Annotated in this window: 55 protein-coding genes (2 of these 55 running past the window's edge); 25 read left to right on the plus strand and 30 right to left on the minus strand. The window is 66.0% G+C overall.

Annotation, left to right across the window (positions count from 1 at the left end):
- Positions 1 to 569 carry the 3' portion of an alpha/beta fold hydrolase gene (locus tag NJF35_RS13700; RefSeq protein WP_253079973.1) on the plus strand. Its footprint begins 337 nt before the window's first position, so 569 of the gene's 906 nt are visible here — the last part of the coding sequence; its start codon lies off the left edge, out of view; it ends in the stop codon at positions 567 to 569.
- A gap of 37 nt (positions 570 to 606) precedes the next feature.
- On the opposite strand, the gene chrA is transcribed toward NJF35_RS13700, so the two are convergent.
- The 5 genes from chrA to NJF35_RS13725 all read right to left on the minus strand — a co-directional run bounded on the left by chrA (position 607) and on the right by NJF35_RS13725 (position 4119).
- Positions 607 to 1911, minus strand: a complete 1305-nt coding sequence (gene chrA / locus NJF35_RS13705) for a chromate efflux transporter (RefSeq protein ID WP_225789493.1) — start codon at positions 1909 to 1911, stop codon at positions 607 to 609.
- Between the two features lie 224 nt (positions 1912 to 2135).
- Positions 2136 to 2477, minus strand: a complete 342-nt coding sequence (locus NJF35_RS13710; protein WP_225789492.1) for a HopJ type III effector protein — start codon at positions 2475 to 2477, stop codon at positions 2136 to 2138.
- On the minus strand, positions 2470 to 2766 hold the full coding sequence (locus tag NJF35_RS13715) for a DUF1244 domain-containing protein (RefSeq protein WP_225789491.1): 297 nt from the start codon (positions 2764 to 2766) through the stop codon (positions 2470 to 2472). The genes NJF35_RS13710 and NJF35_RS13715 overlap by 8 nt, the downstream gene beginning before the upstream one ends.
- Before the next feature lie 9 nt (positions 2767 to 2775).
- Positions 2776 to 3468 (minus strand): dihydromonapterin reductase, encoded by a 693-nt coding sequence (folM, locus tag NJF35_RS13720; protein ID WP_225789490.1) that lies wholly within the window; start codon positions 3466 to 3468, stop codon positions 2776 to 2778.
- Positions 3469 to 3546: 78 nt separating this feature from the next.
- A complete protein-coding gene (locus NJF35_RS13725; protein ID WP_225789489.1) occupies positions 3547 to 4119 on the minus strand; it encodes an antibiotic biosynthesis monooxygenase in 573 nt (190 codons plus the stop codon).
- Positions 4120 to 4336: 217 nt separating this feature from the next.
- On the opposite strand from NJF35_RS13725, the gene NJF35_RS13730 reads away from it, so the two are divergent.
- Positions 4337 to 5251, plus strand: coding sequence for a MerR family transcriptional regulator (locus tag NJF35_RS13730; protein WP_225789488.1), 915 nt, complete (start codon positions 4337 to 4339; stop codon positions 5249 to 5251).
- An 11-nt stretch (positions 5252 to 5262) separates the two neighbouring features.
- Here the strand turns inward: NJF35_RS13730 and NJF35_RS13735 are convergent, their stop codons facing one another.
- Complete coding sequence (locus NJF35_RS13735; protein ID WP_225789487.1) at positions 5263 to 5880, minus strand: hypothetical protein; 618 nt, start codon at positions 5878 to 5880, stop codon at positions 5263 to 5265.
- A gap of 217 nt (positions 5881 to 6097) precedes the next feature.
- Between NJF35_RS13735 and NJF35_RS13740 the strand changes: the two genes are divergently transcribed.
- Positions 6098 to 6553, plus strand: coding sequence for a flavodoxin (locus tag NJF35_RS13740; protein WP_225789486.1), 456 nt, complete (start codon positions 6098 to 6100; stop codon positions 6551 to 6553).
- A 31-nt stretch (positions 6554 to 6584) separates the two neighbouring features.
- On the opposite strand, the gene NJF35_RS13745 is transcribed toward NJF35_RS13740, so the two are convergent.
- On the minus strand, positions 6585 to 7475 hold the full coding sequence (locus NJF35_RS13745; protein ID WP_225789485.1) for a LysR family transcriptional regulator: 891 nt from the start codon (positions 7473 to 7475) through the stop codon (positions 6585 to 6587).
- A gap of 99 nt (positions 7476 to 7574) precedes the next feature.
- Between NJF35_RS13745 and NJF35_RS13750 the strand changes: the two genes are divergently transcribed.
- From NJF35_RS13750 to NJF35_RS13765, 4 genes are all read left to right on the plus strand, one after another.
- Positions 7575 to 7961 carry a CidA/LrgA family protein gene (locus NJF35_RS13750; protein WP_225789484.1) on the plus strand — a complete coding sequence of 129 codons (387 nt, stop codon included), beginning with the start codon at positions 7575 to 7577 and terminating at the stop codon, positions 7959 to 7961.
- Positions 7951 to 8637 (plus strand): LrgB family protein, encoded by a 687-nt coding sequence (locus NJF35_RS13755; protein ID WP_253091182.1) that lies wholly within the window; start codon positions 7951 to 7953, stop codon positions 8635 to 8637. The genes NJF35_RS13750 and NJF35_RS13755 overlap by 11 nt, the downstream gene beginning before the upstream one ends.
- A 176-nt stretch (positions 8638 to 8813) precedes the next feature.
- A complete protein-coding gene (locus NJF35_RS13760; RefSeq protein ID WP_253091183.1) occupies positions 8814 to 9719 on the plus strand; it encodes an alpha/beta fold hydrolase in 906 nt (301 codons plus the stop codon).
- A 140-nt stretch (positions 9720 to 9859) separates the two neighbouring features.
- Positions 9860 to 10774: an SDR family oxidoreductase gene (locus NJF35_RS13765; RefSeq protein ID WP_225789481.1), complete on the plus strand. Its 915-nt coding sequence runs from the start codon at positions 9860 to 9862 to the stop codon at positions 10772 to 10774.
- A gap of 436 nt (positions 10775 to 11210) precedes the next feature.
- Here the strand turns inward: NJF35_RS13765 and NJF35_RS13770 are convergent, their stop codons facing one another.
- Positions 11211 to 11993 carry an IclR family transcriptional regulator gene (locus tag NJF35_RS13770; RefSeq protein WP_225789480.1) on the minus strand — a complete coding sequence of 261 codons (783 nt, stop codon included), beginning with the start codon at positions 11991 to 11993 and terminating at the stop codon, positions 11211 to 11213.
- Between the two features lie 197 nt (positions 11994 to 12190).
- Here NJF35_RS13770 and hmgA point away from each other — a divergent pair, with 197 nt between their 5' ends.
- The 3 genes from hmgA to maiA are packed head-to-tail and all read left to right on the plus strand — an operon-like array spanning position 12191 to position 15432.
- Positions 12191 to 13492, plus strand: coding sequence for a homogentisate 1,2-dioxygenase (gene hmgA, locus NJF35_RS13775; RefSeq protein ID WP_225789479.1), 1302 nt, complete (start codon positions 12191 to 12193; stop codon positions 13490 to 13492).
- Positions 13493 to 13495: 3 nt separating this feature from the next.
- Complete coding sequence (gene fahA / locus NJF35_RS13780) at positions 13496 to 14788, plus strand: fumarylacetoacetase (protein ID WP_225789478.1); 1293 nt, start codon at positions 13496 to 13498, stop codon at positions 14786 to 14788.
- 11 nt (positions 14789 to 14799) lie between these two features.
- Entirely contained in the window at positions 14800 to 15432 is a 633-nt protein-coding gene (gene maiA, locus NJF35_RS13785) for a maleylacetoacetate isomerase (RefSeq protein WP_225789477.1), read from the plus strand.
- Here the strand turns inward: maiA and NJF35_RS13790 are convergent.
- Complete coding sequence (locus NJF35_RS13790; RefSeq protein ID WP_225789476.1) at positions 15426 to 16232, minus strand: SirB1 family protein; 807 nt, start codon at positions 16230 to 16232, stop codon at positions 15426 to 15428. The two genes, maiA and NJF35_RS13790, sit on opposite strands and share 7 nt — an antisense overlap.
- 123 nt (positions 16233 to 16355) lie before the next feature.
- Here NJF35_RS13790 and NJF35_RS13795 point away from each other — a divergent pair, with 123 nt between their 5' ends.
- On the plus strand, positions 16356 to 17375 hold the full coding sequence (locus tag NJF35_RS13795; RefSeq protein ID WP_225789475.1) for a Leu/Phe/Val dehydrogenase: 1020 nt from the start codon (positions 16356 to 16358) through the stop codon (positions 17373 to 17375).
- Between the two features lie 139 nt (positions 17376 to 17514).
- On the opposite strand, the gene NJF35_RS13800 is transcribed toward NJF35_RS13795, so the two are convergent.
- The gene (locus tag NJF35_RS13800; RefSeq protein WP_225789474.1) at positions 17515 to 17778 is read right to left on the minus strand and encodes a YebG family protein; all 264 of its coding nucleotides are present in this window, start codon (positions 17776 to 17778) and stop codon (positions 17515 to 17517) included.
- Between the two features lie 252 nt (positions 17779 to 18030).
- Between NJF35_RS13800 and NJF35_RS13805 the strand changes: the two genes are divergently transcribed.
- Entirely contained in the window at positions 18031 to 18504 is a 474-nt protein-coding gene (locus tag NJF35_RS13805) for a phosphate-starvation-inducible protein PsiE (protein ID WP_225789473.1), read from the plus strand.
- A 75-nt stretch (positions 18505 to 18579) separates the two neighbouring features.
- Here NJF35_RS13805 and NJF35_RS13810 read toward each other — a convergent pair whose 3' ends face one another.
- The 5 genes from NJF35_RS13810 to NJF35_RS13830 all read right to left on the minus strand — a co-directional run bounded on the left by NJF35_RS13810 (position 18580) and on the right by NJF35_RS13830 (position 23442).
- Positions 18580 to 18882 (minus strand): DUF3509 domain-containing protein, encoded by a 303-nt coding sequence (locus tag NJF35_RS13810; RefSeq protein WP_225789472.1) that lies wholly within the window; start codon positions 18880 to 18882, stop codon positions 18580 to 18582.
- A gap of 123 nt (positions 18883 to 19005) precedes the next feature.
- Positions 19006 to 19341: an HPF/RaiA family ribosome-associated protein gene (locus NJF35_RS13815; RefSeq protein ID WP_225789471.1), complete on the minus strand. Its 336-nt coding sequence runs from the start codon at positions 19339 to 19341 to the stop codon at positions 19006 to 19008.
- A gap of 257 nt (positions 19342 to 19598) precedes the next feature.
- A complete protein-coding gene (fecA, locus tag NJF35_RS13820; protein ID WP_253091184.1) occupies positions 19599 to 21917 on the minus strand; it encodes a TonB-dependent Fe(3+) dicitrate receptor FecA in 2319 nt (772 codons plus the stop codon).
- Positions 21918 to 22021: 104 nt separating this feature from the next.
- Positions 22022 to 22951 (minus strand): FecR domain-containing protein, encoded by a 930-nt coding sequence (locus NJF35_RS13825; protein ID WP_253091185.1) that lies wholly within the window; start codon positions 22949 to 22951, stop codon positions 22022 to 22024.
- Entirely contained in the window at positions 22948 to 23442 is a 495-nt protein-coding gene (locus NJF35_RS13830; protein WP_253091186.1) for a sigma-70 family RNA polymerase sigma factor, read from the minus strand. Before NJF35_RS13830 ends, NJF35_RS13825 begins: the two co-directional genes overlap by 4 nt.
- A 196-nt stretch (positions 23443 to 23638) precedes the next feature.
- Here NJF35_RS13830 and NJF35_RS13835 point away from each other — a divergent pair, with 196 nt between their 5' ends.
- Genes NJF35_RS13835 through NJF35_RS13845 form a run of 3 tightly spaced genes read left to right on the plus strand, consistent with a single transcriptional unit; the run spans position 23639 to position 25838 of the window.
- The gene (locus tag NJF35_RS13835; RefSeq protein ID WP_225789467.1) at positions 23639 to 23941 is read left to right on the plus strand and encodes a DUF3649 domain-containing protein; all 303 of its coding nucleotides are present in this window, start codon (positions 23639 to 23641) and stop codon (positions 23939 to 23941) included.
- A complete protein-coding gene (locus tag NJF35_RS13840; RefSeq protein WP_253091187.1) occupies positions 23938 to 25512 on the plus strand; it encodes a PepSY-associated TM helix domain-containing protein in 1575 nt (524 codons plus the stop codon). The genes NJF35_RS13835 and NJF35_RS13840 overlap by 4 nt, the downstream gene beginning before the upstream one ends.
- Entirely contained in the window at positions 25512 to 25838 is a 327-nt protein-coding gene (locus tag NJF35_RS13845) for a DUF3325 domain-containing protein (RefSeq protein ID WP_253091188.1), read from the plus strand. The genes NJF35_RS13840 and NJF35_RS13845 overlap by 1 nt, the downstream gene beginning before the upstream one ends.
- Before the next feature lie 39 nt (positions 25839 to 25877).
- Here NJF35_RS13845 and NJF35_RS13850 read toward each other — a convergent pair whose 3' ends face one another.
- Entirely contained in the window at positions 25878 to 26753 is an 876-nt protein-coding gene (locus NJF35_RS13850; RefSeq protein ID WP_253091189.1) for a helix-turn-helix domain-containing protein, read from the minus strand.
- A 249-nt stretch (positions 26754 to 27002) separates the two neighbouring features.
- Here NJF35_RS13850 and NJF35_RS13855 point away from each other — a divergent pair, with 249 nt between their 5' ends.
- Complete coding sequence (locus NJF35_RS13855) at positions 27003 to 27905, plus strand: DMT family transporter (protein WP_253091190.1); 903 nt, start codon at positions 27003 to 27005, stop codon at positions 27903 to 27905.
- 68 nt (positions 27906 to 27973) lie between these two features.
- Here the strand turns inward: NJF35_RS13855 and NJF35_RS13860 are convergent, their stop codons facing one another.
- Both NJF35_RS13860 and NJF35_RS13865 read right to left on the minus strand, forming a co-directional pair.
- Positions 27974 to 28948 (minus strand): 2-hydroxyacid dehydrogenase, encoded by a 975-nt coding sequence (locus tag NJF35_RS13860; RefSeq protein ID WP_253091191.1) that lies wholly within the window; start codon positions 28946 to 28948, stop codon positions 27974 to 27976.
- Positions 28949 to 29028: 80 nt separating this feature from the next.
- Positions 29029 to 29976 carry a LysR family transcriptional regulator gene (locus tag NJF35_RS13865; protein ID WP_225789461.1) on the minus strand — a complete coding sequence of 316 codons (948 nt, stop codon included), beginning with the start codon at positions 29974 to 29976 and terminating at the stop codon, positions 29029 to 29031.
- A gap of 179 nt (positions 29977 to 30155) precedes the next feature.
- Between NJF35_RS13865 and NJF35_RS13870 the strand changes: the two genes are divergently transcribed.
- The 5 genes from NJF35_RS13870 to NJF35_RS13890 all read left to right on the plus strand — a co-directional run bounded on the left by NJF35_RS13870 (position 30156) and on the right by NJF35_RS13890 (position 36459).
- Positions 30156 to 31682 carry an efflux transporter outer membrane subunit gene (locus tag NJF35_RS13870; RefSeq protein ID WP_253091192.1) on the plus strand — a complete coding sequence of 509 codons (1527 nt, stop codon included), beginning with the start codon at positions 30156 to 30158 and terminating at the stop codon, positions 31680 to 31682.
- On the plus strand, positions 31679 to 33856 hold the full coding sequence (locus tag NJF35_RS13875; protein ID WP_225789459.1) for an FUSC family protein: 2178 nt from the start codon (positions 31679 to 31681) through the stop codon (positions 33854 to 33856). The genes NJF35_RS13870 and NJF35_RS13875 overlap by 4 nt, the downstream gene beginning before the upstream one ends.
- Positions 33846 to 34046 carry a DUF1656 domain-containing protein gene (locus NJF35_RS13880; RefSeq protein WP_225789458.1) on the plus strand — a complete coding sequence of 67 codons (201 nt, stop codon included), beginning with the start codon at positions 33846 to 33848 and terminating at the stop codon, positions 34044 to 34046. The genes NJF35_RS13875 and NJF35_RS13880 overlap by 11 nt, the downstream gene beginning before the upstream one ends.
- A gap of 10 nt (positions 34047 to 34056) precedes the next feature.
- Positions 34057 to 34917, plus strand: coding sequence for an HlyD family secretion protein (locus tag NJF35_RS13885; protein ID WP_225789457.1), 861 nt, complete (start codon positions 34057 to 34059; stop codon positions 34915 to 34917).
- Between the two features lie 507 nt (positions 34918 to 35424).
- The gene (locus tag NJF35_RS13890) at positions 35425 to 36459 is read left to right on the plus strand and encodes a YhcG family protein (RefSeq protein WP_225789456.1); all 1035 of its coding nucleotides are present in this window, start codon (positions 35425 to 35427) and stop codon (positions 36457 to 36459) included.
- 11 nt (positions 36460 to 36470) lie between these two features.
- Here the strand turns inward: NJF35_RS13890 and NJF35_RS13895 are convergent, their stop codons facing one another.
- Complete coding sequence (locus tag NJF35_RS13895; RefSeq protein ID WP_225789455.1) at positions 36471 to 36917, minus strand: universal stress protein; 447 nt, start codon at positions 36915 to 36917, stop codon at positions 36471 to 36473.
- 163 nt (positions 36918 to 37080) lie between these two features.
- On the opposite strand from NJF35_RS13895, the gene NJF35_RS13900 reads away from it, so the two are divergent.
- From NJF35_RS13900 to NJF35_RS13915, 4 genes are all read left to right on the plus strand, one after another.
- Positions 37081 to 37986, plus strand: a complete 906-nt coding sequence (locus NJF35_RS13900) for a LysR family transcriptional regulator (RefSeq protein WP_225789454.1) — start codon at positions 37081 to 37083, stop codon at positions 37984 to 37986.
- Between the two features lie 155 nt (positions 37987 to 38141).
- A complete protein-coding gene (locus NJF35_RS13905; protein WP_225789453.1) occupies positions 38142 to 39680 on the plus strand; it encodes an MFS transporter in 1539 nt (512 codons plus the stop codon).
- Positions 39681 to 39707: 27 nt separating this feature from the next.
- Positions 39708 to 40769: an HlyD family secretion protein gene (locus tag NJF35_RS13910; protein WP_225789452.1), complete on the plus strand. Its 1062-nt coding sequence runs from the start codon at positions 39708 to 39710 to the stop codon at positions 40767 to 40769.
- Positions 40766 to 42214, plus strand: coding sequence for an efflux transporter outer membrane subunit (locus NJF35_RS13915; protein WP_253091193.1), 1449 nt, complete (start codon positions 40766 to 40768; stop codon positions 42212 to 42214). The genes NJF35_RS13910 and NJF35_RS13915 overlap by 4 nt, the downstream gene beginning before the upstream one ends.
- 73 nt (positions 42215 to 42287) lie before the next feature.
- Here NJF35_RS13915 and NJF35_RS13920 read toward each other — a convergent pair whose 3' ends face one another.
- The 11 genes from NJF35_RS13920 to algK all read right to left on the minus strand — a co-directional run.
- The gene (locus tag NJF35_RS13920) at positions 42288 to 43112 is read right to left on the minus strand and encodes an SDR family oxidoreductase (protein WP_225789450.1); all 825 of its coding nucleotides are present in this window, start codon (positions 43110 to 43112) and stop codon (positions 42288 to 42290) included.
- A 77-nt stretch (positions 43113 to 43189) separates the two neighbouring features.
- Positions 43190 to 43654 carry a multidrug transporter gene (locus tag NJF35_RS13925; protein ID WP_253079962.1) on the minus strand — a complete coding sequence of 155 codons (465 nt, stop codon included), beginning with the start codon at positions 43652 to 43654 and terminating at the stop codon, positions 43190 to 43192.
- Positions 43655 to 43796: 142 nt separating this feature from the next.
- Positions 43797 to 45251 (minus strand): mannose-1-phosphate guanylyltransferase/mannose-6-phosphate isomerase, encoded by a 1455-nt coding sequence (locus tag NJF35_RS13930; protein ID WP_253079961.1) that lies wholly within the window; start codon positions 45249 to 45251, stop codon positions 43797 to 43799.
- A 33-nt stretch (positions 45252 to 45284) separates the two neighbouring features.
- The gene (locus NJF35_RS13935) at positions 45285 to 45932 is read right to left on the minus strand and encodes an alginate O-acetyltransferase AlgF (RefSeq protein ID WP_225789447.1); all 648 of its coding nucleotides are present in this window, start codon (positions 45930 to 45932) and stop codon (positions 45285 to 45287) included.
- A gap of 13 nt (positions 45933 to 45945) precedes the next feature.
- Positions 45946 to 47103, minus strand: coding sequence for an alginate O-acetyltransferase (locus NJF35_RS13940; RefSeq protein ID WP_225789446.1), 1158 nt, complete (start codon positions 47101 to 47103; stop codon positions 45946 to 45948).
- Positions 47104 to 47113: 10 nt separating this feature from the next.
- Complete coding sequence (locus NJF35_RS13945; RefSeq protein ID WP_225789445.1) at positions 47114 to 48571, minus strand: MBOAT family O-acyltransferase; 1458 nt, start codon at positions 48569 to 48571, stop codon at positions 47114 to 47116.
- Positions 48572 to 48749: 178 nt separating this feature from the next.
- Positions 48750 to 49853: a mannuronate-specific alginate lyase gene (locus tag NJF35_RS13950; protein ID WP_225789444.1), complete on the minus strand. Its 1104-nt coding sequence runs from the start codon at positions 49851 to 49853 to the stop codon at positions 48750 to 48752.
- Between the two features lie 7 nt (positions 49854 to 49860).
- On the minus strand, positions 49861 to 51303 hold the full coding sequence (locus tag NJF35_RS13955; RefSeq protein ID WP_225789443.1) for an alginate O-acetyltransferase: 1443 nt from the start codon (positions 51301 to 51303) through the stop codon (positions 49861 to 49863).
- A 13-nt stretch (positions 51304 to 51316) separates the two neighbouring features.
- Positions 51317 to 52879, minus strand: coding sequence for a mannuronan 5-epimerase AlgG (gene algG / locus NJF35_RS13960; protein WP_253079960.1), 1563 nt, complete (start codon positions 52877 to 52879; stop codon positions 51317 to 51319).
- A 31-nt stretch (positions 52880 to 52910) separates the two neighbouring features.
- Entirely contained in the window at positions 52911 to 54389 is a 1479-nt protein-coding gene (locus NJF35_RS13965; RefSeq protein WP_253079959.1) for an alginate export family protein, read from the minus strand.
- Positions 54386 to 54436, minus strand: partial view of an alginate biosynthesis TPR repeat lipoprotein AlgK gene (gene algK / locus NJF35_RS13970; RefSeq protein ID WP_225789440.1) — the 3' end only. 1380 nt of this gene lie beyond the right edge of the window; 51 of the gene's 1431 nt are visible here — the last part of the coding sequence; its start codon lies off the right edge, out of view — the gene reads right to left on this strand; the stop codon is at positions 54386 to 54388. The genes NJF35_RS13965 and algK overlap by 4 nt, the downstream gene beginning before the upstream one ends.

The raw sequence follows: 54436 nt of genomic DNA on the forward strand, positions 1-54436 counted from the left end.
ACGTGGTGGGGCATAGCTTCGGTGGCTGCGCGGTGGGCCTGGCGCCGTCTGCGGGCCAAGTACGGCGGCTGGTGATGGTGGGGGCGCAGTTCGCCTATTGGCGTGACTATGCGGCGCAGCAGCGCTGGCGGCTGTTCGGCAAGTGGCATGTGGTGATGCCGCTGCTGACGCGGTTGTTCGGTTACTTCCCAGGCAAGCGCCTGGGCTGGCTGGAAGACACGCCGGCGGGGGTGGTACACGACTGGACCACCCGCACGCCCCGCTACGAGCACCGCCCCAGCGGACGCACGCTGGCGGAGCCGCCGTTCGCCAAGGTGCGGGCGACGACCCTGGCGATCAGCCTGGCCGACGATCCGTTCGGCACCATTGCCGCCACCGAACGCTTGCTGGGTTACCTCAATGACGCCGAGCGCCTGCACCTGCGGGTGGCGCCTGTGGATATCTCGGTCGGCGAGATCGGCCACTTCGCCTTCTTCCATGATCGCTTCCGCGACAGCCTGTGGCCGATCGCACTGCAGTGGCTGCAGCAGGGCAACTTGCCACCTGGTACCCCGGGGCAGCGTTTGTGAAAGCCGCCGGCCCATTCGCGGGCAAAAGGCCCAGCACTCAAGCCTGATACCCATACAACACCGCCAGCAACCCTGCCAGCGCACAGGCGAGCAACACTTCCAGCACGCCCCGCCGGAACAGCAGCAACCCCACGGCCGCCAGCACCGCGACCAACAGTGCCAGCCAGTCGATCCCTTGGGCGAACCCATGCGGCCAGAACACGTGATAGCCAAAGAACAAGGCCAGGTTGATGATCACCCCGACCACGGCGGCGCTGATCGCCGTCAAGGGTGCGCTGAAACGCAGTTGGCGCCGGGTGCTCTCCACCAGCGGTGCGCCGATCAGGATGAACAGGAACGACGGTAGGAAGGTGAACCAGGTGACCAGGCAGGCTGCCAGTGCCCCGGCGAGGAAGGCCTGGTCGGCCCCGAGCGGGGCCTGGGCGTAGGCACCGACGAAGGCGACGAAGACCACCAGCATGATCAACGGCCCCGGCGTGCTTTCACCCAGGGCCAGGCCGTCGATCATCTGCGTCGGTGTCAGCCAGCCGAAATGGCTCACCGCGCCCTGGTAGACATAGGGCAGCACCGCGTAGGCGCCGCCGAAGGTCAGCAAGGCTGCCTTGGTGAAGAACCAGGCCATCTGGGTGAACGTGCCTTGCCAGCCGAACAGCAGGAGCAACAGGCCCATCGGCAGGCACCACAGGGCTGCGCCACAGGCCAACAGCCGCAGCAGGTGTGGCCAACGCCAGCGGGTATGCCCGGGTTGTGCCGGCGATGCGTCCGGCAAGGGCTCATGCGCGGCCTGGAACAGCCGGGGCTGCCAACGCCCGCCCAGGTAGCCGAGCAAGGCGGCGCCAAGGATGATCAGCGGGAACGGCAGGCCCAGGCCGAACAAGGCGACGAACGCTGCCAGGGCAACTGCCCACAGCGCGGCGTTGTGCAGGACGCGTGAGCCGATGCGCCAGGCCGCTTGCAGGACAATGGCGGTGATCGCCGGCTTCAGGCCGTAGAACAGCCCGGCGACCACCGGTTGCTGGCCGTGGGCGACATAGACCCATGACAGGCCGATGAGAATGAACAGCGAAGGCAGGACGAACAGCGCCCCGGCAACGATGCCACCCCAGGTACGGTGCATCAGCCAGCCCAGGTAGGTGGCCAGTTGCTGGGCCTCGGGGCCGGGCAGGAGCATGCAGTAGTTGAGTGCATGGAGAAAACGGGATTCGCTGAGCCAGCGACGGCGCTCGACGATTTCCCGGTGCATCAGGGCGATCTGCCCGGCGGGGCCGCCGAAGCCGATGAAGCCCAGCTTGAGCCAGAACAGCATGGCCTGGCGGAAGGGGACGGGGTGCTCGATCGGCATGTGGGGCGGTCCCTGGGGCAAAGGAGGGCTATGCGCCAATGTCAGTCAGTTAAGCGGCGTTTTTTCATTTTTGGGGCTGCCTTGCAGCCCATCGCTGGCAAGCCAGCTCCCACAGGGTACGAGTCGACCATAAATGATGTGGCTTGCGAGGCCATGTGGGGCTTGCTGGCGATGGGGCGCGAAGCGGCCGGCCGGCATTGGGCCATACCCTCCGCTCGCAGTCGTCAGGCCAGCCGCGTGAGCGGCTGCTGCGCGAACTTCACGCCTGCCAGCCCATGCGCCATCAGCGCGCGGATGTTGGCATGGTCGCTGCCCTCGGGGGTGGCCAGCACGCTGCGGTAGTGCTCGCCGAAGGCCAGCAGCGCTTCCTGGTCGCTCAGGCCTTCGAGCAGGGCCAGGCCCAGGGTCTTGCACGAGCCTTCGTTCTGCCCGGCGGCGTTCTCGACGCCACCGTTGACGAAGGCCTGGGGCTGGTAGCTGTAGTTCGCGGCAATGAACGCCAGGGTGTCGGCGAAGGCGTGTTCGCCGCTGGCGAGGCTGTCGCGCAGGGTGTTCAGATCAGTCACGTGGCTTTCCTTTTTCGAACGCCGCCTGTTGTTCGGCGCTGGCTTCTTTCTGGTACTGGGCTTTCCACTCGGCATAGGGCATGCCGTAGACCACTTCCCGGGCATCATCCAGGCTCAGGTCGATCTGCCGCTCGTCGGCGGCGGCCTTGTACCACTTGGACAGGCAGTTGCGGCAGAAGCCGGAAAGGTTCATCAGGTCGATGTTCTGCACGTCGGTGCGTTGGCGCAGGTGTTCGACCAGGCGCCGGAAGGCGGCGGCTTCGAGTTCGAGCTGTTGTTGGGGCGTCATGGGCTTCTCTCAGGTCATGCGGTTCTTCAGGTGGCGGCCACCATTGATGACCACCTGGCTGCCGGTGCTGTACTGGCTCTGGAGCAGGAACATCACCGCCTCGATCAAGGGGCGTGCACCGGGCTCGAATTCCAGCAGGGCCTTCTTCAGGGTCTGCTGGCGGTAGGCCTCGTCGCCGCCCTCCTTGAGGATCAGCAGGCCTGGCAGGATACCGTTCACGCGCACCTTCGGCGCGTATTTTTCGGCGAACGACAGCACCATGTTCTGCAGGGCGGCCTTGGTCGCGGCATAGCCGATATGGCTCTTGCTGCCGCGCGAGGAGGTTTCGTCGCAGATGTGGATGATGTCGGCCTTGTCCACCTTGGCCAGCAACTCGCCCAGGGCCAGGTTGAGATGGTAGGGCGCCTCGACGTGCAGGCGGAACATGGTCTCGAGGTTGTCCAGGCCGTCGTCCAGCCACAGCGAGGCGTTGTGGATGATTGCGCGCAGGCCGTCATAGTGGCCGTGCAGGTGGTCGATCAGCGCCTGGCGGTCGGCTTCCCGGCAGAGGTCGGCCTGGAACTGGAGGATGTTCGGGTGCGGGGACTGCGGCTGGAGGCTACGGCTGGCACTGACCACCGTATGGCCGGCCTGTGCCAGTTCGAGGGCCAGGGCCAGCCCGACGCGCTGGCTGGCTCCGGTGACGAGGATTGGGCTGTTCATGTTCGGGGCAATCAACTTGTCTGTCCTTGCATGGATGCCCCAGCATACCCGAACTGTTTCCCTTTGTATGACCTGGCCTCAGCGGCTGCGCAGTCCGCGCGCCGCCTGTGCGGCGGATGCCGGGGCTGCGTTCAGCCAGCCGGCCAGCAGGCGGGTCGAGAGTGGGATGAACAGGTACACCATCACCGGCGTCAGGCCCAGGGTACTGAGCAGGACCCGTGGCACCAGGTCCAGCGGCGCCAGCCAGTGCCCGAACAGCACGTTGAACAGCAGCGAGACCGGGAAGAACGCCAGCCAGATGGCCACGGTCTGCTTCCAGCGTGGCGGTTTGTGCACCAGATGGGTGCCGAACCAGTCGTCCAGGCCGGTCACGCGCCGCTCTTCGGGGCGCTCGAACAGGCCGTTGCCACGCTGCAGCCAGGCGCGACGGGAGGCGGAGTGCTCCCAGGCATGCAGGGTCTGTTCGTCGGTGAAGCGGAAGACGATCTGGAACTCGTCGCCGTCGGCGGGTGGGGCGAGGATGCCCGAGCCCAGGTAGCCGGGAAAGTCGGTGGCCAGTTGTTCGCCTTCGTGGAGCCAGGCCAGCAGCTCCTGGTAACGGCCATGGGCGGCGCGGCGCGACACCATCAGGGTGACGGGTGGGGTAGACATCGTGTATCTCCTGGCGACGGGGCTGGCGGGTAGCTGGCCCCTTGGCTTGCGTGGCCCGGGGTGATGGGCGACACAGGCGTGATGCAAGAATCGGGCACGGATTATCGCGGATTTTTCGTGACCGGTCAGTGCCGGCTGGCAGGCGGTCGCGCTGACCCTGCGTGGCCTCCCGTCGTAGAATGCCCCTCAGACACACATGACAGGGTTGCCAGCGCAGATGAACGAAGAGGTAGCGGCCTTGGCCAATGGCGCGGGCCTGGAACCCCAGGCGCGGGTGCCGATTCGCGAAGTTTCCCGGCAGACCGGCGTCAACCCGGTGACCCTGCGGGCGTGGGAGCGCCGCTATGGGCTGATTCGGCCGACGCGGACCCGTAGTGGGCACCGCCTTTATTCCCAGGACGACATCGACACCATCCGCAGCATCCTGGGCTGGCTGGCGCGTGGTGTGGCGGTGAGCAAGGTCGGCAGCATCCTGGCCCGCGACCAGGCGCTGGCCCAGGATGCGTGTGCCGCCGCCCATGCCGACGACCTGGCGCGCTGGCGGGTGCAGGTGCACGCGGCGGCGCAGCGCTTCGACGGTGGCGGCCTGGACCGGCTGTTCGACCAGGTATTCGCCGGCCTTGCCCTGGACCAGGTCTTCGGCGAGGTGTTCATGCCGGTATGGCAGTCACTGCGCGCGGGCCATGGGAGTTTCGGCCAGGCCAGCGCCTGGTTGTTTCTCGACCAGTTCCTGCGTGGCCGGGTGCTGCTGCGCCTGCAACTGGCTCGCGAGCCGCGTGGCAGCCGCGTGGTGCTGGCGCCTTTGCCGGGGCAATGCCATGAACTAGAGCTGCTGGTGGCAGGCTTGCTGTTGGGCTACGACGAAGTGAGCGTGACGCTGCTGCCCCTGGGGCAGCCACTGGAGGAACTGGCGCTGGTCTGCGAACGCTTGGCGCCCGATGCGCTGGTACTGTTCGCCAACCACCAGCCGACCGTGGAGTTGGGCAAGCGTCTGGCGCGTCTGGCGCCAGGGCTGGGCTGCCCGTTGTTGTTGGCGGGGGAGACGGCGGAGCTTGCCCAGGGCAACCTGGCGGGGAGCGCCATGGCCTGCCTGGGCGCCGAGGGTGGCCTGATGCGCAGGCGCTTGCGGTAGTACCTGGGCGGTCAGCCGGCGACCTGAGCGTGCAGCTCCGGGTGGGCCTGGCGATGGGCCTGGAGGATGTATTCGCGCAGGCGCTCGATCTCTTGCGCTGGGCTGCGGCTGAGGTCGTAGGCGGCCAAGTCCGGGCCGATGCGGCGGCGCAGTACGCCATGCAGGCCGATGGCTGGGATGCCTTCGGGAGCGAAGTGCAGGTCGAAGCGCGCAGGCGCTTCTGGCAAGTCGCGCACTTGCACCAGTACACCTTTGAAGGAAATCTCCCGGACCCACAGGCCGCTGCCTGCGCCGTGCGCGTCGAGCAGCGCGGCCGGCTCTTCCAGCGACAGGCGCCAGGGGCGCAGCATGGGGCCGTCCTCGTAGATCTCCGGTGAGCCCAACTGCAGGTGCAGGGCGTGGAATTCGTCTTCCACCAGTTGCAGGGGAAAGCTGATCTGCTGGTTGTTGAACTGCGCCTGGAGCGTGACCTGCTCGTTGGCCACCAGGCGGGTGAGCAACTGCTGGAGCCGATGGTCGCCATTGACCAGCAGGCCCGACATGGGGTCGGCCAGGTTCAACTGGGGCGAATGCTGCATGTTCTGGATGAAGTCCAGTTCGTCCTGGGTCAGGAGGGCGTCTGCTTGCATGGTCGAACTCGAAGGTGGCTGTTTCTTCAACGTCATGGACAGCACGCAAGGCGCTTCGTTCAGAAGCGTTGGTCAGATTTCCGACGGCCAACCTGGGCCGGTGCTGATGCATGCCCGGGCCCTTGGGTGGGAAGGAGACTTTGGTGGGAGGCGGCCTTTTGCCACTGTCGGATGCTAGTATCCTACGTTTTCACTCAGTTTCGGAATCCTCTGCCCGATGAAAGTCGCCATTATTTCTGGTTCGGTGTACGGCACCGCCGATGAAGTCGCCCGTCACGCCGAGTCCCTGCTCAAGGCTGCCGGCCTGCAGGCCTGGCACGCTGCCCGCGCCACCTTGCAGGACCTGCAGGGTTTCGCCCCCGACGCCTTCCTGGCCGTGACCTCGACCACGGGCATGGGTGAGCTGCCGGACAGCATCATCCCGTTGTTCAGCAGCATTCGCGACACCCTGCCTGCCGAGTGGCGTGGGCTGCCGGGCGCGGTGATCGGGTTGGGCGATTCGAGCTATGGCGATACCTACTGTGGCGGTGGCGAGCAGCTGCGCGAGCTGTTCGCCGAGCTGGGGTTGCGTGAAGTGCTGCCGATGCTGCGCCTGGATGCCAGCGAGACCGTGACCCCGGAGACCGATGCCGAGCCGTGGATCGCCGAGTTCGTGGCGGCGCTGCAAGGCTGAGCCTTTTTGGGGGCTGGTACTGGCCCCCGTATCACCCACCAGGCGCCGGCCGCTCGCGCAGCAGTTGCAACCAGGCCTGCGCTGCCCGTGACAGGTAGGCCCCGCGCCGCCAGATGAAGGCTATGTCCCAACGCAAAGCCGCCGGCGCCAGCAGCGGCAAGCGCACCACGCCGGGCCGCTCCAGCGCCCGCGCCACCACCCTGGGCAGCAACACCACGCCCTGGCCCGCCGCGACCAGTGCGGCGAGGAAGTCCGCCTGGCCGCTGCGTCCACCTTCCTTCGGGGTGAATCCCATCTGCTGGCAGGCGCCCAGCAGGCGGTCATTGAGCACGAAGCTGCGCTGGTACAAGAGAAACGGCGTGTCCGCCAGCTGGCGCAGCTCGACCTGTGGCAAGCCCGCCAGGGCATGCCCGGCCGGCAACAGGGCATCCAGCGGTTCGTTGCAAAAGGGCTGGTACTCGAAGGCCGGATCGCTCGGCGTCAGGCTGCCGCCCAGCTCCAGCTCGCCGCTGGCGACCGCTTGCTCCACGGTGCGGCTACCCCCTTCGAGCAACTGGATGTCGATGTTCGGATGACGCCGCCGGTACTCGGCGAACAACCCCGCGAACAGCGCGTCGCTGCCCAGCAGCGGCAGCCCCAGGCGCAGCTCGCCCCGGGCCATCTGGTCGAGGTCGTCGAGCTCGCCCAGCAACGCCTGGCGCTGGCGCAGCAGGGCTTCGCCACGTTCGAGGACGATGCGCCCGGCAGCTGTCAGGTGCAACTGCGAGCCCTGGCGCTCCAAGAGCGGCTGGCCGAGGTCCTGCTCGAGCTGGGCAACCTGCTTGCTCACCGCCGATTGGCTGATGTGCAGGGTCTGGGCGGCCTGGGTGAAGCCCCCTCGGTGCACCACTTCGATGAAACTGCGCAGCTGTTTGAATTCCATGCGTTGAATTCCATTATGGAATGGCGATCAGTCTAACAATTCGCTTCTGGCCTAGGCAGGTGAAATCTTAAAATGAACGCCTGTCGAGGACTCCGTACCATGAAACCCCTGTCGTTGAAGAAATGCCTGCGCCTGCTAGCCGAGCTGGCGATCCTGCTTGCCCTGTTCCTGCTTGGCGGCCAGCTCGCCGTCTGGCTGGGGTGGCCGATTCCCGGTGGGGTGATGGGGCTGGCGCTGCTGTTGCTGCTGTTCGCCTGCGGTGTGGTGAAGCCGGCCATGCTGCAGTTGGGGGCCGGCTGGCTGATGGCAGAGATGCTGCTGTTCTTCATCCCGGCGCTGATGAGCCTGCTCGACTACGGCAACCTGCTGCGCAACGAGGGCTGGCGCATCCTGCTGGTGATCGCCGTGAGTACCTTGCTGGTGATGGTGGTCACGGCCGTGACCGTCGAGCTGGTGTGCCGCTGGAGGCTGCGCCATGAGCCTTGAACCCATGCCGCTGTTCTGGCTGGCGCTGACCCTGCTGGCCTACCTGGGCAGCCGTTGGCTGTACCGGCGCAGCGGGCGCTACCTGCTGTCGCCGCTGATCCTGGTGCCGGCCCTGTTGCTGGCGGTGGCCGTACCGCTGCACACCGCCTACGCCGAATACGCGCGCAACACCCACTGGCTGATGAGCGTGCTGGGCCCGGTGACGGTGGCCTTCGCCGTGCCGATCTGGCAACAGCGGGCTTTGCTGGCGCGGCACTGGCCGGCGCTGCTGGTGGGCATGCTGGCCGGTAGCGGCGCTTCGATCGCCAGTTCCTGGGGCCTGGCGCACCTGCTGGCGCTGGACGATTCGGTCAGCCTGTCGCTGCTGCCGCGCTCGATCACCACGCCATTCGCCATGCCGTTGGCCCGTGACCTCGGTGGCGTGCCGGAGCTGACCGCCGTGTTCGTCATGTTCACCGGCGTGCTCGGTGCAGTGTTCGGCGGCATCCTGCTGCGCTGGCTGCCCCTGCGCACGCCCTTGGCCCGCGGTGCGCTGTTCGGTGTCGGCGCCCATGGCGCGGGTGTCAGCCGGGCCCAGGAGGTAGGGGGCGAGGAAGGCTCCGTGGCCGGCCTGGTCATGGTCCTGACCGGCCTGCTCAACCTGTTCGCCGCACCCCTGCTGACGTGGCTGCTCTGACCGTTCATACCGCTGACCCGCAAAGCCAGCAAGCTGGCTGCCAATGCAAGTTTCGCCGCCCCATGCGCTGACTAGACTGAGCCTCGACATAGAGAGCACATGTAAGTGCCGAGGTGACACGCAATGAGCGCAACCCTGCCCTATATCGCCAACACTTATCCACCGGGACAACTCTGATGCCACTGGCTGAAATACCATTGTGCGTCTGGCGTACCCGAGGCCAAAGTTTTTCCTTCCGGGGCCAGAGCATCCGTTACTGGACAGCAGGGCAAGGAGAGCCACTGCTACTGCTTCACGGTTTCCCCACCGCCAGCTGGGATTGGCACTACCTGTGGGCACCCCTGACCCAGCGCTTCTGTGTGCTGGCCTGCGACATGCTCGGCTTTGGCGATTCGGCCAAGCCGCTTGACCACGACTACAGCCTGATGGAGCAGGCCGACCTGCAACAGGCCCTGCTCGCGCACCTGCGCATCGATCAGCCAGTCCACCTGCTGGCCCACGACTACGGTGGCAGCGTGGCCCAGGAGCTGCTGGCCCGGCACCACGAGCGACGCCTGGAAGTCGCCAGCTGCGCGTTCCTCAACAGCGGCCTGTTCCCCGAGTGCTACCAGGTGCTGCTGCTCCAGAAGCTCTTGCTCAGCCCCTTGGGCTGGTTGGTGGGCCGCAGTTTCGGGCGGGACGACCTGGTGCGCAACGTCAGCCATATCTACGGCCCCTGCACCCATCCCAGCGAAAGTGCCCTGGATGACTACTGGAGCCTGATCGTCTCCAACCGTGGCACGCGCATCCTGCACAAGCTGATCAGCTACCTGCCCGAACGCCGGGTGCATCGCGAGCGCTGGGTCGGTGCGCTGCAGCGCCGGGGCGTGCCGCTGCGCTTCATCAATGGCGTGGTCGACCCGGTCTCCGGCGCGCGGATGGTCGAGCGCTACCGACAACTGGTGCCGGAGCCGGACACCGTGTCGCTGCAGGGTATCGGCCACTACCCGCACACCGAGGCGCCGCTGCAGGTGCTGCGGCATTACCTGGCCTTTCGCGAGCAGCCCCTGACGTGCTTCACGCAGAAAGTCGCCTGGTCCTGAAGGCGGGTCGCACAGATTAGGCGGTGGGCGATCATCGGCCTGTCTTATCGCCCGCCATTCAGCCCCCGTGCGCTTGATTGTCCGCCGTCCGCGGCTGGCGGACACTGCCCGGACCCCAATCCCTGCCTGGAGCCTTGGACATGAGCGAAGCGGTACGACTGCAAGATCGTGTGGTGATCGTCACGGGGGCCGGTGGCGGCCTGGGCAGGGCCCATGCGTTGCTGTTCGCCGCGCGTGGGGCCAAGGTGGTGGTCAACGACCTGGGGGGCTCGACCCACGGCGAAGGCGCCAGCGCCTCGGCGGCCGACCGAGTGGTGGAGGAGATCCGCGCAGCGGGTGGCATGGCGGTGGCCAACCATGACTCGGTCACCGACGGCGCACGCATCGTCGAGCAGGCCCTGGATTGCTTCGGCCGGGTCGATGTGCTGGTGAACAATGCCGGCATCCTGCGCGACAAGACCTTCCACAAGATGGAGGACGGCGATTGGGACCTGGTCTACCGGGTCCATGTGGAGGGGGCCTACAAGGTCACCCACGCCGCCTGGCCACACTTGCGCGAGCAGAACTGGGGGCGGGTGATCTTCACCGCGTCGACCTCCGGCATCTACGGCAACTTCGGCCAGGCCAACTACGGCATGGCCAAGCTGGGTCTGTATGGCCTGACCCGTACCCTGGCCATCGAAGGACGCAGGCACGGCATCCTGGTCAACGCCATCGCCCCCACCGGCGGGACGCGCATGACCGAAGGGTTGATTCCGCCCCAGGTGTTCGAGCGGCTCAAGCCCGAGCTGGTCAGCCCGCTGGTGGTGTACCTGGGCAGCGAGCGCTGCGAGGACAGCGGGCAACTGTTCGAAGTGGGCGGCGGTTGGGTCGGCAAGGTGCGCTGGGAGCGTAGCCTGGGTGTCGGCTTCGATCCTCGGGAAGGCTTTACCCCGGAGCAGGTGGCGGACAACTGGGGACGGATCTGCGATTTCGACGGCGCGGTGCATCCCGAGGACAGCCTGCAAGCGTTGCAGCAAATGATGGCGAACCTGCAGAAGTATCCGCTGGGTTGAGGCCATTGGGGCTGCGCAGCCCATCGCCGGCAAGCCGGCTCCCACAGGGGCCCCGTTGCCCTTTCGGCCTCTGTTCTCCGCGTGCAGGGTAATCCTCCACAGATGTTCCCGGCAGGGCACATGATTTGTGAACGCCGCTGGACCTGTGGGAGCTGGCTTGCCGGCGATGGGCCGCGCAGCGGCCCCGATATTCCTGCAGACATAAAAAAGGCCGCTGCAAACGCAGCGGCCAATCGAGACGTTAGATCAAGGAGCTTCAAAATCAACGTCGGTGAACCTTGCAGGCCCGAAGAACAGGGGGAGAGCCCTTCGTGCCAGCCAGTGAGGTCAGAATAAGCGCTTGATCCCGTAGGAAAAATAGCGACTTCCGACATTCACCTTTACGTTTAGGGTAAAAGTCCTGGCACGAACCGTGCCCCTCACGCGATACGCCGTGTCAGTGCGCTGGCGCGTAGCCCATCCGCCAACTGGCAGCCTGCGTCGCCGCCAGCAAGCGCTGGGCCGCCGGGCCATGTTCGTCGGCATGGAAGATCGACGTCGGGCCGACCACGGTCATCACCGCAGCGATCTGGCCCATGGCATTGAACACCGGTGCCGACAGGGCATCCACGCCCGGCATCAGCAGACCATGCACATGGTGCAGGCCGCGCTCGCGGATCTGCGTCAGCAACGGCGCATAGTCGCTGAACGGCTGGTTCAGCGTGGCCAGCTCCCGCTCGCGCAACTCGACAGTTTCGCGCTCCGGCAGGTAGGCGGCGAACACCAGCCCCGTGGAGGAGCTGAGCAGCGGCAGGACCGAGCCGATCTGCGTCACCACCGTCACCGCGCGTACCGCCGGTTCGATGCTCACCACCGTGGCGCCCTGGTTGCCCCACACGGCCACGAAACAGCTCTCGTTGAGCGCGTCGCGCAGTTGCGACAGCGGCAGGGCCGACACCTTCAGCACATCGATGCTCCCCAGCGCAGCCATCCCCACCCGCAGGGCCTCGCGCCCCAGCCCGTAGTGGTTGGTGGCCGGGTCCTGCTCGGCGAAGCCGCTGGCGATCAGCGCCTGCAGGTAGCGGTGCACCTTGCTGGCGGGCATGTCCACATGCTCGGCCAGGCGCGACAGGGAGGTGGACGGCGAGAGTTCGGCAAGGGCCTTGAGAATATCGGTGCCGACTTCCGCCGAGCGAACCTTCTGCTTGCCGTTGTCGGCGGGGGAGCTGGCTTTGGCCATGGGCTTGGGCATCCAGGGAGACAGATGGGCGTCTTTATAGCTTGACGCCATGTGGCAATCAAATTACGTTATTCGTAATCTGATTACGATAAAAACAATGCAGACGCGCTGCCACGCCTGGGTCGATCGCCGGAAAGAGCCGGAACGGGCCAGCAGCCAGCTGCCAGCAACGGCTCCCTGGGAGCCCGGAGGCACCGATGAATCGCGACCATTCCCCTGTTCTTGAATACCTGAGCGGGTTCGGCAACGAATTCGCCAGCGAGGCGTTGCCCGGCGCCCTGCCTGTGGGGCAGAACTCGCCGCAGAAAGCCCCTTATGGCCTGTACGCCGAGCTGCTCTCGGGCACCGCGTTCACCATGCCGCGCAGCGAACTGCGCCGCACCTGGCTGTACCGCATCCGCCCCTCGGCCCTGCACCCGCGCTTCGAGCGCCTGGAGCGCCAGCCACTGGGCAGCCCGCTGGGCGACGTCACCCCCAACCGCCTGCGCTGGAGCCCACAGCCGATCCCGTCCGAGTCCACCGACTTCATCGAGGGCTGGGTGCCCATGGTGGCCAACTCGGCGGCGCAGAAGCCGGCTGGCGTGAGCATCTACATCTACCGCGCCAACCGCTCCATGGAGCGGGTGTTCTTCAACGCCGACGGTGAGCTGCTGCTGGTGCCGGAGCAGGGCCGCCTGCGCATCGCCACCGAGCTGGGCGTGATGGAGGTCGAGCCGCTGGAGATCGCCGTGATCCCGCGCGGCATGAAGTTCCGCGTCGAACTGCTCGACGGCCAGGCCCGTGGCTACATCGCCGAGAACCATGGCGCGCCGCTGCGCATCCCGGATCTGGGGCCGATCGGCAGCAATGGCCTGGCCAACCCGCGTGACTTCCTCACCCCGGTCGCCCACTACGAGGAGGCCGAGGGGCCTGTGCAACTGGTGCAGAAGTTCCTCGGCGAACACTGGGCCTGCGAGCTCCAGCACTCGCCGCTGGACGTGGTGGCATGGCATGGTAGCAACGTGCCCTACAAGTACGACCTGCGCCGTTTCAACACCATCGGCACGGTCAGCTTCGACCACCCGGACCCGTCGATCTTCACTGTGCTGACCTCGCCGACCAGCGTCCACGGCCTGGCCAACATGGATTTCGTGATCTTCCCGCCGCGCTGGATGGTGGCCGAGAACACCTTCCGTCCGCCATGGTTCCACCGCAACCTGATGAACGAGTTCATGGGCCTGATCCACGGCGCCTACGATGCCAAGGCCGAAGGCTTCCTGCCCGGCGGCGCTTCGCTGCATGGCGTGATGAGCGCCCACGGCCCGGATGCCGAGACCTGCGCCAAGGCCATCGCCGCCGACCTGGCGCCGCACAAGATCGACGACACCATGGCGTTCATGTTCGAGACCAGCCAGGTGCTGCGTCCGAGCCGCCATGCCCTGGAGTGCCCGCAACTGCAGGCCGACTACGATAGTTGCTGGGCCACCTTGCCGAGCACCTTCAACCCGAACCGGAGATAACCCATGAACCAGACCGCCATCGCCCGCAGTTGGGTCGAGCACGCCAACGGCCACCGCGACTTCCCGTTGCAGAACCTGCCCCTGGGCATCTTCAGCCGCCCGGGCGAAGCGCTGCGTTGCGGCGTGGCCATCGGCGACGCCATCCTCGACCTGGAGGCGGTACTGGCCGCCGGGCTGTTCGACGGCGAGGCCAAGGCCGCGGTGCAAGCCACCCGTGGCGGCGCGCTGAACGCCTTCTTCGCCCTCGGCCGCCCGGCCCGTGTCGCCCTGCGCGAGCGCCTGCTGGCGCTGCTCGGCGAGCACAGCGAGCACCAGGCGGCGCTGAAAGCGGCGCTGTACCCGGCCAGCGAGTGCCAGATGCACCTGCCGGCCAAGGTCGGCGACTACACCGACTTCTACGTGGGCATCGAGCACGCCAAGAACGTCGGCAAGCTGTTCCGCCCAGACAACCCGCTGCTGCCCAACTACAAGTACGTGCCCATCGGCTACCATGGCCGCGCTTCGACCATCCGCCCCTCCGGCACCGACGTGCGCCGGCCCAAGGGCCAGACGCTGCCGGCCGGACAGGCCGAGCCGAGCTTCGGCCCTTGCGCGCGCCTGGACTACGAGCTGGAGCTGGGTATCTGGATCGGCCAGGGCAACGCCATGGGCCAGCCCATCCCGGTAGGCGACGCCGCCGAGCACGTGGCCGGCTTCTGCCTGCTCAACGACTGGTCGGCGCGTGACATCCAGGCCTGGGAATACCAGCCGCTGGGCCCATTCCTGTCCAAGAGCTTCATCACCACCGTCTCGCCCTGGGTGGTCACCGCCGAGGCCTTGGAGCCGTTCCGCTGCGCCCAGCCGGCCCGCCCGCAAGGCGACCCGCAGCCACTGTCGTACCTGCTGGACACCCGTGACCAGGCCAACGGCGCCTTCGACATCGAACTGGAAGTGCTGCTGCTCACCGAGCGCATGCGCGAGGAGGGCTTGCCGGCCCATCGCCTGACCCTGAGCAATACCCGCAGCATGTACTGGACCGTGGCGCAGATGGTCGCCCACCACAGCGTCAACGGCTGCCAGTTGCAGCCGGGCGACCTGTTCGGTTCGGGTACCCTGTCTGGCGCGGTGCCTGGCTCCTTCGGCAGCCTGCTGGAGATCACCGAGGGCGGCAAGCACCCGGTGGAGCTGGCCAGCGGCGAGGTGCGCAAGTTCCTCGAGGACGGCGACGAGATCATCCTGCGCGCCCGCTGCACCCGCGACGGCGTGGCCAGCATCGGCTTCGGCGAATGCCGCGGCAAGATCCTGGCGGCCAACTGAGGGGCAGGGCGATGGAGCTGTTTACCTACTACCGTTCCACCTCCTCGTATCGGGTGCGCATCGCCCTGGCGCTCAAGGGCCTGGATTACCAGGCCCTGCCGGTGAACCTGCTGCAGGGCGAGCAGCACACGGCGGGCTACCTGGCGCTCAATCCCCAGGGCCGCGTGCCGGCCCTGCGTACCGACGGCGGCGCACTGCTGGTGCAGTCGCCGGCGATCATCGAGTACCTGGAAGAGGTTCATCCACAGCCGGCGCTGTTGCCAGCCGATGCCGAGGTGCGCGCCAAGGTACGTGGCGTGGCGGCGATCATCGGCTGCGACATCCACCCGCTGCACAACGTCAGCGTGCTCAAGCAATTGCGCCAGTTGGGCCATGACGAGGCCCAGGTCAACCAGTGGATCGCCCATTGGATTGGCCAGGGTCTGGCAGCTGTCGAGCAGTTGATCGGCGACGAGGGCTTCTGCTTCGGCGACGAGCCTGGGCTGGCGGATGTCTACCTGATCCCGCAGCTGTATGCGGCCGAGCGCTTCAACGTCGACCTCGGCAGCTTCCCGAGGATCCGCCGCGTCGCCGCCCTGGCCGAGGCGCATCCCGCCTTTCTCAAGGCCCACCCTTCCTGCCAGGTGGACACACCGGCTCAGTGAATCGAGCGCTTCGCCGAGGGTAGCTGGGCGAGGCGTTCGCTCAGCTTGAGGCGCTGCACCGGGTCGTCAGTCAGCAGCAGGGCATGCTCCAGGTCGAAGCGTTCGGCCTGGGGGCAGTCCAGATGCTGGTAGAGGGTGGCGCGGGCCAGGTAGTCGTTGACCGTCACCGGCCCCAGTTGCATGACCCGCTCGGCGTCGATCAGCGCGGCCAGGTCGTTGTCGTTGCTGGTGTGCAACTGGCGCAGGTTGCGTGACAGGCGCTGGAGCATCTGCAGGGGGCTGGCCGTGCGCAGGTGCTCGGCGCTCAGCGGCAGGTGCGGGCCGAACTGGCGGGCGAGCAGTTCGCGGCAGTCGGTCGGATACAGGCGCCGTCCGCCGCACGGGTCGAGCAGGTGATCGGCGCCCGGCACGCGCAGCAGGAAGTGGCCGGGGAAGTTCACGCCTTCCAGGGGAATCGACAGGCGCCGGGCCAGCTCCAGGGCGAGGATGGCCAACGGCAGCGGTTGCCCGCGTCGACGCTGCAAGACCTTGTCCATCAAGGCGGCCTGGGGGCGCAGGGGATGGTACTCGTCCTGCTGGAAACCCAGGGCGTTGAGTTGGCGCAGCAGTGGCTGGGCCAGTTCGCCGAGCGGCAGCATCGGCAGGTTGGCGCTGACCTGGCGTTGCAGCTCGTGCAACTGGGCAAGGCCTGCCGCCGGCTCTACCGTCCGGTCATGTTCGGCGGCGATCCACAGGGTCGCCTCCAACAGGGCGACAGGTTCGCGTTCCAGGCAGGCCAGGCAGGCTTGACGTGGGTTCATGGGCATCTCCACACACGCTTATCTTTTAGCCCTGGCGCCGTGATTCGTCCAGTGGTCCGTCAGGGGATTGAGCGTCAAAGAGCTGCCTATACTGGAAAGAGCACCTCTTCGGGGAGCCCGTTGATGTTCGCGCTCATGCAAAGCACCCGCACCCAGTCGCTGCACCTGTGCATCGACCCGCCCACAGGCCTCAAGGCCGTGGTGGCGATCCACAGCGAGCAATTGGGGCCGGCCATGGGCGGTTGCCGCTACCTGCCCTATGCCGATGACGAAAGCGCCATGACCGATGCCATCCGCCTGGCCCAGGGCATGAGCTACAAGGCGGCCCTCGCTGGCTTGCCGCTGGGCGGCGGCAAGGCGGTGATCATGCGCAATCCGCATGTGGAAAACCGCGCGGCATTGTTCGAGGCCTTCGGCCGTTTCGTCGATACCCTGCAAGGGCGGTTCATCACTGCGGTGGACAGCGGCACCTCGACCCTGGACATGGACTGCATCGCCCAGGTCACCCCCCATGTCACCAGCACCACCGCCTCGGGCGATCCTTCGCCCCACGCGGCCATGGGGGTGTTCGCCGGTATCCGCGCCACGTCCGTGGCCCGGCTGGGCAGCGACAACCTCGAAGGCTTGCGGGTGGCGGTGCAAGGGCTGGGTAACGTCGGCTACGCCCTGGCCGAGCAACTGCATGCGGCGGGAGCGGAGCTGCTGGTCAGCGATCTCGACCCGGGGCGGGTGCGTTTGGCCGTGGAGCAACTGGATGCGCATCCGGTGACCAACGATGCGCTGATCAGCACGCCTTGCGACATCTTCGCGCCTTGTGGCGTAGGGCCGGTGCTCAATGGCCAGAGCGTGATGCAGCTGCGTTGCGCGGCGGTGGCGGGTGCGGCGAACAATCAGTTGACCACGTTGCAGGTGGCCGACCAGTTGGAGAAGCGCGGCATCCTCTATGCGCCTGACTATGTGATCAATGCCGGTGGCCTGATCTACGTAGCGCTGACCCACTGTGGCGAAGACCTGGGCACCATCACCGCGCACCTGGCGCGCATCCCCACCCGGCTGACCGAAGTGTTCGCCCATGCCCAGGCGGAAAAGCGCTCGCCGGCGCGGGTGGCGCAGATGCTGGCGGAGCGGTTGCTTTACGGGTGAGTTCCGGGGCTGCCCCACGGCAGCCCATCGCCGGCAAGCCCCACAAGTCCTTTGCAGGGCACATTATTGGTGAACAGCGCTGGCCCTGTGGGGGCTTGCCGGCGATGGAGCGCGAAGCGGCCCCAAGCGACGGTGAGGCTTACTCGCCCCCACTACCTTCGAGCAACTCCCCCAGCGCATCCGGCTGGTTCTTGAACGCCCGGGCGAACACATCACGATGCCTGGCCATGTAGATACCGGCTTCCTCGACCTGCTGCTCGCTCAGCGAAGGCACCGCCTTGTGCAACACCTCGGCCAGGCGTTCGGCCAGCTCGAGCATCTTGTCGTGACGATCTGCTTCAGCCTTATCCATGAACAAGCGCTCCGGGTCTCGGCTGCTGCGGTACACCACTTCGACGGCCATTCATCACCTCTGTGCCTTTTGCTGTTGGGGTTACTGGTTAACTGTATTTATATACAGTATCCGTTTCAACCGCCTCGTTGCAACCACGATGATGGCTTTTCATCTCCAAGGCATTCGGCAAAAGCGTAGCCCACAGGTGCCTTGCGGCAATCGGTCGCCTTCCAAGACGAGGGCCTGGCCCTTTAACTGCATGGCACAAGCGTCACAGGCGTGGCGCATCATCCTTCAGGTCGTATCGGGGAATCGAACATCGTGAACATCAAATGGGCTGAAAAGCTGCGCAAGGGCCTGCATGGCTCCGCCGACTCGCTGGGCAACCTGTGCGTCGAGTCGTTCCACTACCTGGCGTTGTTCGGTATCGGTGGTATCACCGCCTACGCGGCGCTGATGACCTTCCTGGACATGCTGGGCAAGGGCGGGGTGAGCGTGGACGACATCCTGCTGCTGTTCATCTACCTGGAGCTCGGCGCCATGGTGGGGATCTACTTCAAGACCAACCACATGCCGATCCGCTTCCTGCTCTACGTGGCGATCACCGCGCTGACCCGCCTGCTGATCGGCGATGTCTCGCACCACAAGGCGCCGGATGCGGGCCTGTTGTACCTGTGCGGGGGCATCCTGCTGCTGGCGTTTTCCATCCTGGTGGTGCGCTATGCCTCGTACCGCTACCCCTCCACCCGGGTGATCGATGCCAGTGGCAAGGACCTGGACGACGGCAAGGTCTGAGTTTCTGTCCAGGAGCGGTGGATGTACCGGCGGGGGTTCGAAGCACAATGTGCGCAGGCGCTTCGGCTGGCAGCGCTAGCGGGCGATATTGCTGGGCTGCCAGGCGATACCACGGCGGGTGCCGCCTTCGGTCAGCGCGGCGAGGACTTCCATGACGCTATGGCCCTGCTCGATGGCCAGGCCCAGGCGGATGCTGTCGATGAGCCGCTGCAGGCGTACCGGGTCGTTGCGCTGGGCCTCGGTGATCAGCCGCTTGGCGACCACGCCGCTGTCGTCGGAGAGGGTCAGCATGATGCTGCCGTCCAGGCGTTCGATGCTCAGGTTGACTCGGTATCGGGGGGCGAAGGCGTCGCTGATCTGGTCGAAGGGGTTGTTCATGGTCGGTGTCTGCGAATGAATGTCTGCAGGAATTGACCGGGTGAGCGGGAGGTTGGTTCAGGGCCTTCGATCGGCGGGAACGAAAACGCCCGGTGCGGGCACCGGGCGTCGAGGGCTACAGGGTTACTCGGGCTGGATCACCGAGCGGCGGCTGCGCAGCTTGCCGTAGAAGTGCTCCAGCGCATTGTTCAGCTTGCTGGCGGCACCATCGACCGCCTGGTCCAGCGAGGCGGCGGTGTGGGTCACGGAAATCGGTTGATGGCCTTTCGGGCGAGCCTCCATCTGGCAGCGTTTGTCCTGGGGGCCGGGCTTGGCGCCGTTCTCGTCGCGCAGGTGGACCTCGATGCGGGTGAGGTCGTCCTCGTAGCGTTCGAGCGTGCTTTCCAGCGTGCTGCGGACCCACTCGTTGAGCCGGATGTTGCCTTGGAGGTGATTGCTGCTGTTGACCTGGATTTGCATGATTCAATCCTTATTCAGCTTGCTCGCGTGGAGGCGTGCCTAGGCCACTGAGGCCCTTGGAATTTCTTCGCCTCTTGACTGTAAAGTCAGGCAATGGCGAAACGAATTCAAGCCCTTCTGCAAAATAAATTTCCTGTTGCAAATTCGGGTGGAGGGGGTGGGTTCGCTCTGGGCTGGTCGGTCGGGACTTTCCATTGCCACTTGGGGCTGCAAAGCAGCCCCAAGACTCGAAGCACTATTCAACTGACCCGTCGTCTTCAGAACGCCACGGACGTTTGCACATACACCGTCCGCGGTTCCCCCACGTACTTGCCCTTGTTGTTGTCATCGAACGAGCGGGTGTAGTACTCGCGGTTGAACAGGTTCTTCACCCCCACCGCCACCTTCAGGTTCGACAACTGCGGCCCGAAGTCATACCCGGCGCGGGTGCTGACCAGCATGTAGCCGGGGATGCGCCCGGTGCTGCCGTCGGCGCTTTCGCTGCCGGTGTTGGCGTTGTCGGCGTACTGGCTGCTCTGGAAGCTGCTGTCCAGGTTCAACTGCCATGGGCCCTCGGTGTAGCCGATACCCAGGGTGCCCTTGTGCCGCGAGGAGAACGGCACCTGGTTGCCCTTGTTCGGCCCGTCCTCGCGGATCGTGGCGTCGACGAAGGCGTAGCTGGCGTGCACATCGAAGCCGGCCAGTGCCGGGTTCAGGCCGTCGAGGGCATAGCGCACGCTGGTCTCGATGCCCTGGTGGCGGGTTTCGCCGCGGGCGATCACCGAGTCGTTGGTCTGGTTGCTTTCGTACTGGTTGTCGAAGTTGATCAGGAAGGCGCCGATCTCTGCCTGCAGGTCACCGTTGTCGTAGCGGGTGCCGACTTCCCAGGTGCGCGCTTTTTCCGGCTTGACCTCGCCGCTGCTGACCCGGTTGGGCATCTGGCTGTACTGCACGCTGCCGAAGGAGCCTTCGGTGTTGGCGTAGAGGTTCCAGGTGTCGGTCAGGTGGTACATCACGTTCAGCGCTGGCAGGGCGGTGTTGTAGCTGCCTTGGTAACGCTCGCCGGTAAGCTTGTTGCTCTGCTCGGAGTCGATCATCTCGTAGCGGATGCCTGGGGTGATGGTCCAGCGGCCGATGTCGATGCGATCGTCCAGGTAGATCGCGTGGGCCTCGGTGCCGCCACGGGTATCGCGGTCGTTGCGGCTGGCGGTGGTCGGCAGATCACCGTTGATCGGCTCGCGGAAGCGCAGCTCGTGGCCGGCTTCGTTGACGTAGCGGTAGCCGATGCCCAGCTCGTGCCAGCTGTCGCCCAGGGCCAGGCCTTGCGAGAAACGGGTCTCGATGCCGCGCACCCAGTATTCGCGTGGCGACAGCGAAACGAAGCTGCCCTGGTCGAGGTAGCCGCTGCGCAGGGTCTTGGTGAAGAAGCTGTTGACGCTGAACTGGCGCTCGTCCTGCTTGTAGTCGTAGCCGACATTGACCAGCGTACGGCGGCCCCAGAACTTGTCCTGCAGGCGTGTCGACTGGTACGGGTCGGCGTCGAAGTCGGCCGTGCTCAGGCCGCCGGGCATGTCGGCCTCGCCCTCGTAGTACTGGGCCATGGCGTGCAGGCTGTTGGCCTCGTCGAGCTGCAGCTTGCCCTTGAGGATCAGGTCGTCGATCTGCGTGTCGCTGTGCTCGCGCCAGTCGCCGCCGCGGGTGCCGGAGTACAGCAGGGCGCCGCCCAGGCCGTTGTCGTGGGTGCCGCCGACCAGCAGGTTGGCGCTGTTCTTGAAGCCGTCGTGGCTCGACGAGGGGCTGATCTGGTTCTGCATGGCGGCCTTGAAGGTCGCTTGCTCCGGGATCGCCCGGGTCACGAAGTTGACGATGCCACCGACGTTCTGCGGCCCGTAGCGCACCGCGCCGCCGCCGCGTACCACATCCACCGCGTCCATGTTGCCCAGGCTGATCGGTGCCAGCGACAGCTGTGGCTGGCCGTAGGGGGCGAAGGGGACCGGGATGCCATCCATCAGCACGGTCGAGCGCGAGGCCAGGCGTGGGTTGAGGCCGCGGATGCCGAAGTTCAGCGCCAGGTCGTGGCTGCCCGTGCCGTTGTTTTCCGGTGCGTTCACCCCCGGGATGCGGTTGAGCACTTCACGGGCGGTGCTGGCGCCGTTGCGCTCGAAGTCTTCGCGGCGCACCACGTCGCGGGCGCCGGGGTGTTCGAAGACGTTGTCCTGGCGCGCTTCGGCCAGCCAGTCACCGACCACGGTCGAGGCGCTCAACTCCACGGGCGCACCGGCGGCGGCCGGTTGCAGGCTGTAGGCGTTGTCGGCTTCCTGGCGTGCCTGCAGGCCACTGCCGCGCAGCAACGTATCGAGGCCCTGGCGTACATCGTATTCGCCCTCCAGGCCTGGGCTCTGCAGGCCTTGGGTCAGGTGCGAACCGAAGCTGATCAGCGCGCCGCTCTCGCGGCCGAACTGGTTGAGGGCATCTTCCAGGGCGCCGGCGGCGATGTGATAGGCGCGGGCATCGGCGGCCTGGATGGTAGGTACGGTGAGGCCCAGGGCGGTGGCGAGCAACAAGGCCTGGACGAGGGGGCTGGGACGAAACAGCATGCGAGTGGTCCTTGAGAAGGGGGTTCTGCCTTCTCTGTCACGCGAGCCTTTGAAAATGGCTCAGGGGAATTGCAATTTTTTTCCGGGTTTCGCTTGGCGGCGGGTCAACCGATTCGCGGCTCCACCTTCACCCAGTAGCGGGTAAACCGCTTGACCCGTACCGGCAACGCCACTTCCAGCATCTCCAGGATCCGTTCACTGTCGTCCAACGGATACGACCCGGAGATCCGCAGCTCGGCCACCTGGTCGCTGCACCCCAGTTGCCCGTGCCGATAGCGCCCGAGCTCGGCGAGAAAGTCCGCCAGACGCATGTGCGAGGCCACCAGCATGCCGTCGACCCAGGCTCCGATATTGCGGTTCAGCGGTGCAATGTCATGCCAACCACCGTTGGCGAACCTGGCCTGTTGACCGGCCAGCAACGCTTGCCCGGCCAGGCTCGCCGAGCCACTGAACACCGAGACCAGGCTGAAGTCGGCGAACTGCCGTACGTTGAAACGCCCCTGCGTCAGTTGCAGCGCACCCCCGCCAGTGCGTAGCAGCAAGGGGCGCGGGTCCTTGGCCACCTGCAATTGCACTTCACCTTCGAGCAGGCGCACCTGCCGTTGCTGGCCATCGAAACGTACGTCGGCGGCACTGCGAGTGTTGAGCTGCAACAGGCTGCCGTCGTCCAGGTGCATCCGCCGGCGCTGGCCGACCGGGCTACGGTAGTCGGCCATCAGCCCTGGCAGGGGATTGTGCTGTCGCAAGCCCAGCCCCGTGGCACTGGCCACGCCGACCAGCAACAGCGCCTTGAGCGCTCGCCGCCGCGCAGGAGAGGGGGGCGCCTGCAGCGTGGCGTGCACCACCGGCGAGGCCACCCCGCGCAAGCGTTGGTTGACCTGCTGGATATGCGCCCAGGCGCGCTGGTGCTCGTGGTCGGCCTGCAGCCAGCGCTCCAGGGCCTGCTGCTGGGCCAGGTCGAAGTCCTCGCCCTGGGACTCGATCAGCCAGTGCACGGCCTGCTCGGCCACCTGCGGGGAGAAGCTGGTGTTCATAGCGCGAAGTAGCAGCGCAGGGCTGCCTTGTTCAGGTAGCGCTTGACCGTGGCCAGCGAGATGCCCAGCTCACGGGCGATGTCGGCCTGGCCCAGGCCGTCGATCTGGGCCAGCAGGAAGGCCCGTTTGACCAGCGGTGGCAGGCCGTCGAGCAGGCGATCGAGTTCCAGCAGGGTCTCGAAGATGAGTGCCTTCTGCTCCTCGCTCGGCGCCACCTCTTCGGGAACCTCGGCCAAGGCCTGGAGATAGGCACGCTCCAGCTCCTGGCGGCGAAAGTGGTTGCACAGCACGCGCTTGGCCACGGTGACGAGGAAGGCGCGCGGCTCGACCAACTGGGGCGCTTCGCGGGCCTGTAGCAGGCGCACGTAGGTGTCCTGGGCGAGGTCCGCGGCGCTCTGCGGGCAGCCCAGGCGGCGGCGCAGCCAACCGGTCAGCCAGTTGTGATGGGCGTGGTAGAGGCCTTCGACCGTGGAAGAGAGGGCGCTGGGCACCGATGCGACTCCGGCGCCTTTCGACGCATCTGCAAGTAAGAATTGTTCGCATTGTATTCGGGCAGGGCGGTGCAGGGCAATCGCTGCCGATGCCATGCGGGGCAAAGCCCCCGCAAACCCAAGGCATCGCCCAGGCTTTGCCTATGAGAATTGAAATCATTACTATTGAGCCCCCGATGCTTCCCGGACCGCCGCCATGAAAAGCAAAGCCGGCCTGCCCCTGGCCTATCGACTGGCCGTGACCTCGCGCAGCCTGGCCGCCTTGCTGGGCGGCTACCTGCTGGCCTCCATGGCGAGCGTGTGCATCTCGCTGCTGGCGCCGATGCGCCAGGTCGATGCGGCCTTGACCGGCATGATGCTGTCGTTCCTGTTCTACCTGCTGGCCTTCATCTGGTGCTTCGCCTGCCGTAGCGCCGCACGTGCCTGGCTGGGCGTACTGCTGCCGAGCCTGGTGCTGGGGGCGATCAACGGGCTGGCCTACTGGATGAAAAACCCATGAAAGAGGGCTTCCGCCAGGCCATGGCCTGGCTGCACACCTGGACCGGCCTGATCTTCGGCTGGCTGTTGTTCGCCATCTTCCTCACCGGGACGCTGTCGTACTTCAAGGAGGAGATCAATCACTGGAGCCAGCCGGAAGTCCACAGCCATCCGCTCGATTCGATGGCGAGCCTGGGCCTGGCCCAGCGCTACCTGGAAACCAACGCCGGCAATGCCGGCAGCTGGTTCATCCGCCTGCCCAACGCGCGCGAGGCGGCGCTGAGCGTCAATTGGCGCGACAGGGACGCCGGCGGGCGCCGTGGCTTCACCGGCAAGTCGCTGGACGCCCAAAGCGGCCAGGAGGTCGAGGCCCGCGACAGCCGCGGCGGCGAATTCTTCTACCGCTTTCACTTCCAACTGGAGATGCCCTATCCCTGGGGCCGCTGGTTGTCGACCTTCTGCGCCTTCATCATGCTGCTGGGCCTGGTCACCGGCATCATCACCCACAAGAAGATCTTCAAGGAGTTCTTCACCTTCCGCCCGGGCAAGGGGCAGCGCTCATGGCTCGATGGCCACAACGCCATCGGCGTGCTGGTGCTGCCGTTCCACCTGATGATCAGCTACAGCAGCCTGGTGCTTTTCATGTACCTGGTGATGCCGGCCGGCATCCTGGCCAGCTATGGCAGCCCCAACGGCTATTTCAACGACCTCTTCGGGCGCGACGAGCCGCCGAAGCTGGCCGGTGTCGCGGCGCCGCTGGTGCCGCTGCCGAGTCTGTATGCCAAGGTCCAGGAGCGGGTACCGGGCGGGCGCATCGGTTACATCCAAGTGCAGAACCCCGGCGACGCCAATGCCCGCGTGACCTTCACCCAGGCCTCGGCAGATAACGTGGCCTACAAGCGCAGCGCCAACTGGACCTTCGACGGCGCCAGCGGCGAGCTGCTGAGCCAGGGTGCGCCGGAAAGCGCGGCGATGATGACCTCCTTCACCCTGGTCGGGCTGCACATGGGCAACTTCGCTGGGCCCTGGTTGCGCTGGTTGTACTTCGTCTTCGGCGTGGCCGGTACGGCGGTGATCGGTACCGGGCTGGTGATGTGGCTGGGCAAACGCCAGCTCAAGCATGCCAAGAGCGCGCACATGCCGGCTGAGCTGCGCCTGGTCGAAGTGCTCAACATCGCCAGCATGAGTGGCCTGATGCTTGGCGTGGCAGCGTTCTTCTGGGCCAACCGCCTGCTGCCGGTGGCCCTGCAGGGGCGTGCCGACTGGGAGGTCAATGCCTTCTTCCTGGCCTGGACGCTGTCGCTGGTCCACGCGCTGCTGCGCCCGGGGCGCCGGGCCTGGGGCGAGCAGTTGGGGCTGGGGGCGTTGGCGTTTGCTTTGTTGCCGCTGCTCAATGGCCTGAGCACTGGCCAGGGCCTGGATCATTCGATCGCCGTGGGCGACTGGGCCATGGCCGGCTTCGACCTCACCGCGCTGGCCACCGGCCTGTTCCTCGCCTGGGCTGCCAGCAAGATGCTGCGCACGCCCAAACCCACTGCCAAGCGTGCGCCGCGCGCGGCCAAGTCCGCCGGCGATACGGCGCAGGTGAATTGATGTTGAGTATTGCCTTGATCGGTTTCGCCGGTTTTGCCGCCCTTTGCCTGGCCATGGAAAAGCACTTCAACGACCTGCTGGGGCGCAAGCCCGGTGCCCAGCTGGTGCGTGCTCTACGCATCGGCGGTTGGGTGCTGCTGGCGCTGTCGCTGGTGCTCGCGGTGCACCTGCGCGGCTGGGCGCTGGGCCTGGTGGAATGGATCGCGGTGCTGATGGCCGGGGTGACCCTGTGGGTCTTCGGCCTGCCGTACCAGCCACGCCTGCTGCTGGGGCTGGCTGCGGCGAGCCTGGTGCTGGGGCCGCTGCTGGCTGTCCTGGCTGTCTAAGCTGTTCAACTGCCATTTGGGTAGCGGCCCCAATGCTGACTAATTCGAGAAAGCGGCCCGGTATTCGCCGGGCGTCGCCCCCAGCACCTGGCGGAAGCGGTTGCTGAAGTGGCTGGCGCTGGCGAAGCCGCAGAGCAGGGCGACCTGGCCCAGCGGCAACTGGCCCAGGCGCAGCAACTGGCAGGCGTGGTGCAGGCGGCGGGCCAGCAGGTACTGGTGTGGCGGCAGGCCGAAGCTGCTGCGGAACATGCGGGCGAAGTGGTACTCGGAGAGATTGCAGCGCAGGGCCAGCTCGCCGAGGGTGATGGGCTGGTCCAGGTGCGCCTCGATGTAATCGACCAGTTGCCGGCGCTGGTGTGGCGCCAGCCCGCCTTTCAGGCGCACGCCCTGGCGCAGGCCGGCCTGGCAGAGCACCGCGTGGTCGATGACCTCGTGGGCCAGGCTGCTGGCCAGCAGGCGCTCGCCGGGTTCGCTCCAGTCCAGGGCGATCAGTTGGCGGAAGCGCCGGGCTTGCTGCGGATCGTCGAGGAAGGTCGCCTCTTGCAACTGCATCTCGCGTGGTTCGCGATCGAGCAGGCGGATGCAGCCGAGGGCGAACTGTTCTTCGCTGATGTACAGGTGCGCCAGGCGGATCGGGCCATTGACCACCCAGTTCGACTCGTGGCCGGCAGGCATGATGCACAGTTTGTCCGGCGCGCCCTTGTCGGCCGGGCGCTGGCGGCGAAAGGTGCCGGTGCCGTCGGCGATGTAGCACGACAGGGTATGGTGGCTGGGGGCCAGGTAGTCGCGGGCGTCGTCGCGGTTGCGCCACAGGGCTGCAGCCAGCCCGTCGCCCAGTTGCGCGCTCAGTTCCAGGCGGGCATGGGGCGAGGCGTGCATGGCATTGAAGACGTGCAGCTGGGTCAGTGGGGTCATCGGCGCTTCCTCTCGATGCCATCCTACTGCGACGACCTCGGGCTGGCAGCCCCTGACGCTGCAAAAGCGCAAGTTTGTGCAAGCGTGGCGACGGAGGGGGAGGGGAGACTGTAAGTCCTGGCGAGGGCTGTGCCCTCGATCGCGGGCAAGCCCGCTCCCACAGGGAACGCGTCGCTCTCGACGGCGTGGGGGCGGCGTGTCTTGCGGTGTGCCGGGCACCGACTTCGCTATGCCCGAGGAATTGCTGCCATGAACCTATCGCTGTACCTGCTCACCGTCTTGATCTGGGGCACCACCTGGATCGCCTTGAAGCTGCAACTGGGCGTGGTCGCCATCCCGGTGTCGATCGTCTACCGCTTCGCCCTGGCCGGGTTGATCCTATTCGCCATCCTCCTGCTGACCCGCCGCCTGCAACCGATGGATCGACGTGGCCACCTGGTCTGCCTGGCCCAGGGCCTGTGCCTGTTCTGCGTCAATTTCATGTGCTTTCTCACCGCCAGCCAGTGGATCGCCAGCGGCCTGATCGCCGTGGTGTTCTCCACCGCGACCTTGTGGAACGCATTGAATGCGCGGGTTTTCTTCGGCCAGCGCATCGCGACCAATGTGCTCGGCGGCGGCGCCCTGGGGCTGCTCGGCCTGGGGCTGCTGTTCTGGCCGGAGCTGTCCGGCCATGCGGCCAGCCGCCAGACCCTGTACGGCCTGGGCCTGGCGTTGTTCGGCACCTTGTGCTTCTCGGCGGGCAACCTGCTTTCCAGCCTGCAGCAGAAGGCCGGCCTCAAGCCCATGACCACCAATGCCTGGGGCATGGTCTATGGGGCGGCGATGCTGTCGGTGTATTGCCTGTTCAGTGGCATTCCGTTCGCCATGGAGTGGAATGCACGCTACATCGGTTCGTTGCTGTACCTGGTGATCCCGGGTTCGGTGATCGGCTTCACCGCCTACCTGACCCTGGTGGGCCGCATGGGGCCGGAGCGGGCGGCCTATTGCACGGTGCTGTTCCCGCTGGTGGCGCTGAACGTGTCGGCCTTTGCCGAGGGCTATCAGTGGACGCCGCCGGCACTGCTGGGGTTGGTGGCGGTGATGGCGGGCAACGTGCTGGTGTTTCGCAAGCCAAGGGCCAAGGCGCCTGCAGCGGTGGTTACGGTCAAGTAGTGCTGCGTTGCCTGTGCGGCCCTATCGCCGGCTTGCCAGCGATAGGGCCTGAGTGGTCAACCCATCGATCAGTGTTTCCACACCTGCGGGTTCACCAGGTCCTGTGGCCGCCTGCCCAGCAGCGCCGCACGCAGGTTGTCCATCGCCCGGTTGGCCATGGCGTCGCGGGTCTCGGCGGTGGCCGAGCCGACGTGCGGCAGGGTCAGGGCGTTGGGTAGGCTGAACAGCGGCGACTCGGCCAGCGGTTCGCGCTCGTACACATCCAGCCCGGCGCCACGGAGGGTGCCGTCTCGCAGGGCCTCGACCAGCGCTGCTTCGTCCACCACCGGCCCGCGGGAGATGTTGACCAGGAAGGCGCTGGGCTTCATCAGCTTCAGCTCGCGCGCGCCGATCAGCTTGCGCGTGGCATCGGACAGCGGCACCACCAGGCAGACGAAATCGGCTTCGCCGAGCAGTTGCTCCAGGCTGCGGTACTGGGCACCGAGCTCCTGTTCCAGGGCCGGCTTGCGGCTGTTGCCGCTGTACAGCACCTGCATGCCGAAGCCGAAGCGGCCACGGCGGGCGATGGCCGCGCCGATGTTGCCCAGGCCGACGATGCCCAAGGTCTTGCCGTGCACGTCGCTGCCGAACTGGGCTGGGCCCACGGTGGCTCGCCACTGGCCGGCCTTGGTCCAGGCGTCCAGCTCGGCGACCCGGCGGGCGCACCCCATGATCAGGGCAAAGCCCAGGTCGGCGGTGCTTTCGGTGAGCACGTCGGGGGTGTTGGTCAGGGCGATGCCGCGTTCATTGAAATAGGCCAGGTCGTAGTTGTCGTAGCCCACCGAGATGCTGGAGACCACCTCGAGCTTCGCCGCTCCTTCGAGCTGCGCACGGCCCAGCTTGCGGCCGACGCCGATCAGGCCGTGGGCCTCGGGCAGGGCTTCGTTGAACTGGGCGGCGATGTCGCCGAGCTTGGGGTTGGGCACGATCACGTTGAAGTCTTGCTGCAGGCGCTCGGCCATGGCCGGGGTGATGCGGCTGAAGGCCAGGACGGTCTTTTTCATCGGGCTACTTCTCTGCAAGGCGGGGAGGGCAGTTTCGGACTTCGGACTTCGGGCTGCAAGCTTGCAGCTTGCGGCCCCCGTCAGTTGGCGATCAAAAGCTCGTGGGTCTTCAGGTCGGCCTCGTGCGCCGCGAGGATCTCGGGCAGGGAATTGCGCAGGTACTCGACCCAGGTCTTGATCTTGGCATCCAGGTACTGGCGCGAAGGGTAGATCGCGTACAGGTTCAGCTCCTGCAGCCGGTAGTCGGGCATGATCCGCACCAGGCTGCCGTCGCGCAGGCCGTCTATGGCCGAGTAGATCGGCAGCACGCCCACGCCCATGCCGCTGCGGATCGCGGTCTTCATGGCGTCGGCGGAGTTCACCTGGAACGGCGAGGTGGTGATGTTGACCATCTCCTGGCCTTCCGGGCCGTTGAACAGCCACTTCTCCAGGGGGATCACGGGGCTGACCATGCGCAGGCAGGCATGCTGGAGCAGGTCGGCCGGCTTGTGGGCGATGCCGTGCCTGGCCACGTATTCCGGGGAGGCGCAGACGATGCTGTAGGTGATCCCCAGGCGCTGCGAAACGAAACCGGAGTCCGGCAGCTCGCTGGCCAGCACGATGGATACGTCGTAGCCCTCGTCGAGCAGGTCCGGTACGCGGTTGGCCATGGTCAGGTCGAAGGTCACGTCCGGGTGCGACTCGCGGTAGCGGGCGATGGCATCGACCACGAAATGCTGGCCGACCCCGGTCATCGAGTGCACCTTCAACTGCCCGGCCGGGCGGGCGTGGGCGTCGCTGGCCTCGGCTTCGGCCTCCTCGACGAAGGTCAGGATCTGCTCGCAGCGCATCAGGTAACGCTTGCCGGCCTCGGTGAGGGCGATGCGCCGGGTGGTGCGGTTGAGCAGCCGGGTTTGCAGATGGGCTTCCAGGTTGGAGACCGCCCGCGAGACGTTCGCGGTGGTCGTATCCAGTTGCGCGGCGGCAGCGGTGAAGCTGCCGAGCTGGGCCACGCAACTGAAAGCACGCATGTTTTGCAGGGTGTCCATGGGTCACTCTCAAGGTAGAGGACAAAATTGTGACATGAAGTAACCTAAACGGTCTTCCGACTAAAGCCGGATTATCGCTGTTTTGGTAACAAAGATTCGCAGGAATATGCGCTTATCGCCAGTGCGAGCGCCCCCTAGAATTGCCCGGCCTCATCCACCTCATCCGGGAAATCGCAGCTGTGCCGCGTCGCATCATCAGAGCGCTGAATGCGCTCAGTGCCTGTGCCCTCAGCCTCACCTTGAGCGGCTGTATCGGAACCTGGGGCATCGCCCCGCAAAGCAAGACGCTGCAAGCCAACACCCTGACCACCGACGACGCGATCCGCGAAGCCGCTCACGACGCCCACTGGCCCGAGCAGCAGTGGTGGCGTGCCTATGGCGATGCGCAACTGGACCACTGGGTGGCGCTGGCCCTGGCTGGCAGCCCGACCCTGGCCTTGGCCGCGGCGCGGGTGCGCGAGGCCAAGGCCATGGCCGGCGTGGTCGAGTCGGCCGAGAAGCTGCAGGCCAACGGCGAGGCGACCCTCAAGCGTCACAACTGGCCAGAGGATCAGTTCTACGGCCCCGGCGCGCTGTCCGGCGCCAACACCTGGGACAACAATGCCGCCATCGGCCTGAGCTACGCCCTCGACCTCTGGGGCCGCGAGCGCAATGCCAGCGAGCAGGCGGTGGACCTGGCTCACATGAGCGTCGCCGAGGCGCGTCAGGCCCAGCTGGAGCTGGTGAACAACCTGGTCAAGGTGTATATCCAACTGGCCTTGCACTTCGCCCAGCGCGACATCGTCAAGGCCGAACTGGAGCAACAGGAACAGATCCTCGCCCTGGCCAAGCGTCGTCTTGCCGGCGGCATCGGCACCCACTTCGAGGTCAGCCAGGCCGAGGCGCCGTTGCCGGAGACCCATCGCCAGCTCGATGCGCTCGGTGAAGAGATCGCCCTGGCGCGCAACCAGTTGGCGGCACTGGCCGGGCAGGGGCCGGGGGAGGGCGCGCAGATCCAGCGCCCGAGCCTGACCCTCGGCGCGCCGCTGAAGCTGCCGTCGAACCTGCCTGCCGAACTGGTCGGCCAGCGCCCCGACGTGGTCGCCAGCCGCTGGCAGGTGGCGGCCCAGGCCCGTGGCATCGACGTTGCCCATGCTGGTTTCTTCCCCAACGTCGATCTGGTCGGCGGCCTCGGCTTCATGGCCACCGGTGGTGGCCCGCTGGAATTCATCACCGGACGCAAGTTCAACTACAACGTGGGGCCGGCCATCAGCCTGCCGATCTTCGACGGTGGTCGCCTGCGCTCACAACTGGGCGTGGCGTCCGCTGGCTACGACGTGGCCGTGGCACGTTACAACCAGACGGTGGTGGGGGCGCTGAAGAACATCTCCGACCAGCTGATCCGGCGCGAGTCGATGAAGGAGCAGGCGCACTTTGCCGCCGAGTCCGTGGCGGCCGCGCAGAAGACCTATGACATCGCCATGGTCGCCTTCCAGCGCGGCCTGACCGGCTACCTCGAGGTGCTCAACGCCCAGACGCTGCTGTTTCGCCAGCAGCAGGTGCAGCAGCAGGTCCAGGCCGCGCGCCTGACCGCCCATGCCGAACTGGTCACCGCCCTCGGTGGTGGTTTGCAGGCGGGCCAGGATGTGCCGGAGCAGGAGCGCCAGGCGGCGCCCAGGACACCGGCGACCCTGGCCATCTTCGACCGACCGGGCCACGCCGAATGAGCGTACCGAGCCTGGCCCTGCGCTGGCTGCACAGCCTGGAATGGCGCCGGGGCTTCTTTGCCTGGGCGCGTACCGACGGGGTGACCTGGGTCTACATCTTCAAGATCCTCGCGGCGGCCTTCATCACCTTGTGGCTGGCCATGCGCCTGGAGCTGCCGCAGCCGCGCACGGCGATGATCACCGTGTTCATCGTCATGCAGCCGCAGAGTGGCCATGTGTTCGCCAAGAGCTTCTACCGGGTGCTTGGCACCCTGGCCGGCTCGGCGATGATGGTCGCGCTGATCGCCCTCTTTCCGCAGAACACCGAGCTGTTCCTGCCCAGCCTGGCGCTGTGGGTCGGCTTGTGCTCGGCTGGTGCCATGCGCTACCGCACCTTCCGCGCCTATGGCTTCGTCCTGGCCGGCTACACCGCGGCGATGATCGGCCTGCCGGTGCTGGAGCACCCCGACCGGGCGTTCATGGCGGCGGTCTGGCGGGTGCTGGAGATCTCCCTGGGCATTCTCGTGTCCACCCTGGTCAGTGCGGCGATCCTGCCCCAGTCGGCCAGCGCTGCCATGCGCAACGCCCTGTACCAGCGTTTTGGCGTGTTCGCCAGGGTGGTGGTCGAGGCCTTGCACGGCGATAGCCAGCGCGACCGCTACGAGAGCAGCAACGTGCGCTTCATCGCCGAGGCGGTGGGCCTTGAGAGCCTGCGCAACGTCACCGCCTTCGAAGACCCGCACATGCGTCGGCGCAGCGGCCGGCTGGTGCGCATGAACAGCGAGTTCATGGCCATCACCACGCGCTTCAACGCCCTGCACCGGCTGCTCGAGCGCCTGCGCGCCCGTGGCCCGCTGCAGATCGTCGGCGCCATCGAACCGGGCCTTGCGACCCTCGCCGAGTTGCTCGAACCCTACGTCGACCGGGCCCTGACCGACGCCGACGCGCTGCGCCTGACGCTCGAGCTGGCCGCCTACAAGGACGGCCTGCAGGCCCAGGTGCGCGGCCTGCGGGCGGCCTACCTGCAGACCCAGCCCAGCGAGGCCGACCTGCTGGATTTCCACACTGCCTACGAGCTGCTGTACCGCTTCGTCGACGACCTGTACAGCTACGCCCAGACCCACGCCTCGCTGGCCGTGCACAAGCATGAGCGCGAGCAGTGGGACGAGCCCTACGTGTCGCGGACCAACTGGCTGGTGTCGTTGGCGGCGGGCATGCGCGCCTCGGCGGTGCTGTTGCTGCTGGGCAGCTACTGGCTGCTCAGCGACTGGCCGAGCGGCGGCATGATGACCCTGATCGCCTGCGTCACCGTGGGCTTGTCGGCCGCCTCGCCGAACCCTCGGCGCATGTCGTTCCAGATGGCCTGCGGGACCTTGCTCGGCGCCTTCGTCGGCTTCTTCGAGACCTTCTTCGTCTTCCCCTGGATCGATGGCTTTGCGCTGTTGTGCATGGTGCTGGCGCCGGTGTTCGTGCTCGGCGCCTTCCTTTCCTCGCGTCCGGCCTATGCCGGCTATGGGATCGGCCTGCTGGTGTTCTTCGCCATCGGCTCGGTGCCCAACAACCTGACGGTCTACGACCCCTACACCTTCATCAACGATTACCTCGGCATGGTCATCGGCATGCTGGTCTGCGCGGCTGCCGGGGCGATCATCCTGCCGCCCAATAGCCGCTGGCTGTGGAGCCGCCTGGAGCAGGACCTGCGCGAACAGGTGCTGTTCGCCATCAGCGGGCGCCTGCGCGGGCTGGGCTCGGCCTTCGAAAGCCGTACCCGCGACCTGCTGCACCAGGCCTATGGCCTGGCCGCCGGCAAGCCGCAGGTGCAGAGCGAGCTGATGCGCTGGATGTTCGTGGTGTCGGAGATCGGCCACGCCATCATCGAGCTGCGCAAGGAGCAGGCCGGTGCCCCGGTGCACCCGGCCTACGCCGAATCGCAGCCCTGGCGCCAGGCCATCCGTGTCATGGGCCGGGCCCTGGCGCGGCTGTTCCTGCTGCCCAACGCCAGCAACCACGAACGCGCCCTGGTGGCGGTGGACCATGCCATCAGCCGCGTGCGGGCCACCGACGAACCCTTCGCCCGGCACTTCGACACCTCGGTTTTGCGCCGGGTGCAGAGCTACCTGCATTTCATCCGTACTTCCCTGCTCGACCCACGATCGCCGCTGGCGCCGGCGAAAGGATTGCACCATGCCCCGTGAGATCGCCTTCCATGGCGTGTACATGCCCACCATGACCTTGATGTTCCTGTTCGCCGCGGGCCTGGCCTGGGGCCTGGACCGCTTCATCGCGAGCGTGGATGGCTACCGTTTTTTCTGGCATCCGGCGCTGCTGCGCCTGAGCCTGTTCGTCTGCCTGTTCGGCGCCCTGGCGCTGTCGCTCTACTGGTGAGAATCCTTCGATGAAAAAGTTCTTCAGCCTGGTCGCCACCCTGCTGGTGCTGGCCGCCGCCGTGGTGATCGGCCGCCAGTTGTGGCTGCACTACATGACCACGCCCTGGACCCGCGATGGCCGGGTGCGCGCCGACATCGTCAATGTCGCCGCCGACGTGCCCGGCTACGTGGTGGACGTGCCGGTGCGCGACAACCAGCGGGTGAAGAAGGGCGATGTGCTGATCCAGATCGACCCCGAGCATTACCAGCTGGCGGTCGAGCAGGCCCGGGCACAGGTCGCCTCGCGCAAGGCCACCTGGGAGATGCGCAAGGTCAATGCCAGGCGCCGTGCCGACCTGGACAACCTGGTGATCTCCAGGGAGAACCGCGACGACGCCAGCAACATCGCCACTGCTGCCCTGGCCGACTACCAGCAGGCCCAGGCCCAGCTCGCCGCCGCCGAGCTGAACCTCAAGCGCACGCGGATCGTCGCCACGGTCGATGGCTACGTGACCAACCTGAATATCCACAGGGGGGATTACGCCCGCACCGGGGAGCCGGTGATGGCGGTGGTCGACGAGCACTCGTTCTGGGTGTACGGCTTCTTCGAGGAGACCAAGTTGCCCCATGTGAAGGTGGGCGATGAGGCCGAGTTGCAGATGATGAGCGGCGAGCGCATCAAAGGGCATGTGGAGAGCATCGCACGCGGCATCTACGACCGTGACAATCCGCAGAGCCGGGAGCTGATCGCCGATGTGAACCCGACCTTCAACTGGGTGAGGCTGGCCCAGCGGGTGCCGGTGCGGATTCATATCGATGAAGTGCCGGAAGGATTTTTGCTGGCGGCGGGGACGACCTGTACGGTGGTGGTCACGCCGGGGGAGGGGTGATCCTGATTGGGCATCGATGCAGGGGCTGCTTTGCAGCCCATCGCCGGCCGGCTTCCACAGGGTCCTCTGTATGACACATGGTGTGCTTGCACCGCTGCCCACTGGGAGCCGGCTTGCCGGTGAAGCGGCCCGAAAAGGCGGCAGAAAGTCTTGCCTGACAACCGCTAGGTATTGAGCCGCTCCATTGCGTCAGTAGCCTCTTTCAACATTTCATCCCAGTCATCAGGAGCGTGGCCGCTGAGCAAGTCTTCTGGAAAACCCTGTACGCATCGTCGTTGTTTTCGTAGGCCCGCTTGGTACCGTCCTCGTTCACTGGCGTGGGCTTGTCCATATGATGGGACAGGAGCCTGCATTTTGTGCTGATAGCACGCAATGTTTTGAATATTTATTTTTGGGAAATGGACTACAGGCAGTGAGGAAAATCTGAGAGTTGCCAGTATTGGCCATGATTTCCAATGGAGGCAGTCTGGGATTACCACTTCCCTTCGATCATGCAGATTCTATCTAATGCCTGACACGCCCATATCACTCACTTCCCCGCCAGAAGGCTACTCTGACTGGCTAGCCGATCTGAAAACTCGTATCCACAATGCCCAGCAGCGGGCGAGCCTTGCAGTCAACCACGAGCTGATCAGCCTCTACTGGCATCTGGGGCGTGGCATCATTGAGCGCCAAAAGGCCCAGCGCTGGGGGGCCAAGGTCATCGAGCGTCTTGCATACGACCTGAAAACGGCGTTTCCGAGCATGAAAGGATTCTCACGTGCCAATTTGATGTACATGCGTGCTTTCGCTGACGCTTGGCCAGACGAAGCAATTGTCCAACAGGTTGTTGGACAATTGCCCTGGGGGCATAACCTCGTGCTCCTGAGCAAGTTAAAAAGCCCGGAACAAAGGCTCGCCTATGCTCAGCGAGCACGACAGCACGCTTGGTCGAGAGCGACCTTGCAGTTACACATCGAATCTAGATTGTTGGAGCGTGAGGGCAATGCCATCACTAATTTCTCGACACGCTTGCCATCATCAGGAACCGACCTTGCTCGTCAGACCCTCAAGGATCCCTATTTATTCGATTTTTTGAATATTGCCCAAGAGGCCAGTGAGCGAGAGATCGAAGCAGCGTTGGTCGAGCACATTACTCAATTTCTGCTGGAGCTGGGGGCAGGGTTCGCTTTCGTTGGACGGCAAGTTCATCTGGAGGTTGGCGGTGATGATTTCTACATTGACCTTCTGTTCTACCACCTCAAACTACGTTGCTATGTCGTCATTGAATTGAAAACTGACAAATTCAAACCTGAGCATCTAGGGCAGTTGAGCTTCTATCTCACGGCTGTCGATCTCCAAGTGAAGACAGAGCAGGACAGTCCCACCATCGGTTTACTGCTTTGCAAAGGCAAGAACAAGGTCGTTGCCGAATATGCATTACGCGACAAGGCCCAACCGATTGGCGTTGCGGAATATCAATTGATCGAGTCCTTGCCGGAAGAGTTGCAGACAAGCTTACCGAGCATCGAACAGATTGAGAGGGAATTGGCAGGCCATTGATTGCAACAGGCTCAAGCCGCCCCCACCAACACCGGAATCTCTACCCTGTCGATCACCTTCGTGCTGATCGAAGGGTCTAGCAAGCGTCCCAGCCGCGACAGGTGGCGGTGGCCCATGATGATCAGTTCGCAGTCCAGTTCGCGGGCTTTGTCGACGATGGCCTCGACGGGCTCGTCGGCGACCACGTAGCCGTGGCTGTCGAACCCTGCATCGCGCAGGGCACGCACCGCCGTGGCCACGGCATGGTCGGCCAGGCGCTGTTCCTCGCAGGCGGCGGGGTATTCTTCCTGTTCTTCCTCGGTGTAGGCCGTCGGGCGCTCGTGCACGGCGAAGGTCGAGTCGATGGCCAGCAGTACGTGCAGTTCATGCTCGCCAGGACGGCAGTAGCGGTGAGCGAGGGCGAGCAGGGCACTGGCGGCAGGAGAGGCGTCGATGGCGATCAGGACCGGGTGGGGCATGGAGGTTCCTTGGAGAGGCTGGGGGCGACGGCGGCTGTACCGGCCCCATTCTTGACCCTTTCACCTGTCTGATAAATAGCCCACCGTGCACGGGGACATTGCACCAGACGCAATCATCCGACCTGATAAGATCACTTTCCCACAGCTGTCACGGATAACGGCCATGCAACTGCCAGACATGAACCTGCTCGTCGCCCTCGATGCCCTGCTCGACGAGGGCAGCGTGGTTGGCGCGGCCCAGCGCATGAACCTGAGCCCGGCGGCCATGAGCCGGACCCTGGGGCGGATCCGCGATGCCCTCGGCGACCCGATCCTGGTGCGCGCCGGCCGTGGCCTGGTACCGACGCCACGGGCGCTGGCGCTGCGCGAGCAGGTGGCGACGCTGGTGGAGCAGGCCGGGCAGGTGTTTCGCAGCGGCGACGACGTGGACCTGCCCAACCTCGAACGGGCCTTCAACATCCGCACCAACGACCTGTTCATCGCGCTCTATGGCGCCCAGTTGCTGCGCATGATGCACGAGCAGGCACCACGCACGGTGCTGCGCTTCGTGCCGGAAAGCGGGGGCGACGACGATGCGGTGCTGCGCGACGGGCGCACCGACCTGATCATCAGCTCGACCATCGACCTGGGGCCAGAGATCAAGGTGCAGAGCCTGTTCCATACTGTCTACGTGGGCCTGGCCCGCCGCGATCACCCGATCTTCGACGACGAGATCACTCCCGAGCGCTTCGCCGCCTACCCGCAGATCAGCGTGTCGCGACGCGGCCGGGCCAATGGCCCGATCGATGTGGAGCTGGCCAATTTCAAGGTGCAACGGCGGGTCGCACTGATCACGCCGAGCTTTCATTCGGCGATGTTCTCCCTGCCGGAGTCGAACCTGATCCTGCCGATGCCGGCCAACATCCTGAGCAGTGTGAACAAGCTTGGGTTGCCCTTGCGTTCGTTCGAGATTCCGTTGCCGCTGGAGCGGGTGACGGTGGTGCAGGCGTGGCACCCGCGGTTTCACAACGATCCGGCGCATCGCTGGTTGCGGCAGATGCTGAAGGCCTGCTGCAGCGCCGATCCCTGACGGCTTGCGATGGATGTACCGGCGCATTCGCAGGCACACACGATCCATGGATTGCGTCTGACGCAACTTAAAACTGCCAATAAGTCAGTTTTCGTCAGCATTCGACCTTCTTAGACTTTCCCAGCCCCTGAAATTGTTGCTGGAGATGTCTGCCCATGAGTTCCCTGTCCGCGCCTTCCGCCGCGCTCGCCGCCCCCGCGCCGGCTGCGCCGGTGCAAGCCGCGTTCGGTCTGCGGGTGGTGGCCGGGCTGTTCGGTGTGCTGCTGGCGGTACTCTGCGCCGGCCTCAACGAGTCGGTGACGAAGATTTCCCTGGCCGATATCCGTGGCGCCATGGGCATCGGCGCCGACGAGGGCGCCTGGCTGCTGGCGGTCTACAGCGCCGCCTCGGTATCGGCCATGGCCTTTGCGCCGTGGCTGGCCACCACCTTCTCCCTGCGCCGCTTCACCCTGGCTGCCATCGGCCTGTTCGCCGTGCTCGGCCTGCTCCAACCCTTCGCCCCGAACCTGCATAGCCTGATGCTGCTGCGTATCGTCCAGGGCCTGGCGTCGGGAGCATTGCCGCCGATGCTGATGAGCGTGGCGCTGCGTTTCCTGCCGCCGGGTATCAAGGTCTATGGCCTGGCCTGCTACGCCCTGACCGCGACCTTCGGCCCCAACCTGGGTACGCCGCTGGCAGGCTTGTGGACCGAATATGTCGGCTGGCAGTGGGCGTTCTGGCAGATCATCCTGCCCTCGGCCCTGGCCATGTTCTGCGTCGGCTGGGGCCTGCCCCAGGACCCGCTGCGTCTGGAGCGCTTCAAGCAGTTCGACTGGCGCGGCGTGATGCTCGGCTTGCCAGCGATCAGCAGCATCGTCCTTGGCCTGTCGCTGGGGGATCGCTGGGGCTGGTTCGACTCGCCGCTGATCTGCTGGCTGCTCGGCGGTGGCGTGCTGCTGTTGGTGCTGTTCCTGTTCAACGAATGGTCCGAGCCGCTGCCGTTCTTCCAGTTGCGCATGCTGTCGCGACGCAACCTGAGCTTCGCCCTGCTGACCCTGGCCGGGGTGCTGGTCGTGCTGTCGGGCGTGGGGAGCATCCCGTCGGCGTACCTGGCGCAGATCCAGGGCTATCGTCCGGCGCAGACCAGCCCGCTGATGATGCTGGTGGCCATGCCGCAGTTGCTCGCCCTGCCGCTCACGGCGGCGCTGTGCAACATCCGCGCGGTGGATTGCCGCTGGGTACTGGCGGCGGGCCTGGGCATGCTGGCGCTGTCGTGCCTGGGCAGCAGCCTGCTGACCAGCGAGTGGATCCGCGACGACTTCTACGTGTTCTACCTGCTGCAGGTATTCGGCCAGCCGATGGCGGTACTGCCGTTGCTGATGCTTTCCACCAATGGCATGACCCCGCAGGAAGGCCCGTTCGCCTCGGCTTGGTTCAACACCGTCAAGGGCCTGGCCGCGGTGATCGCCACCGGCCTGCTGGACGCCCTCGGCACCCTGCGCCGGCATTTCCATTCCAACCACCTGGTCGACAGCCTGGGCAATGCACCGCTGCTCGACGACCGTGCTCCGGGCTTGGCCCAGCGCATCCACGAACAGGCCCTGGTACTGACCTCGGCCGACCTGTACCTGGTGATGGCCGGCGTCGCCGTGGCCTTGATTTGCCTGATTCCTTTCGTGCCTACCCGGGTCTATCCACCGCGCGCGGTGGCTTGATCCCGGGATGAATCCGAGACTGCTGAAATGACCAACAACCGCAAGACTATCGTGATCGGCTCGGTGCTCGCCGTGGCCGTGCTGGCCGCCCTGGTCGGGCCCTGGCTGCTGGGTAGCGACCACCGGCAGACCACCAACGATGCCTACGTGACCGCCGACTACACCGTGGTCGCACCCAAGGTCGCAGGCTTCATCAAGGACGTGCTGGTGGAAGACAACCAGCAGGTCAAGGCCGGCCAGTTGCTGGCGACCATCGATGCCCGTGACTACCAGGCCGCCCTCGACGCCGCCCAGGCCCAGTTGCTGGTGGCCAGGGCGCAGAGCGCCGATGCCCGCGCCACCCTGGAGCGCCAGGCCGCGCTGATCGCCCAGGCCGAGGCGGCGGTCAAGGCGGCCCAGGCCGAGATGGCCTTCGCCGAGCATGAGGTCAAGCGTTACAGCCGCCTGGCCGAGCAGGGCGCCGGCACCGTGCAGAACGCCCAGCAGGCGCGCAGCCGGGTCGACCAGGCCCGTGCCCGCCTGGCCAACGCCCAGGCGGCGCGGGTAGCGGCGCGCAAGCAGGTGGATATCCTCAGCGCCCAGGTGGCCAGCGCCGACGGCCAGCTCAAGCGCGCCGAGGCAGGCCTGGAGAAGGCCCAACTGGACCTGTCCTACACCCGCATCACCGCGCCGGTGGACGGTATGGTCGGCGAGCGCGCCCTGCGGGTCGGTGCCTACGTCAACCCGGGGGCGCGCCTGTTGTCGGTGGTGCCGCTGCAGCGGGCCTACGTGGTCGGCAACTTCCAGGAGACCCAGCTGACCCACGTGCAACCCGGCCAGCCGGTCAGCATCAGCGTCGATACCTTCTCCGGCGAGCAACTGCACGGCCATGTCGAGAGCATCGCCCCGGCCACTGGTGTGACCTTCGCCGCCGTCAAGCCAGACAACGCCACTGGCAACTTCACCAAGGTGGTCCAGCGCATCCCGGTGAAGATCGTCTTCGATGACGGCCAGCCTCTGCTGGAGCGCCTGCGCGTGGGCATGTCGGTGGAGGCGACTATCGACACCCACGGCGACAGGCTCGCTGGCAAGGAGGTCACCGCGCGATGAAACCGGCATCACGCTTGAGCCCGCTGCTACTGACCCTGCTGCTGGCCGGTTGCACCCTCGGGCCGGACTTCCAGCGCCCCGACAGCCAGGCGCCGCAAGCCTGGGCGCCCTTGCAAGGCGAGGCGGCGGCCAGCCAGCCGACGGCAGAACCTGTGGAGTTGCGCTGGTGGGACAACTTTCACGATGCGCGCCTGAGCGCGCTGATCCAGCGCGTCGCCGAGCGCAACCTGGACCTGCAGATGGCCAGTGCGCGCCTGCTGCAGAGCCGCGCCCTGCGCAGTACCGTGGCCGCCGACGAGGCGCCGTCGGTGGACCTCGACGGCAACTACAGCCGCGCCCGCAATAGCGCCGAAGGCCTGAACGACCCGTCCGGCAAGGCCGGCAAGTCGGCCTTCAACCTCTGGCAGGGCGACCTGATCGCCGGTTGGGAACTGGACCTGTGGGGCCGTGTACGGCGCCAGGTCGAGGCCGCCGACGCCACGGTGGAAGTGGCCGAGAACGACCGTCGGGGTGTGCTTCTGGCGCTGTTGGCTGAAACCGCCGGTGACTACATCCAGTTGCGCGCGGTGCAGCACACCCTGGAGGTCACCCGCGACAACCTCAAGGTCGCCCAGCACAGCCTGAAGCTGTCCCAGGACCGCCAGACCGAGGGTGTCGCCACGCGCCTGGACGTGGCCCAGGCCAGTGCCCAGGTGGCCTCGATCGAGGCGCGCCTGCCGACCCTGGAGGCGCGGCGCGATGATCTGATCAACGCCCTCAGCCTGCTCGTCGCTGAGCCGCCACGCAGCCTGCAGGATGAATTGCTGGCCGTGGGCGAGTTGCCGGCGCCGCAGCAGGCCTTCGCCATCGGCTTGCCGTCCGAGCTGGCCGAACGGCGCCCGGACATCCGCCAGGCCGAGGCGCGGCTACATGCCGCCACCGCGAGCATCGGTGTGGCCAAGGCCGACTTCTACCCGAGCATTCGCCTGTCTGGCAGCGTGGGCTTGCAGGCCATGCAGCTGTCTGATTTCGGCGCCTGGGACTCGCGGCGCTTCGCCTTCGGCCCGCAGCTGTCGTTGCCGATCTTCGAGGGCGGACGGTTGAAGGGCACCCTCGAGTTGCGCGAGGCCCAGCAGCAGGAGGCGGCGCTGAACTACCGCAAGGTGGTGCTGGGCGCCTGGCATGAGATCGACGATGTGCTGCGCCTGTACAACGCCAGCCAGTTGCGCCGCGACCACCTGGCCGAGGCGGTGCGGCAGAACCGCGTCGCCCTGGAGACGGCCCAGCGGCAGTATGTGGAAGGGGCTGTGGATTTTCTCAATGTGCTGAGCGTGCAGGGGGCGCTGCTGGCCAGCGAGGAGCAGTGGATCGACAGCTCGGCGGCAGTGTCCCAGGCCTTGGTGGGGTTGTACAAGGCTCTGGGTGGTGGCTGGCAGGCGTTCGACGAGCAACCTCCGAAGGTGTAGGGCTGCGAAGCAGCCCCAGAGCTGAACGTCTTGACGGGTTCTTCCACAGGTTCGCCAATGGGGCGACGCGGTCTCAAAGCGGTCGCAGCAATCCGAACCGCTTGCGCAGCACCTTGTCCAGTAGCCGCTGCGGCAGCCAGCGGGCCATCAGTGGCAACGCCGTACTGCCGTTGCCCAGCCGCACCAGGGCCGGTGTCGGCACCTTGCGGGTCGCATCCAGCAACCCCTTGGCGAACGCTGCCGCCGAGGTCGGCTTGTCCTGGGATGCCCGGGCCCGCGCCTGGACATGCTCGCGCAGCGGCCACCAGGGCGAATCGGCGGCGAGCACCTGCTCGGCCTGGCGCTGGGCATTGCTGGCGAACTGCGAGGCGATCGCCCCCGGCTGCACCTCCATCACACGGATGCCGAACGGTGCCAGTTCCAGGCGCAGGGTGTCGCTCAAGGCATGCACGGCAGCCTTGGACGCACAGTAGGCACCAGCGAACGGGGTGACCAGCACGCCGGAGACGCTGCCGATGTTCACCACCAGGCCACGGGCGCGGCGCAACAGCGGGAACAGGGCACGGGTCACGCCGACCAGGGCGAAGACGTTGGTCTCGAACTGCTGGCGAATGGCATCGACGCCGCCGTCGAGCAGCGGCCCCATGGCGCCGTAGCCGGCATTGTTGATCAGGATGTCCAGGCCGCCGTAGCGGTCTTCCAGCTCCTCGGCCAGGCGAGCCAGGTCGTCGCTGTCGTTGACATCCAGTTGCCGCGCGGCGAAGCCGGCGGCGGCCAATTGTTCGACGTCTTCGGGCTTGCGGGCGGTGGCCCAGACTTCGTGGCCGGCATCGCGAAAGGTGTCAGCCAGGGCGCGGCCGATGCCGCTGGAACAACCGGTGATCAGGACGGTGGGCATGGGGAGGCCTTTGTGGTGGGCGTGTGGATCCGTGGTGTGTCAGTGCCGGCCCATTCGCGGCGGTACCGACAACCTGTTCAGTTGGCGAATGTACCTTGCAGGTGCTCGGCACGGAACTCCAGCGTCTGTGGCCGGTAACCGGAGCGTAGCGGTGGCAGGGGCAGGCAGTCGCTCCATTCGGCACCGGGCTGCAGCTCACCGGGGCCGCGGTAGCGGGGCGCGTTGTAGGTGTTTTCGGCGAGGTTGACGGTATCGCCCGGGGCATAGGCGGCCACACGCCAGCGCAGTTCGGTCAGGGGGACGTCGTTGCCGTTCTTCATGCGTACCTGCAAGGCACGGTCGGCGGGACATTTGTCCGGTGCGTAGGTCAGTCGCAGGTCCAGTCGGGCCAGTCGCGAGGCTTCACGGTTGTCCTCCCACACCACCCACAACGCCACCAATCCCAGGCCGAACACGGCGGCCAGCGAAATCGGCAGGGCCTTGGCCGGGTAGCGCAGCAGCAAGACCAGCCAGGTGAGAATGAGCAGGGCGCCGATGATCATTGGGATAGGGGCCTTGAGTGCTTGGGTTCGGACATCTTGGAACGGCAAGCTTCAAGCTTCAAGCAAAAGCAAAAGCAGGACAGCGGTAGGGCCAGTATCGTCGGCACACCGCTGCCCTGCTTTTTCTTGTAGCTTGCAGCTGCTATTGGGCGATGGTCTTCACGGAAACGCCCCGCTCGTCAGGCGTCGAAGTCCGCCCATACACATCCTCGAAGCGCTCGATGTCATCCTCGCCCAGGTAGCTGCCGGACTGCACCTCGATGATCTCCAGCGGGATCTTGCCCGGGTTGCGCAGGCGGTGGATCGAGGCGATGGGGATGTAGGTCGACTGGTTCTCGGTGAGCAGGAACACGTTCTCGTCGCAGGTCACCTCGGCGGTGCCGGACACCACGATCCAGTGCTCGGCGCGGTGATGGTGCATCTGCAGCGACAGGCTGGCGCCTGGCTTGACGGTGATGTGCTTGACCTGGAAGCGCCCGCCCATGTCCACCGAATCGTACGAGCCCCACGGGCGGTACACCTCCAGGTGGTTCTGGGTTTCGCTGCGGCCCTGCTGGTCGAGGGTGTTGACCAGTTGCTTGACGCCTTGGACCTTGTCCTTGTGGGCGATCATCATGGCGTCCTTGGTCTCGACCACTACGATGTTCTCGAGGCCGATCACCGACACCAGCTTGCCGTTGCCGTGGATCATGCAGTTGCGGCTGTCCTGCACCACCACGTCGCCCTTGGTGACGTTGCCGTTGGCGTCCTTCTCGTGCACGTCCCACAGCGACGACCAGCAGCCCACGTCGCTCCAGCCGGCGGTCAGCGGCACCACGCAGGCGCGCTGGGTCTTCTCCATCACGGCGTAGTCGATGGAGTTGTCCGGGCAGCAGGCGAAGGTGGCCTCGTCGATGGCCAGCACGTCGCCGTCATCGACGCTGCGCTCCAGGGCCAGCAGGCAGGTGTCGTAGATGTCTGGGTCATGCTTCTTCAGCTCCTCGAGGAAGCGGCTGGCGCGGAACAGGAACATGCCGCTGTTCCAGAAGTAGCCACCGGCGCGGACGAATTCGTTGGCGCGCTTCTCATCGGGCTTCTCGACGAACTGCGCGACCCGCGCCACGCCTTCGGGCAGCAGGGCGTCCTGGCTGGAGCGGATGTAGCCGTAGCCGGTCTCGGGCTTGGTCGCCGGCACGCCGAACAGCACCATCTCGCCGCGCTCGGCGGCCACGGTGGCCAGGGCCAGGGCGCGTTGCAGGGCCTTCTGGTCTTCGATCACGTGGTCGGCTGGCAGCACCAGCATGAGCTCGTCGCGGCCTTCGTTGACCAGCTTCATCGCGGTCATCGCCACCGCCGGCGCGGTGTTGCGGCCGAAGGGCTCCATCAGGATGGCCTGGGTCTGCAGGTTCAGCCCGGACAGTTGCTCCTGGACGATGAACTTGTGGTCCTTGTTGCACACCACGATGGGGGCGTCCATGCCTTCGAACACCAGGCGTTGGAGGGTTTGCTGGAACAGGGTGTGCTCACCGGTCAGCGCCAGGAACTGCTTGGGGAACTGCTTGCGCGACAGGGGCCACAGACGGGAACCGCTACCACCAGAAAGAATTACCGGGATCATGATGTTTCTCCAAAGGTCGATAGAGGCAGGGGATCAGTTGCTGGCCACGGGACGGGTGACCCACACCGGCGACAGGCTGCTGCCGGAGCCGGTGACGTAGAGCACGGCCGCTTCGCCGCGTTCGAGGGCGACGGGCTTGACGTCGCTGACTTTCTTGTCACCTTCGTAGAGGGCGAGGTTGACCTTGACCGGGTTGATCTCGCGCTCGCCACGGCCCTTGGCCGCCACCGGCTTGACCACTTCGGTCTTGCCGTCGGCGGTCTTGAGGGTCAGCGACTGGTCGCTGAGGTTCTGTACCCGTACCAGGGCCTTCTGCTTGTTCTTGAACGGCGGCTCCTCGATCAACTGCGGGCTGCCGCTGGCGCTGTTGACCAGGGTGTAGTACTTGTCCGAGGCCAGCTTGACCGGGACGCTCTTGCCGCCGACCTGGGCGGTGTAGTCACCACCAGGCAGGAAGCTGAAGTCGCTGCTGGCCTGGGCGCCGACCTGCTTGATCTGGGTGTTGCCCACGCTGGCGGCGACCGGTGCGCTGCTGGCGTTGTACAGGCGCACGAAGGTCGAGCCTTTCGGTGCGCTCGGGCCGTAGAGCGCGGCGTCGGCGCCGGCGAAGGCCTGCAGGGAGGCCAGGGACAGGCCGGCCGCGAGGGTGAGTGCTTTGGCGATGGAAGGCTTGTTGGTCATGTGCGTTTCCTCTTCAGTGGTCCGTCCGATTGGACGACAGGGCCAGGTTTGCGTCGGTATTGCGGGTGTTCTTCAACTGCGCGATCCACTGCGGATCGAAGGCGCTGAGGTCGTTCTTCATTGGCAGATAGCGTTCCGGGAACTCCCACACCACCACTTGCGGGGCAGCGTCCTTGAAGGCGTCGCTCTGCAGGTACTTGAGCATCGGCAGCAGCGGGCCATGGCCGTCTTCGGCGTAGTTGGCCACGTCGCTGCGCAAGGCTTGCTGCAGGGCGCCGAGGAAGTTCCAGTGCGGGTTGGCGCTGTAGCTGGTACCGACCAGCGCCACCGGGATCTGGGTGTCGGCGAACAAGGCGTCGCCGCTTTCGCCTTCGGCCTGGACAGGCTGGGTGCTGCGTTGCTGCAGGTTGTCCGGGGCTGGCAGCAGCTCGCTGAACAGCGGGTCCAGGGGTAGGAAGTTGGTCAGGTCGCCCTTGTACGGGCCGCTGTCGCCGGCCTGGGTGACGAACGCCTGGGGCTCGCCATCGAGCAGGTGTTGGCGTGCCACCGCCTCGGCCAGGGTTTGCGCGGCGACCTCGGCGCCCATGGGTGTCCAGTGGGTGTCGGTGCGCAGGAACACCTGGCCGCGGGCCTTGGCCTGTTCCATCGGGGTCAGCAGGTCGGGGGCGAACACGCCGGCCTGGCGGGCCTGGGCATGGAAGCGGTTGTACAGGTCATCGTGCAGGCTGGTCGGCAATTCCTTGCCCAGGTACTCGGCATAGATCCGCGCCTTGGCCGGCACGATCGCCAGCACCAGTTGGCTGCCGTGGCGTTGCAGGGTGTCGCGTACGCCGCGGATCAGCGCCAGGTTGTCCTGCATCAGTTGCTCGGCGTCGGCGCTGGGCTTGAATTCCTCGTCGGTGAACAGCCACTGCTCACGGCCCAGCACCACGCCCGGGCGGCCTTCGTTGAACAGCTTGAAGTCCAGGGCCGCCCACAGGTTGGTGCCGATGCGTTTGATCGGGAACTGTTCGTCGTAGTGGGTCTCGGCGGCCTTGGCCAGCTTGCCGTCGAGCAGGGTCATCTGCCCGGTGCGGTTGAAGCTCTCCAGGCCACCGACGGACCAGGCGCCGAGCCCGACCAGCAGGCCGAGGAACGACAGGGAATAGGTGATGCGCAGTGTCCGGTTCATGATCATGACCTCAGAACTGGAAGTAGAGGAACGGCGAGTAGCTCTGCGCCGAGAGCTTGAGCACCGAGGCGACGAACAGCAGCAGGACCAGGGCGCGGGTCATGACCCGGGTCCAGTCCAGGCCCAGCGAGCCGTCGGCGTTGACCTGCACCGGGGTGGCCTTGGGCGTCGGTGCGGCATTGCGGTAGAAGTCGCGCAGGCCGAAGAAGGCCAGGGTGGCGTAGGCCAGCACCAGGGTCGCCACTTGCAGCCCGGTGAGCTGGGCGCGGTTGAGCTCCGACAACTGCCAGTCGCCGAAGCTGAACATGGCGCCGTACATGCGCGCGGCCACGTCCAGGTTCTCGGCGCGGAAGATCACCCAGCCGGTCACCACCAGCAGGAAGGTGAAGGCCCACTTGACCGGGTTGAAGCGCTGCGGGTTGGTGTCCAGGCCCAGCGCACGTTCGATGGCCAGCCACATGCCGTGCCAGGCGCCCCAGATGATGTAGGTGAAGTTGGCGCCATGCCACAAACCGCCCAACAGCATGGTCAAGAACAGGTTGCGGTAGGTGTTGAAGGTGCCTTTGCGGTTGCCGCCCAGGGTGATGTACAGGTAGTCGCGCAGCCAGGTCGACAGGCTGATGTGCCAGCGCCGCCAGAACTCGGTGATCGACTGGCTGATGTAGGGCTGCTTGAAGTTCTCCATGAAGCGAAAGCCCATCATCAGACCCAGGCCGATGGCCATGTCGCTGTAGCCGGAGAAGTCGAAGTACAGCTGCGCGGTGTAGGCCAGGGCGCCGAGCCAGGCATCGCCGGTGGTGGGGTTCTGCAGGGCGAAGCAGTGGTCGGCGACCACCGCCAGGGTGTCGGCGATGAACACCTTCTTGATGAAGCCCTGCATGAAGCGGGTGCAGCCTTCGGAGAACTTGTCGAGGGTGTGGGTGCGATTGTTGAACTGATCGACCAGGTCCTTGAAGCGCAGCACGGGGCCGGCGATCAGGTGCGGGAAGATCGCCACGAACGCTGCGAAGTCGATCAGGTTGCGCGTGGCCGGGGTGTCGCCGCGGTACACGTCGATGATGTAGCTGATCGACTCGAAGATGTAGAACGAGATACCGATCGGCAGCAGCACGTGGGTGAGGATGAACGGCTCCAGGCCAAACGAGGTGATGATGGCGTTGAGGCTGTCGACGCCGAAATTGGCGTACTTGAAGTAGCCGAGGATCGCCAGGTCCACGCCCACGCCCAGCAGCAGCCAGCGCTGTGCCGGCTTGGTGCGCACGCCGGCGGCGCCGACCTTCAGGCCGATCCAGTAGTTCCACAGGGTGACCCCGGCGAACAGGGCGAGGAAGTCCACCCGCCACCAGGCGTAGAAGATATAGCTGGCGACCAGCAGCAGCAGGTTGCGATAGCGTTGCCCGCTCAGGTAGTACAGGCCGAGGAAGATCGGCAAGAACAGGAACAGGAACACGTTTGACGAGAAGACCATCCCGGTTCTCCTAATTTGTTCACAGCATCCAGGGCAAAGCGCCCCCCAAACCCCCCGGTGCAAGACCGGAAGGCAACCTGGTACCTCTGTGGGAGCCGGCTTGCCGGCGACGCAACTAGCGTTGGTCGGGACCGCTTTGCGGCCCATCGCCGGCAAGCCGGCTCCCACAGGGGTCGTGTTACTTTTTCAACTGCGCACCCGGGTCGTAGACCCGTGTCACATCGCCCCCCAGCCGGAAGCTGTTGAACGGCTGCATTCCGCGCTTGCGCTGCAAGGTGTCGCCACTGCATGGGTAAAGGCTGCAGTACGGCTCGAGCCAGGCGTACTTGCTGTCGACCTTGAGGTCCTTCATGTCCTGCTTCTGGCCATTGCGCGAGGCGAAGGCGCTCGGGTCCTTCGCACCGGCCAGGACTTTCTGCGCCAGGCGCTGCAGGGCGTTGTCGTTCTCGCCACGCAGGTCGACGCCGTTGGCCTGGGCGAAGCTGGCGATCATCGCCAGCGGCGGCAGGGCATAGTTGTGGTAGGCCAGGGCGCGCTGGCGGCGCTTGAGCTCGTTGGGCAGGAAGCCCTGGGCATCGACCTGGTTGGCGCCGACCTTGTATTCCTGCACCGCCCAGTCGAACAGGTCGCGGCGGTCGGTGGCCACGGCGGTGGCCATCACCGACCAGGCGGCCCAGTAGCTGTGGTTGTTGATCTTCTCCAGCGGCAGGTCGCTCCAGTCGCGCACGGTCTGTTCGGCCAGGCGGCCCAGCCACTTGTCGATCAGCTCGGCTTCGGCCTGGTGCGCGGCCAGTGGCTGGGAGTTGGAGAACTTCAGGCGCAGCCAGGCGCCGCTGATGCTGCCCAGGGCCCATTTGCGCATGGACTTGCCGGTGTGGTTGTAGTCGGTCGACATCAGCGCATTGGCGCGCGCCCAGGTGCCGAGCCAGGTCAGGGTGCAGTCGAGCTGGGCCGGGCGGCCGTCGCGCATGTACTGGCCGACCATCTTGCTGATGCCGCGCTCGAGGGTGGTGATGTCCTCGGTGGATTTGCGGAAGGCTTTCTCCGAGGCGACGTTGAGGGTCGCCCGGGCGCTGTCGGAGCCTTCGTATTTGCTGCGAAATTGCAGGGCGCCGGTATACGGCTTGGGGGCCGCCTGGCAGCGGAAGTTGCCGTCGCCGGTCTTGAGCTTCTCGATCCCGGCGTAGTAGCCCTGCGGTGGCACCAGCGCGGCCTGCGCGGCGCCGCCGAACAGGGCCAGGGCGAGCAGGGCGGGGGCGGTCTTTCTGGGGATAAGGGTCATGGTCGCCTCACTGGCCGGTCTGCGCAGTGTGTTGCGCGGCGCCGGCGAAGTCGTTGCGTTTGCACAGCTTGGCCTCGACCTTCTGCGTGCCGCTTTCCGGGCCCTGGATTTCCACGGCCAGCAGGTTCTGGCTGGCCCAGTCCTCGTCCTCACGCATCTGGAAGACGAAGCGCCCGTCGGTCTCGGAGGTCTCGGGTTTTTCGATCTTGATGTCCTCGTGGCGGCCGTTGAGGTACCAGAGGGTGGCTTGCAGGGTCTTGACCGAGGTGTCCTCGAAGCGGATGTCCATCTGCAGGTTGCGGTTGACCAGGTCCTTGATCACGCCGCCCTTGCCATTGACCATCAGCTCGTTCTTGCCCGGCTTGAGCGAGGTGCTGGCGCTCATCTGCGCCGGGCGTCCTTCGCAGCCGTCGTCGAGCAGGGCGAGGATCTGCCGCCAGATGGTTTCCTGGTCCAGGCGGTAGAGCGGGGAGAATTCCCAGATCAGGATCTTCGGCGGGTTGCTCTTGAATTCCTCGCTGCCTAGGTACTGGATCATCGAGCCTTCCAGGCCGCCACCGGGGAAGGCGACGTTGAGCACGTCGGCGCCGATGTACTGCTGCAGGAAGCCCGAGAAGTTGTAGTTCTTGCCACTGTGGCTGGTGCCGACCAGGGTGATCCGGGCATTGCCGCCATCGCCGAACAGGTCGTCGCCGCCGGCCTCGCCCTTGGGCTCGGTGGCGAACTGGTCCATGTACTGCACCGCATAGCTGGTGCCGCACAGTTGGCCGGCGACATTGTGCAGGGTGCCGGTCTTGCCCATGCGCCCGGACTTGTGGGTCTCGAATTCCTTGCGCGGGATGCCTTCGAAGGCCGGCATCTTGTGCACGGTCTCGGCCACGATCTTCGCCGCGCGCTCGGCGCCGTAGGGCGTCCAGTGCTGGTCGCCACGGAAGTAGAAGTCCTTGCCCTGGTCGGCGGCGGCCAGTTGCTCGTTGGTCAGCGGCGACAGGTCGGGGACGTTGTAGCCCATCTTGCTGAAGCGCTGGAGCATGGCCTGGTAGTTGCGCAGGGCCTTCTGGTAGTCGAAGGCGGCCTTTTCCTGGGGGTTGAGCATGTTTCGGTTCACCAGGCCGCGGGTCGGCTGGTACACCAGCACCAGCTCGATGCCGCGCTTGGCGAAGGCGTCGTGTACCTGCTGCAGGCGCTTGTAGCCGGCCGGGGTGGTGTCGAACTCGGTACGCAGGTCCTCGCGGGTACGGAACAGCCAGTCGCCCTGGGCCTGCACCAGGGTGGTGAAGTTCTGCTGGTAACGGGTCACGTAGCGGCTGGCGTCATGGGCCTCGGGGCACAGCTGGCAGCAGGGTTCGGCGGTGAAGGCAGGGGCCTGTACCTCATCGGCGCGCACGCCCTGGCTGATGGCCAGGAGGGCGGCGGACAGGCCGAGTAGTTTCATCAGGTGTGGGGTCATGGTCGGGGCTTCCTTAATCGATCATTTCGGTCTGGCGTTCGACCGGGTCGATCAGCACGGCCTTCTGCTGGCGTACCAGCAGGTCGAGGATTTCGTCCTGGCGCTCGCCCAGCACGCCATTGAGGCTGATGCCACTGGCCTTGCGCGGGGCGAGCATGGAGACCTTGTACAGCTCCACCGACAGGGGCGAGTCGATCGACAGGGGGCCGGAGCCATTGGCTGCCAGCTCGCCACCGACGATGATCAGCGAGACTTTGGTGTCGAACGGGTCGAGGGCGATGTCGCGATCGGTGTCGGAGAGGTCCTTGATGTGCCCGTACACACCCACCAGGCCGTTGGCCATGGCGATGTTCTCGTACAGGCGGATGTTCACGCTGTTGCGCACGCGGATACCGTGGCGGCGGTTGTTGATCAGCTTGTTGCCCCAGATCAGGTTGTCGCCGCTCTCGTACAGGGTGATGCCGTCGGTGTGGTTGCGGTAGACCTCGTTGTAGGCGATCAGGTTGTTGACGCTGTTACGGTCGATCACCACGCCCGAGAGCTTGTTGTCGTAGCTCTTGTTGTTGATGATCCAGCTGTCGTTGACCTCGCGCGAGACGATGATCCCGTGCTTCTTCTTGGTCCCGTACACGGTGTTGCCGGCGATGATCAGGCGGTGCGAGCGGTCGTGCGGGTCGATGCCGTAGACGATGTTGTCGCGGTAGGTGCTGTCCTTGATCACGAAGTCCTGGGTTTCGTAGCAGTAGAAGCCGTACCACATGTCGCTGAACTGCGAGCCGATGATCCAGCCGGTGGGTTCCGCGCGGCCCATGCGCTTGGCCATGTTCGGCGTGTACTGGGAGATGCTCACGCCGTACGACTTGCTCTTGGCGTAGCCGAAGCTGGCCATCTTGCTGTTGACGATGTAGGTCTCGGTGCCGCCCCACGACAGTAGGAAGGGGCGGAACTCGTCGGGCTTGCGGAAGGTGGCCGGGCCGTTGTCCTGCTCGCGCCAGGCGGTGACCTGGGTGTCGGTGACGAACAGCTTGCCGTCGTTGACCAGGAACGAACCGGCCTCCTGGGACAGGCGCAACTCCTTGACCTTGCCGTCGATCTCGAGGATGCCCTTGCGCCCGACCACGATCGGCAGGCGCGCCAGGTACACGCCCGGGGCGGTCTCGCGCAGGTACTGCCTGGGCACCTGACGGCTCAGTTGCTGCAGGTCGACATGGCCGTCGTCGATGAAGATCGCCTGGGGAATGCCATGCTGGCGCCTGACCCATTCGGCGCCCTTGTTGTCGCCGCCGATGAACTCCTTGAGGGTGTCCTCCTGGAGCATACGGCGCACGCTGACCTTGCCCTTGCGGCTGCGGTCGAGCTTCTTCTGCACCGCCTCGGCGGTATAGCCAGAGAGGTCGGGCAGCCTCGGCGGCGCCATGTGCAGCGGTTCGACCGGCGCGCTGGAGACCGTGTAGGTCTTGGCCTGCTGCAGCTCCTTGGCCACCGGCTTGACCGGCTCGGCCAGGGCCATGCCGCTGCCCGCCAGGAGCAGGGCGCTGGCCAGCAGGCCGTGGCGCAATTGCGGGTTCAGGTTCATGTCGGTTCTCTCTGTCCTCTGGGGCCCGGGCTCAGAAGCGCCAGATCACGTCGACGAAGGCGCGGTGCATGTACGAGTCGGCCTCGCTGCCGTAGGCATCGCCCGGCTTGAACACGCCGGCGCGCAGGCGCACCAGGGCCGAGGGTTCGTCGATCGACTGGCTCAGCGCGGCGGGCAGCAAGCCTTGCTTGAAGTACTTGGTGACGACCACGTCCATCTCCTGGCCCAGGTCCTTCTCGCCGTTGACCAGCGGGCGGCTGACGCCGTTGTCCTCGACCACCGCGTTGATGCCGCTGGAGCCGATGTTCTGTTCGCCATCGACACGCCAGAACTTGTGGTAGATGAAGCTGGCGTCGTAGTCCTCGCGCAGCTGCCAGGAGGCGAACAACGTGGCCGCCTGCAGGTTGCCCAGTTCGCCGCGGAAGGCTTCGCCGAAGCGGTGCACGCGCGAGCGGGTGCCGGTGAAGTTGGAGCGGTTGCTCTCCAGGCCGGTCTGTTCGTAGTTGCTCGAACCATCGCGGCCGCCGCCGCCACTGCCACGGGCATAGGCGGCGCCGACCTGCCAGTTGGGGTTCAGGCGCAGGCGTACGCCGAGGTCGGTGGCCCAGGCGTTGACGTCGCCGCTCTGCTTGCCAGTGGCGACTTGCTCGCCCCCTACCGGCTCGCTGCTCAAGGTGTCGCGGTCGCCAGTCAGCCAGGTGACGCTGCCCCAGTAGTTGAGGGTATGGTCGTTGCGCCAGTTGTAGGCGTCGCTGTTGGCCTCAAGGCCCAACCAGGTGAGGTCGCCGGTGCGGGTCTTGTCCAGGGCATCGACGGTTTCGCCCGGGGCCTTCAGGCTGCCGCCGTCATGGGTGTGGTGGGCACGCAGGCCGACCCAGTGCCCAGGCGTCCACTGGGTGGCGATGTTGCCGTAGACGTGGGTGCGGTCCTTGTCCTGCGGCGCCAGCTCGGTGAGGTCGGTGCGGTATTCGCTGAAGCGTTGGGCGATGCCCAGGTCGGCCTTGAGCAGGGTGGTGTCGAAGGTCCAGTTCAGCGCTTCGATGTTGGTGTCGCGCCACATGCCGTCATCGCTGCGCAGGCGCTGGCGACCGAGGCGCAGTTGCTCGCCCGGGTAGGGCGTGAAGCCGCTGTAGCCGATCCAGAACTCACGCAGGGCCAGGTAGCTCTTGTCCGGTTCGCGGCTGTCGTCGTCGGCCTGGATGGCGCTGCCGTCGTCGGACTGGCGCAGGGTATCGGTCTCGATGATGTCGGTGGCGGCCACGGCCTGGCCCATGGCGAAGGCACTCCAGTTGCCGCGCTCGCCGTAGACCCATGGGCGCAGGTCAAGGCCCAGGCCGTTGACGTCGCCGCCGGAGCGGGTGCCCAGGTCGCGGTCGTCCTCGGACTGGCCGGTGATCTTCACGTCCATGCCGAAGTTCTTCTCGGCGGTCATGTCGGCCAGGGTCGGGCAGGACCACAGCAGTGCGAAGCTCAGGCCAATGCCGGCTTTCACGAATGGGTTGAGCGTCATAGGGAGGAATCCTCGGCGTCGTCGTCTTCTTCTTGCAGGGCGTCGAG

This window comes from Pseudomonas guariconensis (assembly GCF_024127895.1).
GTDB classification, from domain to species: Bacteria; Pseudomonadota; Gammaproteobacteria; order Pseudomonadales; family Pseudomonadaceae; genus Aquipseudomonas; species Aquipseudomonas guariconensis_B.

What these genes read in the sequence shown, in the direction of transcription:
- chrA (WP_225789493.1), bottom strand. Translation starts at nt 1,911, where the DNA reads ATGCCGATCGAGCACCCCGTCCCCTTCCGCCAGGCCATGCTGTTCTGG.
- NJF35_RS13715 (WP_225789491.1), bottom strand. Translation starts at nt 2,766, where the DNA reads ATGACGCCCCAACAACAGCTCGAACTCGAAGCCGCCGCCTTCCGGCGC.
- folM (WP_225789490.1), bottom strand. Translation starts at nt 3,468, where the DNA reads ATGAACAGCCCAATCCTCGTCACCGGAGCCAGCCAGCGCGTCGGGCTG.
- NJF35_RS13725 (WP_225789489.1), bottom strand. Translation starts at nt 4,119, where the DNA reads ATGTCTACCCCACCCGTCACCCTGATGGTGTCGCGCCGCGCCGCCCAT.
- NJF35_RS13730 (WP_225789488.1), top strand. Translation starts at nt 4,337, where the DNA reads ATGAACGAAGAGGTAGCGGCCTTGGCCAATGGCGCGGGCCTGGAACCC.
- NJF35_RS13735 (WP_225789487.1), bottom strand. Translation starts at nt 5,880, where the DNA reads ATGCAAGCAGACGCCCTCCTGACCCAGGACGAACTGGACTTCATCCAG.
- NJF35_RS13740 (WP_225789486.1), top strand. Translation starts at nt 6,098, where the DNA reads ATGAAAGTCGCCATTATTTCTGGTTCGGTGTACGGCACCGCCGATGAA.
- NJF35_RS13745 (WP_225789485.1), bottom strand. Translation starts at nt 7,475, where the DNA reads ATGGAATTCAAACAGCTGCGCAGTTTCATCGAAGTGGTGCACCGAGGG.
- NJF35_RS13750 (WP_225789484.1), top strand. Translation starts at nt 7,575, where the DNA reads ATGAAACCCCTGTCGTTGAAGAAATGCCTGCGCCTGCTAGCCGAGCTG.
- NJF35_RS13755 (WP_253091182.1), top strand. Translation starts at nt 7,951, where the DNA reads ATGAGCCTTGAACCCATGCCGCTGTTCTGGCTGGCGCTGACCCTGCTG.
- NJF35_RS13760 (WP_253091183.1), top strand. Translation starts at nt 8,814, where the DNA reads ATGCCACTGGCTGAAATACCATTGTGCGTCTGGCGTACCCGAGGCCAA.
- NJF35_RS13765 (WP_225789481.1), top strand. Translation starts at nt 9,860, where the DNA reads ATGAGCGAAGCGGTACGACTGCAAGATCGTGTGGTGATCGTCACGGGG.
- NJF35_RS13770 (WP_225789480.1), bottom strand. Translation starts at nt 11,993, where the DNA reads ATGGCCAAAGCCAGCTCCCCCGCCGACAACGGCAAGCAGAAGGTTCGC.
- hmgA (WP_225789479.1), top strand. Translation starts at nt 12,191, where the DNA reads ATGAATCGCGACCATTCCCCTGTTCTTGAATACCTGAGCGGGTTCGGC.
- fahA (WP_225789478.1), top strand. Translation starts at nt 13,496, where the DNA reads ATGAACCAGACCGCCATCGCCCGCAGTTGGGTCGAGCACGCCAACGGC.
- maiA (WP_225789477.1), top strand. Translation starts at nt 14,800, where the DNA reads ATGGAGCTGTTTACCTACTACCGTTCCACCTCCTCGTATCGGGTGCGC.
- NJF35_RS13790 (WP_225789476.1), bottom strand. Translation starts at nt 16,232, where the DNA reads ATGAACCCACGTCAAGCCTGCCTGGCCTGCCTGGAACGCGAACCTGTC.
- NJF35_RS13795 (WP_225789475.1), top strand. Translation starts at nt 16,356, where the DNA reads ATGTTCGCGCTCATGCAAAGCACCCGCACCCAGTCGCTGCACCTGTGC.
- NJF35_RS13800 (WP_225789474.1), bottom strand. Translation starts at nt 17,778, where the DNA reads ATGGCCGTCGAAGTGGTGTACCGCAGCAGCCGAGACCCGGAGCGCTTG.
- NJF35_RS13810 (WP_225789472.1), bottom strand. Translation starts at nt 18,882, where the DNA reads ATGAACAACCCCTTCGACCAGATCAGCGACGCCTTCGCCCCCCGATAC.
- NJF35_RS13815 (WP_225789471.1), bottom strand. Translation starts at nt 19,341, where the DNA reads ATGCAAATCCAGGTCAACAGCAGCAATCACCTCCAAGGCAACATCCGG.
- fecA (WP_253091184.1), bottom strand. Translation starts at nt 21,917, where the DNA reads ATGCTGTTTCGTCCCAGCCCCCTCGTCCAGGCCTTGTTGCTCGCCACC.
- NJF35_RS13825 (WP_253091185.1), bottom strand. Translation starts at nt 22,951, where the DNA reads ATGAACACCAGCTTCTCCCCGCAGGTGGCCGAGCAGGCCGTGCACTGG.
- NJF35_RS13835 (WP_225789467.1), top strand. Translation starts at nt 23,639, where the DNA reads ATGAAAAGCAAAGCCGGCCTGCCCCTGGCCTATCGACTGGCCGTGACC.
- NJF35_RS13840 (WP_253091187.1), top strand. Translation starts at nt 23,938, where the DNA reads ATGAAAGAGGGCTTCCGCCAGGCCATGGCCTGGCTGCACACCTGGACC.
- NJF35_RS13845 (WP_253091188.1), top strand. Translation starts at nt 25,512, where the DNA reads ATGTTGAGTATTGCCTTGATCGGTTTCGCCGGTTTTGCCGCCCTTTGC.
- NJF35_RS13850 (WP_253091189.1), bottom strand. Translation starts at nt 26,753, where the DNA reads ATGACCCCACTGACCCAGCTGCACGTCTTCAATGCCATGCACGCCTCG.
- NJF35_RS13855 (WP_253091190.1), top strand. Translation starts at nt 27,003, where the DNA reads ATGAACCTATCGCTGTACCTGCTCACCGTCTTGATCTGGGGCACCACC.
- NJF35_RS13860 (WP_253091191.1), bottom strand. Translation starts at nt 28,948, where the DNA reads ATGAAAAAGACCGTCCTGGCCTTCAGCCGCATCACCCCGGCCATGGCC.
- NJF35_RS13865 (WP_225789461.1), bottom strand. Translation starts at nt 29,976, where the DNA reads ATGGACACCCTGCAAAACATGCGTGCTTTCAGTTGCGTGGCCCAGCTC.
- NJF35_RS13875 (WP_225789459.1), top strand. Translation starts at nt 31,679, where the DNA reads ATGAGCGTACCGAGCCTGGCCCTGCGCTGGCTGCACAGCCTGGAATGG.
- NJF35_RS13880 (WP_225789458.1), top strand. Translation starts at nt 33,846, where the DNA reads ATGCCCCGTGAGATCGCCTTCCATGGCGTGTACATGCCCACCATGACC.
- NJF35_RS13885 (WP_225789457.1), top strand. Translation starts at nt 34,057, where the DNA reads ATGAAAAAGTTCTTCAGCCTGGTCGCCACCCTGCTGGTGCTGGCCGCC.
- NJF35_RS13890 (WP_225789456.1), top strand. Translation starts at nt 35,425, where the DNA reads ATGCCTGACACGCCCATATCACTCACTTCCCCGCCAGAAGGCTACTCT.
- NJF35_RS13895 (WP_225789455.1), bottom strand. Translation starts at nt 36,917, where the DNA reads ATGCCCCACCCGGTCCTGATCGCCATCGACGCCTCTCCTGCCGCCAGT.
- NJF35_RS13900 (WP_225789454.1), top strand. Translation starts at nt 37,081, where the DNA reads ATGCAACTGCCAGACATGAACCTGCTCGTCGCCCTCGATGCCCTGCTC.
- NJF35_RS13905 (WP_225789453.1), top strand. Translation starts at nt 38,142, where the DNA reads ATGAGTTCCCTGTCCGCGCCTTCCGCCGCGCTCGCCGCCCCCGCGCCG.
- NJF35_RS13910 (WP_225789452.1), top strand. Translation starts at nt 39,708, where the DNA reads ATGACCAACAACCGCAAGACTATCGTGATCGGCTCGGTGCTCGCCGTG.
- NJF35_RS13915 (WP_253091193.1), top strand. Translation starts at nt 40,766, where the DNA reads ATGAAACCGGCATCACGCTTGAGCCCGCTGCTACTGACCCTGCTGCTG.
- NJF35_RS13920 (WP_225789450.1), bottom strand. Translation starts at nt 43,112, where the DNA reads ATGCCCACCGTCCTGATCACCGGTTGTTCCAGCGGCATCGGCCGCGCC.
- NJF35_RS13925 (WP_253079962.1), bottom strand. Translation starts at nt 43,654, where the DNA reads ATGATCATCGGCGCCCTGCTCATTCTCACCTGGCTGGTCTTGCTGCTG.
- NJF35_RS13930 (WP_253079961.1), bottom strand. Translation starts at nt 45,251, where the DNA reads ATGATCCCGGTAATTCTTTCTGGTGGTAGCGGTTCCCGTCTGTGGCCC.
- NJF35_RS13935 (WP_225789447.1), bottom strand. Translation starts at nt 45,932, where the DNA reads ATGACCAACAAGCCTTCCATCGCCAAAGCACTCACCCTCGCGGCCGGC.
- NJF35_RS13940 (WP_225789446.1), bottom strand. Translation starts at nt 47,103, where the DNA reads ATGAACCGGACACTGCGCATCACCTATTCCCTGTCGTTCCTCGGCCTG.
- NJF35_RS13945 (WP_225789445.1), bottom strand. Translation starts at nt 48,571, where the DNA reads ATGGTCTTCTCGTCAAACGTGTTCCTGTTCCTGTTCTTGCCGATCTTC.
- NJF35_RS13950 (WP_225789444.1), bottom strand. Translation starts at nt 49,853, where the DNA reads ATGACCCTTATCCCCAGAAAGACCGCCCCCGCCCTGCTCGCCCTGGCC.
- NJF35_RS13955 (WP_225789443.1), bottom strand. Translation starts at nt 51,303, where the DNA reads ATGACCCCACACCTGATGAAACTACTCGGCCTGTCCGCCGCCCTCCTG.
- algG (WP_253079960.1), bottom strand. Translation starts at nt 52,879, where the DNA reads ATGAACCTGAACCCGCAATTGCGCCACGGCCTGCTGGCCAGCGCCCTG.
- NJF35_RS13965 (WP_253079959.1), bottom strand. Translation starts at nt 54,389, where the DNA reads ATGACGCTCAACCCATTCGTGAAAGCCGGCATTGGCCTGAGCTTCGCA.